The sequence below is a fragment of the Stenotrophomonas maltophilia genome (genome assembly GCF_900186865.1).
GTDB classification, from domain to species: Bacteria; Pseudomonadota; Gammaproteobacteria; order Xanthomonadales; family Xanthomonadaceae; genus Stenotrophomonas; species Stenotrophomonas maltophilia.
This window is the reverse complement of record NZ_LT906480.1, coordinates 2,424,348-2,482,018: the sequence shown is the minus strand read 5'-3', so window position 1 is coordinate 2,482,018 and position 57,671 is coordinate 2,424,348. Positions and strand designations below refer to the sequence as shown.

Here is a 57,671-nt window from a genome sequence, read left to right as displayed (position 1 = left end):
CATCACCTGGTAGAACGGCGGCGGCGCCACTTCCGGGCGCACGGCCTCTACGGCGACGCCGTGCTCGTGCTGGGAATCGGGGGAAGACTCATGGGGCATCGGGCCATTATAGAGGCTCGGGCGCGCCTGCGTCGGCCTGCCGCAGATTGGACGGCACGCACGCCCACCGTCACAATTGCACCCTCTCTCAACACTGTTTCACAGGATCTTCATGAAAAGGACCCTTCTCCCCGCCCTCCTGATCGCTCTGGCTGCCACCGGCTCCGCTGCCGCCGCAGACGCCGACAAGGCCGTGGCCCGCCATCTGGACAAGCTGGGCTACACCTACGAAGTCGATGAGGACGGCGACTACCGCATGGTCTTCGACGTCGAGGGTGACCGCACCCAGATGGTCTACGTGCGTTCGTCGGTGGAAGATTTCGGTACCCACAACATCCGCGAGATCTGGTCGCCGGCCTACAACGCGAAGACCAAGCAGTTCCCGGTGGCCGTGGCCAACCGCCTGCTGGAAGATTCGCAGGATGCCAAGATGGGCGGCTGGGTAAAGCAGGACACCACCGCCATGTTCGTGGTCAAGATCGACGCCGATGCCACTGCCGACCAGCTCAGCGACGCCATCGATGCGGCCATCCGCACCGCCGACGCCATGGAGCTGGAACTGACCAAGAAGGACGAGTTCTGAGTTGAACGCCACGCCGGACCCGCGCTGGGCACCGCACGCCACCGTCGCCACGGTGGTGGTCGACGGCGGCCGCGTGTTGCTGGTTGAAGAGACCATCGATGGCCGGCAGGTGCTGAACCAGCCGGCCGGCCACCTCGAGCCGGGCGAAAGCCTGGCCGAGGCGGCCCTGCGCGAGACCCGCGAGGAAACCGGCTGGACGGTGCAGCTGACCCATTTCATCGGCTGCTACCAGTGGACTGCCGGCGACGGCACCGCCTTCCTGCGCTTCTGCTACGCGGCGCGCCCGGTCTCACACGACCCGGCGCAGCCACTGGACACCGGCATCGACCGCGCGCTGTGGCTGACCCCGGCCGAACTGCAGGCCGCCGGCGAGCGCCAGCGCAGCCCGCTGGTCTGGCAGGTGGTGGCTGATTACCTGGGTGGCCAGCGCCATCCGCTTTCGCTGGTCCGGGAGGTCGCATGAGCACTCCGCGCGTGATGGTGGGCGTCTCCGGAGGTGTCGACTCTTCGGTCGCCGCCTGGCGCCTGGTACAGCAGGGCGAAGCCGTGGCCGGCCTGTTCATGCAGAACTGGGCCGACGATGGCAGCGGCGACTGCCGCGCCGAGGACGACCGCCGCGATGCGGTGGCCGTCTGCGGCCTGCTCGGCATCCCGTTCCACTTCCGCGACTTCTCAAGCGAGTACTGGCAGGGCGTGTTCGAGCACTTCCTGGCCGAGTACGCCGCCGGTCGCACTCCGAATCCGGACGTGCTGTGCAACCGCGAAGTGAAGTTCAAGCACTTCCTGGATGCCGCCCGCGAGCTGGGCGCCGAACGCATCGCCACCGGGCACTATGCACGGGTGACCCAGCGCGGCCACCAGTGGCTGCTGCTGCGCGGCGCCGACCGTTCCAAGGACCAGAGCTACTTCCTGCACCAGCTGGGCCAGGAGCAGCTGGCGGCCACCCTGTTCCCGATCGGCGACCTGGAAAAGACCGACCTGCGCCGGATCGCGCGTGACGTCAGCCTGCCGACCCACGCCAAGAAAGACTCCACCGGCATCTGCTTCATCGGCGAGCGTGACTTCCGCGAGTTCCTTGGCCGCTACCTGCCGGCCAGGCCCGGCCAGATCCTCGACCCGGCCGACGGCAGCGTGATCGCCGAACATCCGGGCGTGTTCTATTTCACCCTGGGCCAGCGCGAGGGCCTGAACATCGGCGGCGTGCGCGGCCGCCCGGCCGCACCGTGGTACGTGGTCGGCAAGGATGTGGCCAGCAACGTGCTGTACGTGGACCAGGACCGCGACAGCAAGTGGATGCTGTCCGAGCGCCTGCGTTCGGAAACCGCGCACTGGATCGCCGGTTCGCCGCCGGCACGGCGCTTCGAATGCACCGCCCAGACCCGCTACCGCCAGCCCGATGAGCCGTGTACGGTCCAGGTGCTGGACGATGGCAGCGTGCTGGTCACCTTCGCGCGCCCGCAGCGCGCCGTTACCCCCGGTCAATCGCTGGTGCTGTATGACGGTGACGTGTGCCTGGGTGGCGCGGTGATCGCCGCCACCGATGCGCCGCTGGAACAGCGCCTGCGCACCACCCCGTCCCCTTTTGAGGTAATCGCTGCATGAGTTTCACTGTCGACGACCGCGTCCTGGCCCTGGCCGGCATTGCCCAGGCCCTGCAGCAGGTACGCCGTATCGCCGATACCGGCCATTCCGACGCCGCCGCCGTGCGCACCGCCGTGGACAGCGTGTTCCGTGTCGATGCGTCCTCGCCGCAGGAGGTGTTCGGTGACCGCCATGCACTGAAGTCCGGCCTGCGCCTGCTGCACAACTACTTCCGCAGCCAGGGCCAGGACCCGATCCTGCCCAAGCTGGCCCTGTCGGTGCTGCAGCTGGAGCGTCGCTTCGTTCAGGATGGCGCCACTGTGAACAAGGTCGCCTCGGGCATCGAGCGCGCCCAGCGCCAGGCCACCGAACTGGGCGACAGCGGCCACCCGGACGTGCTGGCCAACCTGGGAGGCCTTTACGCCGACACCATCAGCCACCTCAAGCCGCGGGTAATGGTGCAGGGCAACCCGCACTACCTGGGCCAGGCTGGCGTGGTGGCCGAGATCCGCGCCCTGCTGCTGGCCGCGGTGCGCGCTGCGGTGCTGTGGCGGCAGCTGGGCGGCAGCTACTGGGACTTCCTGTTCAGCCGCAAGGCGATGATCGAGGCCGTGGACCGGCAGCTGGCCTGAGGGTGTGGGGTCGGATCCCTTTCCGGCACGGAAAGGGCTCTGACCCCGAAGCCGCCAAGGCGCCGGAAAACCGGCGCATTCAGAATGCACTTCGAGGCATATCGACGTTAAAGAGAAAGGGGGTACGGCCGATACATCCTCCGTGCACCTCCCGAGAACGTCCATGTACTCACGCATTTTCATCCGTCTGGCCGCCCCCCTGGCTCTGACCCTGCTGCTCCCCTTCGCCATCGGTTTCGAATGGCCGGCCGCCCTGCGCTGGGCGATCCTGACCACGATGACGCTGAGCTGGCTCGGCTTTGCGTGGTGGACCACCCGCACCCAGGCACACCGTTCCCCGGAACACGCCCGTGTCCTGCGTGAGCAGGACCAGCTGCTGACCGAACTGCGCAATTTCGTCGGCAACGAGATCGAGGGTTCGCGCGGCGAAGTGGAACGCGCCCGTGACCTGATCCGCCAGGCCGTCTCCAGCCTCGGTGGCAGCTTCGATGCGATGAACCGCAAGTCGCGCCAGCAGAGCCAGGCCCTGTCGCGCATCGTCGACCGCGCCGGTGACGAAGGCAATGCCGGCCTCGACGTTGCCCGTTTCGCCCAGCACGCCAGCCACCGCATGGAACAGCTGGTCGAAGCGTTGGAACAGGTGAGCGGCCAGAGCAGCACCACCGTGCAGCACATCGACCAGATGGCTCAGCACCTGGATGGCATCTTCGCGCTGCTGGAAGACGTCAAGTCGATCGCCGACCAGACCAACCTGCTGGCCCTGAACGCTGCCATTGAAGCGGCACGTGCCGGTGAAGCCGGTCGTGGCTTCGCGGTGGTCGCCGACGAAGTGCGCAACCTGTCCGAGCGCTCGACCACCTTCAACGAGCAGATCCGCAAGCTGGCACACAGCTCCAAGGACGCCATCGCCAAGGTGCGCGAGACGGTCTCGCACATGGCCTCGCGTGACATGGACCGCTCCCGCGAAGCGCGCCAGGAAGCGGCGGCGATGCTCGACAACGTCGCGCAGATCAACGCCTCGCTGGGTGACGGCATGCGCGAAGTGTCCGAGTGCGCCCGTTCGATCGATGGCAGCGTGGCCGAAGCCGTGCGCGCCCTGCAGTTCGAGGACATCGCCACCCAGGCGCTGGGCGGCGTGCACACCCACCTGGACCGCCTGACCGCGATCAACCGCGAAGCGGTGGCCCTGCAGGAACTGCTGCACCGCAATGGCGGCGTGTTCGACGAAGAGATCGCCACCGCCCTGCAGCGCACCGGCAGCCGCCTGCGCGAACTGCGCAGCGAGTGGGAACGCCCGCCGCACAAGCCGGTTGCCCAGCAGAGCATGGGCGCCGGCACCGTCGAGCTGTTCTGATCCTGATGTCCGCTGCCCTCGCCGGCAGCCCGCAAGGCCCCGGTTCGTCCGGGGCCTTTGCCTGTGACCCGCCGTTGGATGCATCCTGTACCCGCACCATGACCCTGATCCGCGCCCTGCCCTCCCTCACCGATAGCGAGCGCCCGCGCAACGCGAGCGTGCGTGAGCAGCTGCAGCAGCTGGAAGAGGTCGCCCGCGAAGAGATCCGCGAACTGCAGCAGCTGGCGGACGCGCGCCCCGCCCCGCCGCGGGCGGACGAGGCGCTGCTGGGACTGGCCTGGGACCTGGGGTTGGACGGGGAAGCGCTGAAGTAGATCCACGCCGTGCGTGGACGGCTTTCATCCGCCGGTGTGACGCCTGGCCCTCGCCGCAACATCCACGCATGGCGTGGATCTACCGGGGTGGCGAAATCGTTGTGGCATGATCCACCGATCCCGTTCATGGAAGACCGATGGCCATCACCCTGATCGCACTCCTGCTGATCGAGACCGTCCTTCTGATGGCCTGGGTGGCCGGTTATTTCAGTTGGGGCATCACCCTGTTCAACGAACGCATCGCGGCGTCACCGGCCATGCAGGCCCGCCTCTCGCTGGGCAGCCTGGAACGTGACCTGCCGCAGGACAAGTGGCTGCAACTGGCCTTCCATGCGCTGCCCGATGGCAGCATGGCGTTCCGCGAGAGCTTCGCGCCGAGCTTCGGCCTGCGCTACTTCCCGGTGATGCGCGGTCGCATCGTACTCAACGCGCGACGGCACGAAGTGCGGGTGATTGGCCTGTGCAGCTGGTTCGTGGCCATCCTGTCGCTGTTGCTGTTGCCGCTGGTGGCGATGCGCCCGGTGGTGGCGCCGATGCTGCTGGTGCTTCCGCTGTTCCTGGCCAGCTATCTGGTCCAGAAGCGGCGCTATGCGGCCATTGTAGAAGCGCTGCGCATGCAGCTGAGGGCGGATTTTCCGAGGTAGATCCACGCCATGCGTGGATGATCGACAGGCACAGGCATCCGTGCCGGCCAACGGTCGGCCCCCACCAAAGCGGGTTGCGGTAGATCCACGGCATGCGTGGATAGGCACAGCAGCCAGGGTCAGTTCCAACCAGTGCAGCTGATCACCGCATCAGCATCACTTCCCCACTGGCATCGGTGCGCAGCGAAACCGGCTGTGGCTGGCGCAGCCACTGCGCCAGGTCACGCGGGCTGAGCGGGCGCGAGTACAGGTAGCCCTGGATCTCGTCGCAGCCCTGGCGGCGCAGCATGTCCTCTTCCTGGTGCGTTTCCACGCCCTCGGCCACCACCTTCATGCCCAGCGCGTGGCCCAGGTGCACGATGGCCTGGGTCACTTCGGCCGTACCCGAATCGTGCAGCATGCCCTGCACGAAACTGCGGTCGATCTTCAGGCGCCCCACCGGGAAGCGGTTGAGGTAGTTGAGATTGGAGAAGCCGGTACCGAAGTCATCCACCGCCAGCGGCACGCCGTGCCGTTCCAGCACGTCGAAGCAATGGCGCAGGATGTCGGTGTCACGGATCAACGCCGACTCGGTCAGTTCCAGCTCCAGCCGCTGCGGTGGCCAGCCATGGGCGTGGCAGATTTCGATCACACGCTCGGCAAAGCCGCGGTCTCGCAGCTGTACCGCAGAAACATTCACCGCAATGCGGTCGAAACGCAGACCGGCACGGTCCCAGGCGGTTGCCTGGCGGCAGGCCTCATTCAGCACCCAGTCGCCGATCCGCACGATCTCGCCGCATTTCTCGGCAATGGGGATGAACTCGGCCGGGCTGCAGTAGCCGATCCCGGGGCGGTGCCAGCGCAACAGTGCCTCGATCGCCGGCCGCTCGCCGTGGTGGGCGTGCAGCAGCGGCTGGTAGGCCAGGCTGAACTCTTCGCGCTCGATGGCGCCGTGCAGGGCATGCTCCAGCTCCAGCTTGCGCTGGATGCGGGCCAATGCGTCCTGGCTGTAGTACTGGTAGGTGTTGCGCCCCGCTTCCTTGGCTGCGTACATCGCGGCATCGGCGGCACGCAGCAATGAATCGAAATCGGTCTGTGCATCGCCCAGCATCGCGATGCCGACGCTGGCGCCGACCTTCAACGTGGTCTCGCCACGACGCAGCGGCTCGGCCAGCGAAGCGATCAGCTTGCGCGCGACGTGGCCGGCGTCTTCCGGCTCGGCCAGGTCGCGCAGTACCACGATGAATTCATCACCACTGAAGCGGCCGAACAGGTCGTTGTTGCGCAGGTTCTGGTGCAGGCGCGTCGCAGCGGCCTTCAGCAGCGCATCACCGGTGGCGTGGCCGAAGCTGTCGTTGATGGTCTTGAAGCCATCCAGGTCGATGAACAGCATCGCCAGCGATGTGCCACGGTCACGTGCTTCCTCGATGGCCTCTGCCGTCTGCTCGCCGAGCAGCACGCGATTGGGCAGGCCGGTCAGCAGATCGTAGTGGGCCAGCAGTTCGATGCGCTCGTTGGCCTCGCGCTCGCGGGTGATGTCACGGAACAGCACCACGAAGCGCGGCGGCAGGCGGTCACGGCGGTCCAGCTCGATCAGCACCTGCACCCAGACGCGCAGGCCGGACTGGCGGTAGAAGCACAGGTCCAGCTGCTCGGGCAGCCCCCCGTTGGCGATGCGCGCCAACGCCGCTTCGAAGGCATTGCGTGAGTCCTCGGTGTACAACGCCAGCGCCTGGTCGAGGGTGATCGGTTCCTTGCGCAGGCCGTGAATGCGATAGCACTCCTCGGTCCACTGCATGTGCCGGGTCTTCACCTCGATCTCACAGCCGCCGATGCGGCCCAGCGCGGAGACGCGGTTGAGCAGCTCGGTGCGCCAGCGGATCAACGCGTCGGTCTGGTGCTGCTCGGTGATGTTCTGCACCTGTCCGAGCAGTCGCTTGGGCTGTCCGTCCATGTCCAGCAACGGCTGCATCCACAGCCGCAGGTGCTGCGACGGCTCGTTGCCCCGGGTCAGTTCCAGTTCGAGATTGGCGGCACGGCCATCGCGCCACAACCGCCGCCACGCCGCGCGCAATGCGCCACGTGAACGTGGGTGCAGCTGCTTCAGCCAGCGCCGCTGGCCGGGTACGGCGCCCTGCTCCAGCGCAAGCATCGAACGCAGCTCCGGCGACCACCAGAAATGACCACTGTTGGGGTCGAACGACCAGCTGCCCATGCTGGCGATGCGCTGGGCCTCGCTCAGGTGAAGCTGCTGTTCCTGCAGCAGCCCTTCCAGCTGCTTCTGCTGTTCGATATCGGTATGGGTACCGACCATGCGCAGCGGCTGGCCATCGGCGGTGCGCGCGACCACGCGGCCCCGGTCCAGTACCCAGCGCCACTGGCCATCGGCCTGGCGGAAACGGAACTGCGCGCTGTACTGCTCGCTCAAGCCACGCAGATGCTCTTCCAGTGCGGCCCGCACCTGGGCGATGTCCTCGCCGTGCACGCGGGCCAGCATCTCGGTGGCGGTTTCATCGCCCACTGCCGGGGTGCGCACCACACGGTCACTGGGAATGTCCCAGTCCCACAGGCTGTGGCCAGCACTGTCCAGCGCCAGCTCCCAGCGCCCACCGCCGCCGAGCGGCACCGGTTCGGGAATGCTCAGCGTAAAGGCCAGCAGGTTGCCGGCGCCATCGTGCACGGCGCGCAGGTGGCCATCGTAGTGCCCGTGCGGGCCACCCGGCAGCGTGCAGGCCACGATGCCGCCATCGGCAGCCATCAGGCGCAGATCTTCCAGCATCGGCGCATACGCAGCCACGGTGGCCGGCAGGCCATGCTCGCGCGCAGCCGGATTGGCCGCCAGCGGGCGACCCGTGCGGTCGACGATGACCAGCGCCGACGCAAGCGGGTGCTGCAGCAGGCTGGCGATGATCCCTTGGTCCACGCGATCTTGCTCCGGATGACACGCCCGTCAGCGGGGCACGCAGTGGTTAACGGCGCCTGCGGCGGATAATTGAGTGGTCTGGGCGCACCTGCGCGGTAAGATGGCCGGCGCCCCTTTCAACCAGCCCGTCCATGCCTGCAGAACCGACCGGCACCGCCCTTGTACCCGATCCGCGGATGGCGCAGGCGCTGAGCCGCGACCGGCGACGGGTGGTCCTGAGCTACCTGGTGATGGCATTGGCCTGGATGATCGCTTCCGACAGCGCCGTGCAGGCGCTGGTGCCGGATCCGCAGCAGGCGGCGATGTGGCAGAGCGTGAAGGGCTCGTTCTTCGCACTGGCCAGTGCCGGCCTGCTGTACCTGCTGCTGCGGCCGCTGGCCGAGCATGTGCTGCACACCCATGCGCGCCAGCAGGCCTCGGAGCTGCGCCTGCGGCAGATGTTCGAGGGCAACCCCGGCCCGATCCTGGTCTACGACCTGGACACGCTGGCGATCCTCGATGCGAATCCGGCTGCCTGTACCACCTTCGGCTGGGAGCGTGACGAACTGCTGGAGCAGACCATCGACGCGTTGTGGCCGCCAGGCCAGGACCAGGCGCTGCAGACCAAGCTGGAGGCGATCCGCGAGGCGCCGGAGGAACTGTGCATCCTGCGTGCCCAACTGCAGCTGCGTGACGGCTCGCTGCGGCAGATGGAACTGCGCTCCAACGCCATCAGCTATGACGGCCACAACGCCCGCTTGTTGATTGCCATCGACCGCACCGCCGAAGACCTGGCCCAGCTGCGCCGTGACCAGGCGCTTGCGCGGGTGGAAGAAGCCCACGAACTGGCGCGCATCGGCGCCTGGGAACTGGACCCGTCCACCGGCATGGGCCGCTACTCCAACCAGGTCTACCGCCTGCTTGGCCGCCGGCCGCCGGAAGCCCGCCGCTGGCACCGCTTCGACGAGCTGCTGGTTCCCGCCGACCCTGCCACCGCCACCCAGACCGAACAGCTGCTGGCCGACCTCTGCTCGGGTGATCCGGTGCAGGTAGACGTACTGCTGCCCCTGCTGTCGATGGACGGACGCGCCCTGATGGTGCACCTGCGTGCCGCCAGTGGTGTCGATGAGTCCGGCCGCAGCCGCGTACTGGGCACCCTGCAGGACGTGACCGAGCGGGAGCAATCGCGACGCCTGCTGCGCGAGCGCGAAGAACAGTTCCGTGAGCTGGTGCGGGTGCTGCCCGATGGCGTGGTGATCCTCTCCGACGAGCACGTGCTGTACACCAACGCCTGGGCGGCCAGCCTGTTCGGCTATGGCAGCCATACCCTGCTGGGTGAGCCGCTGTCGGCGCTGGTCGCTGCCGGTGATCTGGCCCGCGTCCGCGGCCAGCTGCGTGCAGGACAGCCACACCTGGGCCCCGGCCACAGCAGCGTGGTGGCCATGCAGCGCGCCGACGGCCGCAGCTTCCATGCCGGCCTGGCGGTGGGCGAGGTCCGCTATGGTGGCCGCGACTGCAAGCTGCTGATCGTGCGCGACCTCAGTGATTCCGAACGGACGCGCAGTGCACTGGAAACCAGCAACCGCGAACTGCAGGCGATGGCCGGCCGCCTGTTCTCCCTGCAGGAAGACGAGCGCCGCGCGATCTCGCGCGATCTGCACGACGACATCGGCCAGGCGATCACGGCGATCAAATTGTCCGCCCATGCCGCGCAGGACGAGCACGATCCGCAACGCCGCGCCGAGGACCTGGCACAGATCGTCAGCCTGGCCGACACCACGGTAGCCAAGCTGCGCGACATCTCCACCCTGCTGCGCCCTCCGCAGCTGGACGCGCTGGGCCTGGAAGCAGCCCTCAGCTGGCAGGCACGGGTCCTGTTCCGTTCTTCGCAGGTGGAGCTGCTGGCCGAGATCGAGCCCCTGCCTCATCGCCCCGACAACAGCATCGAACAGGCCTGCTTCCGCATCGCACAGGAGAGCCTGACCAACGTGCTGCGGCACGCGCGCGCGAGCCAGGTACACCTGCAACTGCGCGACATCGGCAAGCGCAGCCTGCACCTGCAGATCCGCGACGACGGCGAAGGTTTCGACCCGGACGGCCCGCGCGGCCTGGGCCTGATCGTGATGCGCGAGCGCGCGCAGAGTGTCGGCGGCCATGTGCGCATCGAGTCCGCACATGGCGAAGGCACCCTGATCGACGTTCACCTCCCCTACCAGGCGGCCAGCATGGCCGCCGTTGAGTCACCGGAATACTGAGCCTATGTGGAATCCCAACCAGCCGCCGGTCAGCATCGATGATGCACCCGATCGCCTCGGTGCCGGCAACCCCGAGCTGCAGGCGATGGTCGCCGAAGCGGCCTCCGGCGGCACCGCGCTGATGCTGATGCACGTGGACATCGACCACTTCGCTTCCGTCAACGAGAACATGAGCGCCGAGGTGGGTGACCAGGCGCTGGTGCTGGTGGCGCAGCGGTTGCAGTCCTACCTGCGGGGTCGCGGCAAACTGTGGCGGCATGGCAGCGACGAGTTCCTGATCGCGGTCCCGCGCAACACCGACGTGCCGCTGCCGGAGGACTTCGCCGAGGAGATCCGGCAACAGATGGAGTTGCCCCTGTCGGTGCTGCCGTACACGCTGTTCATGACTGGCAAGCTGGGGGTGAGCCTGTGCCCGGAACACGCCAGTAACGCCTCGCGACTGCTCGACCACGCCGAGGATGCGCTGTACCAGGCAGCCCGCGAAGGTGGAAACGCGGTGCGCATCCATGCAGTGGATACCCCGCCGAGCGCGCACAGCGAGAGCATCATCGCGCGCCAGATCGTCGACGCGATCCCCAACGGCGAGCTGAAGCTTCGCTACCAGCCGCTGGTCAGTGCCCGCGACGGCCATGTGGTGGGCATGGAGGCGCTGCTGCGCTGGCAGTCCCCCACGCTGGGCATGCTGGTACCGGAGCGCTTCATGCGCACCGCCGAGCGGCTGGGCATCATCGTGCAGATCGGCACCTGGGTGCTGGAAGGCGCGCTCATGCAGGCCCGCCTGTGGCGCGACCAGGGCTTCGACGACTTCACCATTGCCGTGAACGTCTCCACCCTGCAGCTGCTGCGGCCGAACTTCTTCGCTGAAGTGATGGGCCTGATCCAGGCCGCGGGCGTGCCGGCACAGATGCTGACGCTGGAGATCAACGAAAGCGCGCTGACCAACAATGTCAATTTCGTGCACGAGACATTGGCCAACCTGCGCAACGAAGGCATCAGCCTGAGCCTGGACAACTTCGGCACCGGCGATTCCAGCCTCAGTGCGCTGGTGCGTTACCCGGTGGACAAGCTGAAGATCGACCGCAGTTTCATCAAGAGTGCACCAGCCGGCAACCGCGAGGCGGCCATCGCACGCGCGATCATCGCCATGGGCCACCAGCTGGGCATGACGGTCATTGCCAACGGCGTGGAATCGCAGGCGCAGCTGGGCTTCCTGCGCCGCAACGACTGCGACGTGTTCCAGGGCTACCTGTTCGGCGAACCGATGTCGGCCGATGCCGCCGGCATGACCCTGCGCCGCCGCTACCTGCGCCCGGAAGCCTTCGCCGAGACCCGCCCCGATCGCACGCTGCTGCTGCTGGACGACGAGGAGAACGTGCTGCGCTCGCTGGTACGCCTGTTCCGCCGCGATGGCTACCGCATCCTGGCCGCCGGCAACGTGCGCGATGCGTTCGATCTGCTGGCGATCAACGACGTGCAGGTGATCCTGTCCGACCAGCGCATGAGCGACATGAGCGGCACCGAGTTCCTGGGCCGGGTGAAGATGCTGTACCCGGATACGATCCGCCTGGTGCTGTCCGGTTACACCGATCTGAACACGGTGACCGACGCGATCAACCGTGGCGCGATCTATCGCTTCCTGACCAAACCGTGGAACGACGATGAGCTGCGCAAGCACATCCACCAGGCATTCCGCACCTATGAGGAGCAGCGTCGCAGCAACGCCGGTCCGGCGCCTGCCGAGAGCGGGGATGGCGGCGAGGATCGCCCGCTGCGGTAACGATCCCGTCTGGTAGAGCCGGCCGCTGGCCGGCTGCTCTCGATGCCTGGCTCAAAGGGGTTGCCGGCCAGCGGCCGGCACTACCCGAAGCGCGAATCCAGGTCGGGGACAAGCCCTGGTAGAGCCAGCCGCTGGCCGGCTGCTCTCGATGCCTGGTTCAAAGGGGTTGCCGGCCAGCGGCCGGCACTACCCGAAGCGCAAACCCGGTCGGGGACAAGCACTGGTAGAGCCAGCCGCTGGCCGGCTGCTCTCGATGCCTGGTTCAAAGAGGTTGCCGGCCAGCGGCCGGCACTACCCGAAGCGCAAACCCGGTCGGGGACAAGCACTGGTAGAGCCGGCCGCTGGCCGGCTGCTCTCGATGCCTGCTTCAAAGGGATTGCCGGCCAGCGGCCGGCACTACCCGAAGCGCGAATCCGGTCGGGGACAAGCCCTGGTAGAGCCGGCCGCTGGCCGGCTGCTCTCGATGCCTGGCTCAAAGAGGTTGCCGGCCAGCGGCCGGCACTACCCGAAGCGCGAATCCGGTCGGGGACAAGCCCTGGTAGAGCTGGCCGCTGGCCGGCTGCTCTCGATGCCTGGTTCAAAGAGGTTGCCGGCCAACGGCCGGCACTACCCGAAGCGCAAACCCGGTCGGGGACAAGCACTGGTAGAGCCGGCCGCTGGCCGGCTGCTCTCGATGCCTGGTTCAATGGGATTGCCGGCCAGCGGCCGGCACTACCCGAAGCGCGAACCCGGTCGGGGACAAGCCCTGGCAGAGCCGGCCGCTGGCCGGCTGCTCTCGATGCCTGGCTCAAAGAGGTTGCCGGCCAGCGGCCGGCACTACCCGAAGCGCGAATCCAGGTCGGGGACAAGCCCTGGTAGAGCCGGCCGCTGGCCGGCTGCTCTCGATGCCTGGCTCAAAGAGGTTGCCGGCCAGCGGCCGGCACTACCCGAAGCGCGAACCCAGATCGGGGACAAGCCCTGGTAGAGCCGGCCGCTGGCCGGCTGCTCTCGATGCCTGGTTCAATGAGGTTGCCGGCCAGCGGCCGGCACTACCCGAAGCGCGAACCCAGGTCGGGGACAAGCCCTGGTAGAGCCGGCCGCTGGCCGGCTGCTCTCGATGCTGGATTCAATGAGGTTGCCGGCCAGCGGCCGGCAGTACCCGAAGCGGTCAGCGCGGCTGCTTGACCGGCAGCACCACGCGGAAGCGCGAGCCCACGCCCGGGGTGCTGTCCAGGTCGATGCGGCCATGGTGCTTGTTGATGATGCTGTAGGAGATCGACAGGCCCAGGCCGGTACCGCTGCCCACCGGCTTGGTGGTGAAGAACGGATCGAAGATGCGCTGGCGCAGTTCCGGCGAGATGCCGCCGCCAGTGTCTTCAAATTCGACCCATACCTGGTCACCGTCGACACCCGTACGCACGGTGATCGTGCCACGCTCGGCAATGGCGTGGCCGGCGTTGAGCAGCAGGTTCATGTAGACCTGGTTCAACTCGGACGGCAGGCATTCCACCAGCGGCAGCTGGCCGAACTCACGCACCAGGGTGACCTTGTACTTGAGCTCGTTCCAGATGATGTTGATGGTCGATTCCAGCCCTGCGTGCAGGTCGACCAGCTTCCACGATTCGTCGCGGCCGGAATACGAGAAGTCCTTCAGATCACGCACGATGCGCGTCACCCGCTCGATGCCTTCGCGCGACTCGGCCATCAGCTGCGGCAGGTCGCGACTGATGAAGTCGATGTCCAGGCGGTCACGGATATCGTCGATTTCCGGGATCAGCGCCTTCGGGTCCGGCGCCCGCAATGCGCGCTCGTAGGCTTCGATCACGGTGAACAGGCTGCGCAGGTACTCCTGCAGGCTGCCCAGGTTGGAATGCACGTAGCCGATCGGATTATTGATCTCGTGCGCGACGCCGGCAGCAAGCTGACCGATCGAGGCCATCTTCTCCGACTGCAGCAGTTTTTCCTGGGTACCGTTCAGGCGCAGGTACGCCTGCCGCAGCTCCGCATGTCGCTGCTGCAGTTCGCGCTCGTAGTCTTCCTGTCCTTCGATATGGCGGAACAACGCCAGGAAGTGGCCCTGGCCCACCGGGCCGTGGTGATACAGATGGGCGATGACCACGCCCTCGCCCAGCGGCAGGCTGCCGTTCCAGTGACCATGCTGGCGCGCCTGTTCCAGCGCATCGGGCGGCAGAAGTTCACGCAGGCGCTGCGGCGGTGGCAGACCGCCGCCCTCACCACTGGCCAGCAGGTTCTGCGCAGCCGGGTTGGCCAGGGCAACCTGCCCGTCGTCGGTGAACAGCAGCAGCCCTTCGCGCAGGCGCTCAAGCAGGGCCTGCAGCACCGGCTGTGGCGGAAGGGGGGCGGTAACCAGGGCGTTGGCAGCGGACACGGCGACTCGGGGCATTCGAACAGGCGCCCAATATACGCGGTCGTGCAGCGGGCTTCAGCCCGCTTGATGGGGTTGTGCGACCGCCGTCGCGTCAGGCGACGGCGAGTGGGCGGCGCGCAGTGACGGTGTGCGCCTGGCCCTTGGCATCGTAGGCCGAGGCATCTTCGGTGCGGCCGAGCTGGCGCAGTGCCCAGTTGACCTCGCGGCGGCGGCGCGACAGCAGTACGCCATTGGCGCGGTTGCGCTCGGCCAGTTCCTGCAGCTGCTCACCCTCGCCCACCGGCGGCGCGCCTTCCAGCGCACGCAGCGCCTCCAGCTTGGCGCCGGTGGCCCGGATCAGGGCATGCACGTCGTGCTCGACCAGGGCCTGGCGTTCAACGTCCAGGGCCTGGGCAAGACGCTGCAGCGGCTCGCTCATCGCCGCAGTCATCCGTGCAGCTGCTGGTCCAGCTCAAGCATGCGCGATGCGATCGCGTCCGGATTGATCTTGTAGGTGCCGTTCTGCAGTGACTCGCGCACCGCGGCCACGCGCTGGGCGTCGATCGCCGGGGCGGTGGTCAGCTCACGCTCGATGGCCTGCAGATTGGTGGCCTCGCCAGTCAGGCGCAGGCTGTCGGCCGCTTCGACCGGGCGCGCCGCCGCATCGGTGCTGACGCCGGGCTTGTTGGCCGGGGTCGTCACGCTGCGCAGTGCCTGGGGGACCTGCAGGTTGCCGTCGATTTTCTGGCTCATGGGGTGTCCTGGAGTTGCCGTTCACAAGGGATAACGGCCGCAGGGCCGTGATCTTTAGGGATATTTTGCGGTAAATCAACGCGCCACGATTACGTCACCGGCGGCATCGACCGTGCCCTGCACGATCCGCCGCGAGGACAGGTTCTCTACCGAGACCCGTTCGTTTTCACCGGCATCGCCCATTGCACGGCCTGCAATACGGACCTCGACCGAGCCGCGACGCGATACCAGGGCCACATTGTCTCCTCGCTTGATGAGACGCTGCACTACCAGATCATTGCTCGACAGCAGGGCTCCGGCCTGCAACGGACGGCGGGCGATGCGGCCGATCGCCGCGTTGGGATCGGCCAGCACCGCACCGGCAATCCGGGCGGCGTCACGCTGGGCAGTGGTGATATCGGCGGCGGTGAGGGTTTCTCCAGTGCCGATTCCACGATTGAGCACCAGCACGGTCTGGTTGCGCCGCACCTTCACCGGCACGAACAGGCGCCAGCCCCCCGCATCAGGGCAACTGACCTCCACCGTGGTGTTGGCGGTAGGCTGCACCTGCAGCGCGCCGCCACACTTGGGCAGGCGCAGCGCATCGGCCACCTGGGCCTCACCCTCGCTGCCGGCCGGCAGCGTCGACAACGCTGCGGTGCGGATGCTGGCTACGGGTTGCCAGTCGGCGGCCGTCGCCCACGGCGAGGCCAGGGCAAGCGCGATGGCCAATAGAGATGTGACCCGGCGCATGGCGCCTCCTGTCGATGGGACCTGGCCCAGCTGCGTGCAAGGTGTGTGCCAGAGACGAGGTCTCGGGATGGGGCCTGTAGAGTCGACTGTTAGTCGACTTTCGCGTCAGTCGACTTTCGCGCGAAGCGCGGGATTTCCCGCGATCGGATAAGAGCAGTCGACTATAAGAACAGTCGCCCAGAAGAGCAGTCGACTAACAGTCGACTCTACAGAAGCGGTGTGGAGCGCGTGGGCGGCAGAGCGCCCTCAAGTTCGGCGCCCACCCCGCCGATACAGCAGCCATGTCCCATGACCTGCTCAACCGGATCGACCAGCGGACCCGTCTGGCCGGCCACAATCGCCTGGCGCTGCTGCTGTTCCGTCTCGGCGGACGTCAGCTTTTTGGCGTCAATGTCTTCAAGGTGCAGGAAGTCCTGCGACGCCCGGAACTGTTCCAGGTGCCCGGGCTGCCCAGCCAGTTCTCCGGCGTGGCCGACGTGCGTGGCCGCTCGGTGCCGGTGCTGGACCTCGGCCTGGCCATCGGCCATCCCGAGCGCGAGCCGGAGGCGGACACCTCGCCCGGCTACCTGGTCGTTACCGAGTTCAACCGCTCGATCCAGGGCTTTTTGGTCAGCGGCGTGGAGCGCATCGTCAACATCGCGGTGGAAGACATCCACCCGCCGCCGGAACTGGGCGCCGAGTCGAGTTACCTGACTGCGGTGACCCGCTTCCAGGGTGAGCTGATCCAGGTGATCGACGTGGAAAGCGTACTGGCCGACATCGCCCAGGTCCGCGGCGAAGCGGTGCTGGACCCGGCGATGGCAATGCCGGCCGACGGCCCGCAGCTGCAGGTGCTGGTGGTGGACGACTCGCGCGTGGCCCGCCAGCAGATCCGCAGCGTGCTGGACCAGCTGGGGGTGGGCGCCACCCTGCTTTCCGATGGCAAGCAGGCGCTGGACCACCTGCTGCAGATCCACGCGTCAGGCGAGAACCCGGCCGAGCGCTACGCCATGGTCATCTCGGACATCGAAATGCCGGCGATGGACGGCTATACGCTGACGACGGAAATCCGGCGCCATCCAGGCCTGGCCGGCCTCTACGTGCTGCTGCATACCTCGCTGTCGGGCGTATTCAACAATGCGATGGTCGAGCGCGTCGGCGCCAACGCCTTCGTCGCCAAGTACTCGCCGCACGAACTGGCCGACTTCGTGCTGGACCGCCTGCGCAAGGTCGCGATGGCGGCCTGACGTCCACTGATCCGGTAGTGCCGGCCGTTGGCCGGCATCCGCAGATCTATCGGGGCGCCGGCCAGCGGTCGGCACTACCCTCTCGAATTTGGCACACCCCTTGCAGCTTCCCGGGCAACGTTCCCGTGGGAGTGCACCGTGCGCAACCTGATTACCGACTACCTGGGCGTCCACGCCCAGGCCATGCCGTTGCGCGAACAGCGGATGAAGCTGATCGCCAGCAACCTCGGCAATGCCGACACTCCCGGCTACAAGGCCCAGGACCTGGACTTCGATGCCGCCCTGCGTCATGCCCAAGGGCAGGATGCCAACGGCCTGATGACCACCACCAACGAGCAGCACTACGAGATCAGTAGTGGCCTGAACCCGTTCCAGATCGCGCGCGACGGCGTGCAGCCCAGCCTGGACGGCAACACCGTCGATCCCGATGCCGAGCGTGCCGCCTATGGCCGCGCCGCACTCGAATACCGCGCCTCGCTCAGCTTCGTCGAGAGCAAGGTGCGTCCCATGCTGACCGCGATCACGGGGCAATAAGCCATGAGCAACCTGCCGATCTTCGATATCGCCGGCTCCGCGCTGCAGGCGCAGTCGGTGCGCATGAGCACCATCGCCTCCAATCTCTCCAACGCCGACACCGTCGCCGGTTCCGCCGACGCCGTGTACAAGCCGCTGGAGCCGATCTTCCAGGCCGTGACCAGCAAGAACGATCCGAACATCACCTCTGTGAAGGTCAAGGAGATCACCCAGAGCGAGGCCGCGCCGATCAAGCGCTATGAGCCGGGCCACCCGCTGGCCGATGGCGATGGCTACATCTACCAGCCCGACGTCGATCCGGTGGCGCAGATGGTCAATCTCATCTCGACCTCGCGTAACTACCAGGCCGGCGTGGAGATGCTGACCACCGCCAAGGAACTGGCCCTGGCCACCCTGACCATGGGCCGCTGAGGCCCGCAGTACCGGATACCGCCATGACCACCGCCGTCAACAACCAGACCAACCAGGACGTCTACGCCGCACTCGGCCTGAACGCCCCGAACAGCAACGCTACGAAGAAGAAGAACACGCTGGACCAGGCCGACTTCCTGCGCCTGATGACCGAGCAGTTGCAGCACCAGGATCCGCTGAAGCCGATGGACAACACGCAGATGGTCGCGCAGATGGCGCAGATGTCCACCGTGCAGGGCATCACCGATCTGAACAAGACGGTGAAGGGTTTCCAGGAATCGATGGCCAGCGACCAGGTGCTGCGCGGTGCGGCACTGGTCGGCCACCAGGTGCTGGTGCCGTCGGAAAAGCTGGTGCTGGAGAAGGAAGGCAGCGTCGAAGGCACGGTGGCCGCGCCCTCGGCCGGCATCATCACCGTCGACGTCACCGATGCCAACGGCACCAAGGTCACTTCACTGAGCGTTGAAGCCAAGGCCGCCGGCGAAACCGCCTTCAAGTGGGACGGCAAGGACGCCAATGGCAAGCGCATGGAACCGGGCAAGTACTCCATCGTCGCCAACCACGTCGACACCACAGGCAAGAGCACCAAGCTTTCCACCTACGTGCAGGCACCGGTGGAGAGCGTGACCGTCGGTTCCGACGGTCTGTACCTGAACCTCAAGGGCCTGGGCACGGCCCCGATCGACTACGTGCTCCGCGTCAGCTGAGCCGCACACCCCGTATCTACCAGGAGCATCCCATGGGCTTCAATGTCTCGCTGTCCGGCATCAACGCCGCCAATTCCGACCTGAGCGTCACCGCCAACAACGTCGCCAACGTCAACACCACCGGCTTCAAGGAATCGCGCGCCGAATTCGCCGACCTGTTCTCGGCCACTGGTTATGGTCTGTCGAAGAACGCCGTGGGTTCGGGCGTCCGTGTCTCCAACGTTGCCCAGCAGTTCAAGCAGGGCCACAACGAACAGACCGGCCGCAGCCTGGACATGGCCATTTCCGGTGAAGGCTTCTTCACCATGAACATGAACGGTACCCGCGTGTACTCGCGCGCCGGCAATTTCCAGACCGATCCGTCCGGCTATGTGGTCAACCCGCAGGGTGCGCGCCTGCAGGTGTTCGCGCCGAACGCCGACGGCACCAACTTCGATGCCGGCCGCATGGTCGACCTGCAGCTGTTGACCACCGACAGCCCGCCGAAGCAGACCAGCGAAGTGAAGGTCGGCTTCACCCTGCCGGCCAATGCCAAGCAGCCGACGGTCACCACGTTCGATCCGACCGACTCCAACAGCTACAACCACTCCAGCGGTGGCATCACCGTGTACGACTCGCTGGGTGTCAGCCACATCCAGGTCTCGTACTTCGTGAAGGGCGCAAACCCGAACGAGTGGACCGTGCGCAACTACGTGGACGGCCAGCCGGCCGGCGCGCCGACCCCGGTCACCTTCGACAACAGCGGCAAGCTCACCGCGCCGGCCAACGGCAAGGTCAGCCTCGGCACCTTCACCCCGACCACCGGTGCGGGCGTGCTGAACATGACGCTGGACGTGAGCGGCTCGACCCAGTACGGCGAAAAGTTCGCGCTGCGCAACACCCAGCAGGATGGCTACGCCGCCGGCAAGCTCAATGAGATCACCGTGTCGGAAACCGGCGTGGTCTACGCGCGCTACTCCAATGGCGCCGACAAGCCGCTGGGCCAGGTCGCGCTGACCACGTTCAACAATCCGCAGGGCCTGGAATCGAAGGGCAACAACCTGTGGGTGGACACCTTCAGCTCGGGCACCCCGCGCACCGGCATGCCGGACACCTCCAACCTCGGCAAGATCCAGGCCGGCTCGCTGGAAGCATCCACCGTCGACCTCACCGAGCAGCTGGTCAACATGATCACCGCGCAGCGCAACTTCCAGGCCAACGCGCAGATGATCACCACCCAGGACCAGATCACCCAGACCGTCATCAACATCCGTTGATGAGCTGCTGACCCTGTCACGGAACTCCCCGCATGGATAAAGCCCTTTACGTGGCGATGACCGGTGCCCGCGCCTCCCTGCAGGCGCAGGGAACGCTCAGCCACAACCTCGCCAACTCGGACACCCCTGGCTTCAAGGAAGCGCTGGCCAACACCGAAGCCTTCCCGATCAAGGGCCCGGGCTTTGCCTCGCGGGTGGATGCGCTGCATGTCGACGCCGGATTCAATCGCACGCCCGGCTCGCAGCACATCACCGGCAAGCCGCTGGACCTGTCCCTGCAGACCGGCACCTGGCTGGCCGTGCAGTCCAGCGACGGCAGCGAGGCGTACACGCGCGGCGCGGCGTTGTCGGTGACGCCGAACGGCCAGCTGGTGACCTCCAGCGGCCGTCCGGTACTGGATGACAACAACAATCCGATCGCCATTCCGCCCTACCAGGCGATGGAAATCGGTGCCGACGGCACGCTCTCGATCATCCCGCAGGGCGAAGGTCCGCAGACCATGGCGCAGATCGGTCGCATCAAAGTGGTGCAGGCGCCGGATGAACGCCTGGAGCGTGGCCTGGATGGCCTGTTCCGCAACACCGACCCACTGCAGCCGTTCGCGCCGGCACAGGGCACGGCCGTGCACAGCGGCCAGCTGGAAGGCAGCAACGTAGACGCCGCTGGCGCGCTGGTGCAGATGATCCAGCTGCAGCGCCAGTACGAAATGCAGGTGCAGGTGATCAAGCACGGCGACGAGAACGCGCGCAGCGCCAACAGCATGCTGCGCCTGGGCAGCTGACGGAATTCCGGCGCCGGCTGATGCCGGCGCTGGCACACCGCTTGCACACCCGCATACAAGGGCCGCACCACGCGGCCGGCTTCACCAGACAGGACATCGAAGATGAACCAGGCATTGTGGATCGCGAAAACCGGACTGGATGCGCAGCAGATGCGCATGTCGGTGGTTTCCAACAACCTCGCCAACACCAACACCACCGGCTTCAAGCAGGACCGTGCCAGTTTTGAAGACCTGCTGTACCAGCAGGTGCGCCAGCCCGGCGGCTCCTCGTCGGCGCAGACCCAGCTGCCAACTGGCCTGCAGCTCGGAACGGGCGTGCGCGTGGTCGCCACTGCCAAGAATTTTGAACAGGGTGGCCAGCAGCAGACCGGCCGCGCCCTGGACGTGATGGTCAATGGCCGCGGCTTCTTCGAGGTTCAGATGCCTGATGGCAGCTCGGCCTACACCCGTGATGGCTCGTTCAAGATCAACCAGGACAGCGAGCTGGTCACCAACAGCGGCTACCCCGTGCAGCCGGGCATCCAGATTCCCGAAGGCGCGCAGTCGGTGACCATCGGTACCGACGGCACCATCAGCGTGAAGATGGCCGACGGCGCGGCCTCGGTGGAAGTGGGCGCGCTGACCCTGACCGACTTCGTCAATCCGGCCGGCCTGCAGGCGCGCGGCGAGAACCTGTTCCTGGAGACCACGGCCTCCGGCCCGGCACAGAACGGCAACCCCGGCCTCAACGGCCTCGGCACCGTGGTGCAGGGCGCGCTGGAAGGCAGCAACGTCAACGTGGTGGAAGAGCTGGTGTCAATGATCGAAACCCAGCGCGCCTACGAAATGAACGCCAAGGCGATTTCCACCACCGATTCGATGCTCGGCTATCTCAACAACAAGCTCTGACCGGCCAAACCGGGAAACTGCCATGTCGCCCATTTCCAACTTCGCCCGCACTGCCCTCGCCTGCGCCGTGGCCGCCCTGCTCGGTGGCTGCGTGATCGCGGGCGACGTGCGTCCCTACCCGACGATGGCACCGATCCAGCCGATCATGCCGCCGCAGGCCCAGCCGACCGCCGGCGCCATCTATGCCGCCGGCCCGACCCTGCAGCTGTATTCGGACCGCCGCGCACGCGATGTTGGCGACCTGCTGACCATCACCCTGCTGGAAAACACCACCGCGCAGACCAGTGCCAACACTGCCACCAACAAGGAATCGAACCTGAGCCTGGGCACGCCGTCCATTCTCGGCGCTCCGGTCACCCTGGGCGGCAAGGACATTCTGAGCGCTACGGCCAAGGGCGCGCGTGACTTCACCGGCAAGGGCAACAGCGCGCAGAGCAACCGCCTGCAGGGCAGCGTCACGGTCACCGTGGTGCAGCGCCTGCCCAACGGCAACCTGGTGGTGCAAGGGCAGAAGAACCTGCGGCTGAACCAGGGCGATGAGCTGGTGCAGGTGCAGGGCATCGTCCGCCCGGGCGACATCAGCCAGGACAACACCATTCCGTCCAGCCGCGTGGCCGAAGCCCGCATCGTCTACGGCGGCCGCGGCCCGGTTGCGCAATCCAACGCGATGGGCTGGCTGAGCCGCTTCTTCAATTCCGGCCTGACGCCGTTCTGAGTATGGCCATGAAAGCTCTCTTCTCTTCAACGTGGCAGCGACGCATGGCGTCGCTCTACGGATCATTCTTCCTTCTGCTGGCAATGGCTGCGCCTGCCAGCGCCGAGCGCATCAAGGACCTGGCCCAGGTCGGCGGCGTGCGTGGCAATGCCCTGGTGGGTTATGGCCTGGTGGTCGGCCTGGACGGCAGCGGCGACCGCACCAGCCAGGCACCCTTCACCGTGCAGAGCCTGAAGAACCTGCTCGGCGAGCTGGGCGTCAACGTACCGCCGAACGTCAACCCGCAGCTGAAGAACGTGGCCGCAGTGGCGATCCACGCCGAACTGCCACCGTTCGCCAAGCCGGGCCAGCCGATCGACATCACCGTGTCCTCCATCGGCAACGCAGTCTCGCTGCGCGGCGGCTCGCTGCTGATGGCACCGCTGCGCGGCGCCGACGGACAGATCTACGCCATCGCGCAGGGCAACCTGATCGTCGGCGGCTTCGGTGCGCAGGGCAAGGACGGTTCCCGTGTCTCGGTGAACGTGCCCAGCGTCGGCCGCATTCCCAACGGTGCCACCGTTGAGCGCGCCCTGCCCGATCCGCTGGCCAACGGCGGTGACATCACCCTGAACCTGCACAACAACGACTTCACCACGGTCTCGCGCATGGTCGCCGCGCTCAACAACGCATTCGGCGAAGGTGCGGCGCGTGCGGTCGACGGCGTGACCGTAGCGGTTACCGCACCGACCGATCCGGGCGCACGCATCGGCCTGCTGGCGCGCATCGAGAACCTGGAACTGACCCCGGGCAGCGCTCCGGCCAAGGTGGTGGTCAATTCGCGTACCGGCACCGTGGTCATCGGCCAGCAGGTGCGCGTGGGACCTGCCGCGATCTCGCACGGTTCGCTGACCGTGACCATCCAGGAAAACACCAACGTCAGCCAGCCCAATGCGCTGTCCGGCGGCCGTACCGTAGCCAGCCCGCAGTCGACCATCACCGCCACCAACGACGGCAGCCGCATGTTCAAGTTCAGCGGCGGCACCACCCTGGACGAGATCGTGCACGCGGTGAACGCCGTGGGCGCAGCACCAGGCGATCTCATCGCGATCCTGGAAGCCCTGAAGCAGGCCGGCGCATTGAGTGCCGAGCTCGAGGTGATCTGATATGCGCATCAATCCCGCATTCGATCTGCACCCGGCACAACAGAACGATCCGGCCAAGATCGACAAGGTCGCGCGCCAGCTGGAAGGCCAGTTCGCGCAGATGCTGGTCAAGAGCATGCGTGACGCCAGCTTCGGCGACTCGCTGTTCCCCGGCGAAAACAAGATGTTCCGCGAGATGTACGACCAGAAGATTGCCGAGGCCATGACCCGCGGCAAGGGCCTGGGCCTGTCGGGCATCATCAGCCGGCAGCTGTCCGGCCAGGCCGCCGAGGGTCCGGCGCTGGATACCCGCGTGGACCCGGCCAAGGCCAGCCGTGCCTACCAGCTCAATGCACCGGCCAAACCGGCACCGTCGCTGCCGCTGGAAGACGGCAGCCAGGCCGTGCGTCTGCTGCAGCAGATGGCCGCCGGTGCGCAGCAGGGGGCACAGGCGGCTGTCGCGCCGATGGAGCAGGCCCTGGACCTGATCGCCGGCCGTGAGAGCAGCAGCATGCACCGCTCGCCGGGCACCGAAGATCCGTACATCGGCAGCCTGCAGGGCGAGGACTGGGCCGCCAACAGCGACCAGTGGTCGGCCACCGCCAGCAACCGCGGCACCGCGATCAGCCCGGCCGATGCAATGGCCACCCGTACCGCCGTCGCCCAGCTCGGCGAGCACACACCGGAAGGCTTCGTCGCCAGTATCTGGCAGCACGCGCAGAGTGCAGCCAAGGAACTGGGCGTGGATGCCCGCGCCCTGGTCGCCCAGGCAGCGCTGGAAACCGGCTGGGGCAAGCGCCACATCAAGCACGCCGACGGCAGCACTTCGCACAACCTGTTCGGCATCAAGGCCAATGGCTGGAACGGCCAGCGCGCCGTGGCCGGCACCCATGAATACGTCGATGGCGTACGCCGCAACGAGACCGCCAGCTTCCGCGCCTACAGTTCGCCGGCCGAGAGCTTTGCCGACTACGTGCGCCTGCTGAAGACCAGCCCGCGTTACCAGCAGGCCCTGCAGGCCGGCACCGACGTGCAGGGCTTCGCCCGCGGCCTGCAGCGCGCCGGCTATGCCACCGATCCGCGCTATGCGGCCAAGATCGCCGCGATCGCCGGCGGACCGACCATCGAGCGCGCCGTCAGCGCCGTCGCCAATGCCGGCTCGCGCCTTGGCCAGACCTTCGCCAGCACCGCAACCGCGGCGCTGGGTATCACTCGTCGTTGAGGAACCCCATGTCCAGCGTACTTTCCACCGGTACCGGTGCCCTGCTCGCCTTCCAGCGTGCGTTGGCGACCACCAGCCACAACGTGGCCAACCTCAATACCCCGGGCTACAGCCGGCAGAAGGTCAACTTCGCCACCGCTGATCCGCAGAACTACGGCTACGGCACGGTCGGCAACGGCACCCGCATCACCGACATCCGCCGCACCGCCGACCAGCTGGCGATCTCACGCCTGCTCGACAGCAGCGGCGAGCTGGCACGCCTGAAGCAGCTTTCCAGCATGGCCGACCGCGTCAACGCGCTGGTCTCCGATCCTGCCACCAACGTCTCCGGCGTCTGGTCCAACTTCTTCGATTCGGTCAGCGGCCTGACCTCCAATGCCTCCGGCACGGCCGACCGCCAGAACATGCTCGATGGCGGCAAGGCCCTGGCCAACCGCTTCGTGCAGCTCAACACCCATCTGAACAACCTCAACAGCGAGGTCAACAACGGCCTGCTGGCCGGTGCCACCGAGATCAACCGGCTGGCGCAGGAAATCGCGCAGATCAACGGCGCCATCGGCACCAACATCGCCACGGCCGCACCCGACCTGCTCGATCGTCGTGACCAGCTGATCACCCAGCTGATCGGCTACACCGGCGGCACGGCGGTGATCCAGGACGGCGGCATCATGAATGTCTACACCGCCGGCGGCAACGCGCTGGTGGTGGGCACCACGGCGACCAAGGTCACCACCGTGGCCGACCCGTACCAGCCGGAGCGGCTGCAGCTGGCGCTGGAAACGCAGGGCAACACCATCCGGCTCGACCCGAAGGCGGTCGGTGGCCAGATCGGCGGTCTGCTGGAATTCCGCGACACCGTGCTGACGCCTGCCCAGGCCGAACTGGGCAAGCTGGCGGTAGGCCTGGCCGAGAGCTTCAACCAGGTGCATCACCAGGGCGTGGACCTGTATGGCCAGCTCGGGGGTGACTTCTTCAACATCGGCAATCCACGCGTCACCGCCAACAATGCCAACACCGGCACCGCCAGCCTCAGCGCCACTTACGGCGACCTCGGCAAGCTGGACGCGCAGAACGTGGTGCTGCAGTTCGATGGCACCAACTGGAAGGCCAGTCGTGCCGACACCGGTGCGAACGTTCCGCTGACCGGCACCGGTACGGCCGCCGATCCCCTGGTGATCAACGGCGTCAAGCTGGTGGTCGGCGGTACCCCGGCGGCCAACGACCGCTTCCTGCTGCAGCCGACCGCAGGCGTGGCAGGCAGCATGGAAGTGGCGATCACCGATCCCTCGCGCATCGCCGCTGCTGCGGCAGTGAAGGGCGCGGCGGCGACGTCCAACACGGGCACCGGCAAGCTGAGCGGTGTCACCGTCAGCGATTCGACCAACGCCAACCTGCGCAATCCGGCCGCGATCGTGTTCACCTCGGCCACCACCTACACCATCGATGGGGGCCCGCCGCAGACCTACACGCCCGGCCAGACCATCAGTGCCAATGGCTGGAGCTTCGTGCTGGACGGTGCGCCGAAGGTTGGCGACACCTTCAACATCACCCCGACTCCGGCGGGCTCCTCGGACAACAGCAATGCCGCCAAGCTGGCCAAGGTCGAGAGCGCCAAGGCGTTCAACGCCGGCACGGTGACGCTGAACGGCGCGCTGGGCGGCCTCACCACCCAGGTCGGTGCCGCGGCCCGTTCTGCCGAGTACTCGCTGGACGCCCAGCTGGTGATCAACGACAAGGCGCAGGAAGCGCGCGATGAAGTGTCCGGCGTCAACCTGGACGAGGAGGCCGCCGACATGCTGCGCCTGCAACAGGCCTACCAGGCGGCCTCGCAGCTGATCTCCACCGCCGAGAGCATGTTCCAGACCATCCTGGGAGCCGTCCGCCGATGAGCAGCCGCATCTCCACCAGCATGATGTACAACCAGTCGGTGTCGCTGATGATGGCCAAGCAGGCCAAGCTCAGCCACCTGGAGCAGCAGATCGCCACCGGCAGCAAGATCGTCACCGCAAAGGACGATCCGGTCGGCGCAGGCGCAGCGGTCGGACTGGACCGCAGCCTGGCCGCACTGGACCGCATGAAGCTCAACGCCGGCAACGTGCAGAACCGGCTGGGCGTGCAGGAAAATACCCTGGCCCAGGTCAACGACCTGATGGGGCGGGTCAACGACCTGACCATCCAGGCCAGCAACCCCGCGTTGAGTGCGGCCGACAAGAAGACGCTGATCACCGAGCTTAACCAGATCCGCGACGGCCTGCTGTCGCTGGCCAACGCCGAGGACGGCACCGGCCGCTATGTGTTCGGCGGCACCAACGATGGTGATCCTCCGTTCGCCAAGATCAACGGCAAGGTGGTCTACCGTGGTGACCAGACCCAGCGCCAGATCGAGGTCGGCCCCGATACCTACGTCCGCGATGCCTTGCCCGGCAGCGAGATCTTCATGCGCATCCCCACCGGCGATGGCTTCGTCGATGGCGGCGCCGCCGCCGGCAACACCGGCAACGGCGTGCTGACCAACATCACCCGCGATGGCAGCGACAGCTGGAACGGCCAGAGCTTCAGCGTCCGCTTCACCGCCGCCAACCAGTACGAAGTGCTGGATGGTGCCGGCAATGTGACCGGCACCGGCACCTACAAGGCCGGTGATGATCTGGAAGTGAACGGCGTACGCCTGCAGCTCACCGGTGCGCCTGCCGCAGGCGACAGCTTCAACGTGAAGCCGGCGAGCAGCCGCGACATCTTCGACACCATGGACAAGCTGATCACCGCGCTGGACGCCGACACCGGCACGACCGCGAAGATGAGCGCACAGCAGAACGAGTTGCAGAGCGCATTGCGCGACGTGGCTCGCGCATCGGAACGGATGATCGATTCACGAGCAGCCGGTGGCGCACAGTTGAAAGCGCTGGACAATGCCGCCGACATGCGTGAAGCCAACAGTGTGACCCTGAAGACCACGCTGTCGCAGATGCGCGACCTGGACTATGCCGATGCGCTGAGCCAGTACCAGCTGCAGAGCACCGCGCTGCAGGCGGCACAGACGATCTTCTCGCAGATGCAGTCGATGTCGTTGTTCAACAAGATCCGCTGACGCATCTCCTGCGTCACCCCTGAAAGGCCGCGATGCCCTGCATCGCGGCCTTTTTCGTTTCTACGGTCCGTTGCCGCGGAGCACGCCAGGCCAACAGCCTGCCAGCCCGCCTTCCGCGGATTTTCCGTGATTGCCCATCAAGCCCGGCTGGCCCCCGCCGATACCTTCATCAGCGCTGGCTGGGCTTGCCCAGCCGCCCCCTCCGGGGCCGCCTTCACGCCCCTCCAGGGCTGGAAAACCCCGGAAAAACAGCCTCCGGAAACGAATTACGGTTCCAACGGAATTCACGGCTAAAGGTTGTTGACAAAGCGCCGTTATTCATTTGGCAACAACGAAGCACACAGCCACACAAAAAACAGGCGGCGCTTCGTTTCATTCACCAACGGGTTCCATATAAGAGGAGACGACCCCATGGCACAGGTAATCAACACCAATACGATGTCGCTCAACGCTCAGCGCAACCTGAGCACCAGCGGCAACTCACTGGCCACCACCATCCAGCGCCTCTCGTCCGGCCTGCGCATCAACAGCGCGAAGGACGACGCCGCCGGCCTGGCGATCTCGGAGCGCTTCAGCACCCAGATCCGCGGCCTGGACGTGGCCATCCGCAACGCCAACGACGGCATCTCGCTGGCCCAGGTCGCCGAAGGCTCGCTGAGCGAAGTCGGCAACAACCTCCAGCGCATCCGCGAACTGGCCGTGCAGGCCTCCAATGCCACCAACTCCAGCAGCGACCGCAAGGCCCTGCAGGCCGAAGTGACCCAGCTGATCTCGGAAGTGGACCGCGTCGCCAAGCAGAGCGACTTCAACGGCACCAAGCTGCTGGATGGCTCGTTCACCAGCCAGCTGTTCCAGGTCGGCGCCAATGCCGGCCAGGCCATTGCGATCAACAGCGTCGTCGATGCCAAGGCAGATACCCTGGGCGCAGCGACATTCGCCAACGTCTACAACACCCAGGCCATCGCGGCCGACAAGGCCACGGCCGATACGACCTTCTCCGGCCTGCAGATCGACATCACCCCGCCCGGCGCGGCTGCCGCCACCACGATCAAGGTTCCCGACTTCACCGTGAAGGCAGGCGAATCCATCACCGCCGCCACGGCTGCTGCAGTCAACAGCCGCCTGGGTGAAACCGGCGTAATGGCGAAGCTGGACGCCGGCAAGCTCTCGCTGCACTCGGCGGCGGCTGGCCAGACCTTCGCCTTGTCGGTCAGCGCCACCCCGACCACCGGCGCAACTGCAGTGGACGCAAACTTTGCCAACATCGGCCTGCAGCAGGTTGCAGCCGGCACAGGTGGCACGCTGACCGGCGCAACCGCACGCCATGTCGAAGACCTCAATGTGAGCACCGTTGAGGGTGCCCAGCAGGCGCTGTCGATCGTCGATAAGGCTCTTGAGTCGGTCAATAGCGTCCGCGCCGACCTCGGCGCGATCCAGAACCGCTTCACCTCGGTGGTGGCCAACCTGCAGACCTCCTCGGAGAACCTGTCGGCATCGCGCAGCCGCATCCGCGATACCGACTTCGCCAAGGAAACCGCCGAACTGACCCGCACCCAGATCCTGCAGCAGGCCGGTACGGCCATGCTGGCCCAGGCCAACCAGGTACCGCAGAACGTGCTCAGCCTGTTGCAGCGCTGACATGAGCCGCCCCCGGGGCACGTCGGGGGCGTCTAACCCAACTCACGTGCAACCGCTCAAGGACCTCTCCTCATGGCACAAGTCATCAACACCAACACGATGTCGTTGAATGCTCAGCGTAACCTGAGCACCAGCGGCAGCTCGCTGGCCACCACCATCCAGCGCCTGTCCTCCGGTTCGCGCATCAACAGCGCCAAGGACGACGCCGCTGGCCTGGCGATCTCCGAGCGCTTCGGCACCCAGATCCGCGGTACCGACGTTGCCATCCGCAATGCCAACGACGGCATTTCGCTGGCTCAGGTCGCCGAAGGTTCGCTGACCGAGATCGGCAACAACCTGCAGCGCATCCGCGAACTGTCGGTGCAGTCGGCAAACGCCACCAACTCCGCCAGTGACCGCAAGGCTCTCCAGTCGGAAGTCGACCAGCTAGTCAGTGAAATTGATCGCGTCGCCAAGCAGTCCGAGTTCAATGGCACCAAGCTGCTGGACGGTTCGTTCTCCAGCCAGCTGTTCCAGGTCGGTGCCAATGCCGGCCAGGCCATCGCCATCGACAAGATCACCAACGCTCAGTCCGATTCGATTGGCTCTTCGACCTTCGCCCAGAACGGCACGTTGACCATGGGAGCTGCCACCGCTCTTACCTCTGGTGAAATCACTGGGATGAAGATCGGCGATGTTTCGCTCGGTACGATCAAGTACGACCAAGGTGCTGACGCAGCTGCCACCGTCGCGAACGCAATGAACGCTACGGTCGCCGCCATCAATTCGAAGATGGGCGAAACCGGCGTCTATGCTTCGCAGGCTGACAACGGCGCCACTCCGCCCGTTGCAACGCCCGGCGTGATCAAGCTGACTTCGGTTAAGGCCGATCTGACCGCTGCGGACATCACCGCACTTGCTGTCACCGGCGGTGGCACCTCGGTAGCAACCACCACCAACATTGCCGCTGGCGGCACCGCCTCAACGCTCAAGGACGTCAAGATCACCGACGTGGCCGGTGCTCAGAAGGCCCTGGAAATCGTCGATAACGCTCTGCAGTCGATCAACAGCACCCGTGCGGACCTCGGTGCGGTGCAGAACCGCTTCACCTCGGTCGTTGCCAACCTGCAGACCTCGACGGAAAACCTGTCGGCCTCGCGTAGTCGCATCAAGGATACGGATTTCGCCAAGGAAACCGCGGAGCTGACCCGCACCCAGATCCTGCAGCAGGCCGGTACGGCCATGCTGGCCCAGGCCAACCAGGTGCCGCAGGGCGTGCTCAGCCTGCTGCGCTGATCCGCTTCCTGATCGTCTTCCGGGCACCGATTGATCCGGTGCCCGGATACTGAACCACGCATCACCTCCGCCAAAGGAAAAGCACCATGGCACAAGTCATCAACACCAACACGATGTCGTTGAATGCTCAGCGTAACCTGAGCACCAGCGGCAGCTCGCTGGCCACCACCATCCAGCGCCTGTCTTCCGGTTCGCGCATCAACAGCGCCAAGGATGACGCCGCTGGCCTGGCGATCTCCGAGCGCTTCGGCACCCAGATCCGTGGTACCGACGTCGCCATCCGCAATGCCAACGACGGCATTTCGCTGGCCCAGGTCGCCGAAGGTTCGCTGACCGAGATCGGCAACAACCTGCAGCGTATCCGTGAGCTGGCTGTACAGTCGTCCAACGCGACCAACTCGGCAAGTGATCGCAAGGCACTGCAGTCAGAAGTGAATCAGCTGGTCAGCGAGATTGATCGTGTGGCCAAGCAGTCCGATTTCAATGGCACCAAGCTGCTGGACGGCTCGTTCTCCAGCCAGCTGTTCCAGGTTGGCGCAAACGCCGGCCAAGCAATCGCAATTGATAAGATTACCAACGCCAAGACTGATTCGCTGGGCGGTACCCTGTTCTCCTCGGCGACCACTACGGCGACCACCACTACCGTTACAGAAACATCCGCCGGTTCCGGGGTATTTGCATTTGCTGCAGGCAGTGTCGCCGACTTCTCGATCTCCGCAAATGGCGCGACGGTGAACTTCAGTGGTGTGAAGTTCGACGCAGGTAGCGCATCAACGCAGGCCGCAGGTGAGGCTGCTAGCGTGGTTTCCCAAGGGAACGCCATCGCAAAGGCCATCAATCAGAAGTCTGCCGACCTGGGAGTCTCTGCCGAAGTGGACTCCGCGGGCAAGGTAACTATCAGCTCCTGGAAAGAGGGGAAAGTCGGCGACCAGATCACCGCCACCGGCGTAACCCTCGCAGACAACGCAGCTCTGGTTGCTACCGATGCCAAGCATGCCATTGACCTTGACGTCACCAGTTACGGCAAATCTCAACAGGCACTGCAGATTGTGGACAAGGCGCTGGAGGGCATCAACAGCACCCGCGCCGACCTCGGTGCGATCCAGAACCGCTTCACCTCAGTGGTGGCCAACCTGCAGACCTCGTCGGAAAATCTGTCGGCCTCGCGTAGCCGCATCAAGGATACCGATTTCGCCAAGGAAACCGCCGAGCTGACCCGCACCCAGATCCTGCAGCAGGCCGGTACGGCCATGCTGGCCCAGGCCAACCAGGTGCCGCAGGGCGTGCTCAGCCTGCTGCGCTGATCCACGGCAAGAAGGTGCCGCTACCGTCGGGTCAAACCGACGGTAGCAGCAACCCGGAAGCCACGATGCACGAAGGCGCGGGCCATGCCCGGCCCGGGATCACTCCCGAACCGGCTTGGCATCGCCCGCTCCTGCGGACCTCTCTTTCAGCGCTGTACCTTTGACTGTACGTACCGGGCGGCTTCGTCTCCCCCCGATTGTCAGTAGCCTGATCCCTCCCCTGCATTGGGGGAGGGTCTTTTGCAGACTCCCGGCAGCCTGCGGTGATTCCACCCGCACCCTGCCCCAACCCTCCTGCAAACCGCGTGCCAGATCCGCCGCCAGACAACTGGCACGGCGCATGCATCAACGAAGTCCTCAAGACCCAGCGGCGCAGGCCGCTATTTTCGTTGACGACGGGCCACCGCACGGCGGCAAGGCCCGGATACCAGGAGAATCACATGGCAAGCTTTGGATACGGTGGCATTGGCTCGGGGCTCAACATCTCGGACATCGTCAACCAGCTGGTCGCGGCCGACCGCAAGCCCGCCGACAATGCGCTGAACCTGCAACAGTCCAAGGCCAAGATGCAGCTGTCGTCGATCGGCACCGTCACTTCGGCCTTTGACAAGCTGAAGACCGCCTTGACCGCGCTGAAGGCCACGACAGCCTTCGACACCCGCACCGTAACCGCCACCGGCAAAGCACAACCAGGCAACACCGACGATGTGCTGACGGCATCCGTGGCGCTGTACGACCAAGGCACGACCAAGGCAGCGGCCTCCAACGGCACGCACCAGGTGGAGGTGAAATCCCTCGCCACGGCACACAAGCTGATTGCCAATTCATCGGTGCCGAAGACCGACACGTTCGGCGCCGGAACCTTGACGCTGACCGTTGGCGTGGGCGACAAGGCAAAGACGATGAAGGTGGAGGTGGAAGCCGGCGATACGCTGACCACCGTACGCAACAAAATCGACGCCGCAGGCCGCAAGGAAGGCGTGCAGGCGACCCTTATCGCCTCGGGCGACAACCAGTACCTGTCGATCGCCCAGGAGAAGACCGGCGCCGCCAATGCGATCAAGCTCGAGTACGGTGGCAGCGACCCGAAGTTGAGCGCACTGGTTGGCAGCCTTCAGGAGAACACCGCGGCAGCCGATGCCGAGCTGACCATCGATGGCGTCACGGTGATCAGCGACAGCAACACCGTGACCGATGCCGTACCAGGCCTGACCCTGAACCTGAAGGTCAAGGGCAAGAGCACCGTGGTGATCAGCACCGATACCACTGCAGCCACCAAGGTGATGCAGGACTTCGTCAAGGCATACAACGATGCGATCGCCGCCATCAATACCGAGACCAAGTACGACGCCAAGACCAAGGAAGCGGCGACGCTGACGGGCGATGCGCAGATGCGCGGCGCATCCAGTCAGTTGCGTTCGCTGATGGGCGCTGTACTGAAGGATCTGTCCGCAGATGGATTGGATCCGAAGAAGCTCGGCCTGCAGACTCGTGGCTATCCCAATGCCGACGGCAGCCTGGTACTGGACGCGACCAAATTCGCAGCGGCGCTTGCCAGCCAACCGGAGAAGATCCGCTCGGCGATCACCGGGGATACCGGTGGCGCTGGCAAGCTCTACACGATGGTCGACGGTTACGTCAGCACGACCACTGGCAAGGAAGGCGCCTTCGTCGCCCGCACCAAGGGCCTGAACAACACACTGGATGGCATCGACAAGCGTCGAAAGGCCTTGGACGTACGCATGAAAGGCGTCGAGGAACGCTACAAAAAGCAGTTCATCGCGTTGGACAGCCTGATGGGCAAGCTGCAGCAGAGCAATACGTCGCTGCAGCAGCAGCTGGCACAGCTGAACCGCTAAAGGAATGCGTGTGACGCTCAAGTTTGGCGTGTAACGCACCGATAACGGACGCAACAGCAATCAACGCCGCACCGCCGGTAACGGTCCCCACGACCTGCCGGCGGCACCCCGCGCAAGGAGAATCACGAATGTACGGTTCCAGCCGTCAATATGCCGAGCAGTACCGCCAGGTGGGAGTGACCAGTGCGGTCGCCGATGCCGATCCGCACAAGCTGGTGGCGATGCTGCTGGCCGGCGCGCTGGAGCGCGTGCGGCGTGCCCTGGCCAGCCTCGAGCGTGGCGACCAGGCCGGCAAAGGCAAGGCGATCGGCGAGGTCTGTGCGATCGTCGGCCACCTCAACGGCTCGCTGGACCATGAAGCCGGCGGCGAGATCGCCGGAAATCTGTCGGCGCTGTATGACTATGTGCTGCAGCGCCTGACCGAGGCCAACCTGCACAACGACCGCGCCGCGCTGGATGAGTCGCTGCAGCTGCTGGGCGAGATCGACAGCGCCTGGAATGCAATCCCGCAGGAACAGCGCCGCCCGGCCGCGGTGGCGCCATGAGCCTGCACGAACTGCACGCCCAGCTGGACGCCTTCGAGAAGGCCCTGGGCCAAGAGTCTCTTGACCAGGCCGACAGCTTGCTCGACGGTCACGACAGCACGCTGCATGCGCTGCTCAGCCAGCCGCTGACCGCCGCCGACCACGCACCGCTGACCGCGCTGTTCGAACGCCAGCAGAATCTGCTCGGCCTGCTCCGCCAGCGCCGTGATGCGGTCGCCGCACTGATGAACGATGGCCAGCGCTCCCTTCGCGCGGCGCATGCCTACCTGCAGGCAGAATCGCTGGCATGACCCAATTGCCGACCACGTCGCTGCATCACCCGGCCGAAAGCGAGCTGTTCGACGAAACGCTCAGCTGCGAGCTGGCCCTGCCGGCCGAGTTCCAGGCGGGCAGCGCCGCTGGTCGTACCAGCAGTGCCGAAGGCCTGCTGCGCAGCCTGGCCCTGGTCGAGGACAGCCGCGTCGACGAGCATGACGACCGCAATGAGTCCAGCCTGCAGCTGCAGCGGCTGGAAGCCAAGCTGGATCTGGCGATGGTGCTGCTCGGCCGTCTGGTACGCCAGCAGGGCGAGGAACTGACCCTGCGCCCCGTGCGCTGGTCTCGCCGCGGCATCCGCCTGCAGCTGGGCCCGCGCAGCGGCGCCAGCCCCGGCCAGGCAGGCCTGGTGCGCCTGCAGCCCAGTGACTGGCTGCCCGACCATATCGATCTGCCCGTGGAAGTGATCGCCGAAGCGGCCGATGGCGGCGGCGGCCACTATCTGTGGCTGCGCTTCCAGCGCCTTGGCGATGGCCTGGAAATGGCCATGGAGCGCCACCTGTTCCGCCTGCACCGGCGCCAGGTGGCCGAGGCACGCCGGGCGCGCTGAAACCTGCCACCATCACGCTTGGCGGGCAAGCCTTGGCGCGCCTGTTCAGCTAAGTTAAGGTGGACTCCCCTACACGGACCTGCTGCGTGCCTGTGCGAGTTCTCATCGTCGACGATCACACCCTGGTCCGCGCCGGCCTGGCGCGGCTGCTGCAGGGGTTTGCCGACGTGCAGCTGGTTGCAGAGGCCAGCAACGCCGAACAGGCGCTGCAGCTGGCCCTGCAGCACGCCCCGGACGTGGTCCTGATGGACCTGTCATTGCCTGGCCGTACGGGTCTGGAAGCGCTAAGCGATATCCGGCTGCGCGCGCCCGGTACCCGGGTGGTGATGATGACCATGCACGACGACGCCGCGCACGTGCGCGATGCCCTCGACCGCGGCGCGGTCGGGTTCGTGGTCAAGGATGCGGCGCCGCAGGAACTGGAGCTGGCGCTTCGCGCGGCGCATGCCGGCCAGGTGTTCCTGAGCCCGCAGATCTCCGCCAAGATGCTGGCACCGATGCTGGGCCGCGAGAAGCCCACCGGCATCGCCGCACTGTCGCCGCGCCAGCGCGAGATCCTGCGCCGCATCGGCAAGGGCGAGAGCAACAAGGAAATCGCCGCCGACCTCGGCATCAGCGTCAAGACAGTGGAAACCCACCGCGCACGCATGATGGAGTCACTGGGCTGCCGTCGCGCCAACGATCTGCTGCTGTTGGCCGCGCGCCATCAGCACGAGCTGGAGTAAGCGCCAGCCTCGGCGTGACCAAGCGATGGCTGGGTAGAGTGGGCTGTTGGTAGAGTCGACTGTCAGTCGACTTGCGCGCGGAGCGCGGGACTTTTCCTTGGTCTGATCGGAGAGCAGTCGACTGACAGTCGACTCTACCGGTGATCGTCTCTATCGACAGCCGACGCAGCCAACCCGCACCCAGCGTCGAATTCCCGTCAGCCCGACACTCCCCGACAGGAATCCGTACACGGTGCAGCCCGATCAATCCCGGCCTTGCACCGGAAATCAGCAACTTAGCAGCGATCATCGTCAACATTCCGCGCCACTGTAGGGAATATCCCTACACGCCGTAAGGAAATTCACGAAGTCCCTCAGGAACCCCCCGATTCCGCCCCCGCCGGATCAAAAGCAAGATGCGTTCCACAAGGCGCCGGGGAGCGGCGCCGGGGAACCACGATGAAGGCTGCACTCTCGACCCAGCTGGGCCAACAACTTCACCTCACCCCGCAGCTGCTGCAGTCGATCCGGCTGCTGCAGCTTGATGGCCTGCACCTGGAACAGGAAATCCAGCGCCTGCTGGACTCCAATCCCCTGCTGGAAATCGAAGAGCCCGAAGCACCGGCCGTCGACGCCACCGACGTTGCCACCGCGACGCTGGAAACTGCCGCGTTCGACGAGCTGCCCGAGTCGTCGATGTGGGACGTGGCCGGCGCCAGCTGGCAGGACGGCGACGACGACCGCATGGCGCGCATCGCCGCCGGCGAATCCACCGACCCGCAGCTGCGCGTGCTGCAGCGTCTGTCGCTGGACATGGATGACCGCCAGCTGGCAGTGGCCGCATTCTGGCTGGACCACTGCGACGAGGCTGGCTACCTGCAGGCGCCACTGGGCCAGCTGCAGCTGCTGGCCAGCGCCCAGTTCGACATCGACGCCGACGGCGTCGAAGCCATCCGCCAGCAGCTGCTGCACGGCGACCCGGCCGGCATGGCCGCCCAGGACCTGCGCGAGGGCCTGCAGGCGCAGCTGCGCAGCCTGCACGGCGCGGTGCCCGCCCGCCACCTGGCCACGCGCATCCTGCACGGCGCACTCGATGCGCTGGCCGCACATGATTACCCCGCCCTCGCCCGCCAGCACGACGCCGAGATCGACGACGTGCGCGAAGCGGTACGCCTGATCCTGTCGCTGCAGCCACGCCCAGGCGACAGCCTGCTGCCGGAACGCAATGCCGTTGTGGTTCCGGATGTGGTCGCCTGGCACGCCGATGGCCAGTGGAAGGTGGCATTGAACCCGGCCACCAGTCGCCGCGTCTCCATCAACAGCCAGTACGAACAGGCGCTGGCAGAGACCAGTGAGGCCGCCCCGGCACTGCGCGAGATGCTGCAGGAAGCGCGCTGGTTCAGCCGCGGCCTGTCGATGCGCTACGACACCCTGCTGCGCACCGCGCGGGTAATCGTCGAGCGCCAGGCCGCGTTCCTGGTGCGTGGCGAGGAAGCCATGGCACCGCTGACCCTGAAGGAAGTGGCCGAGGAAATCGGCATGCACGAGTCCACCGTCTCGCGCATCACCACCGGCAAGTTCCTGCAGACCCCGCGCGGCACCTTCGAACTGAAGCATTTCTTCGCCGTCCGACTGGAAGGCGCCAGCGTCTCCGGGCAGGCGGTCAAGGCCATGGTCCGCCGCCTGATCGACGCCGAACCGGCCGGTCGGCCACTGGCCGATGAGGCGATCGCCGGCCTGTTGTCACGCCAGGGGGTGAACATTGCCCGCCGAACCGTCGCAAAATACCGGGAACAACTGGACATCGCCCCGGCCCGTGAACGGCGCCGGCTCGGCGCCAGGCAACCACAGCTGGCCCGGGTGGGCTGAAAAGGATGTTGCACATGAACAAGCTTACCGTCCTGCTGGTCGATGACCACGAGGGCTTCATCAACGCGGCAATGCGCCACTTCCGCAAGATCGACTGGCTGCAGATCGTCGGCAGCGCCGGCAACGGCCTGGAAGCGATCGAGCGTTCGGAAACGTTGCGCCCGCAGGTCGTATTGATGGATCTGGCAATGCCTGAGATGGGCGGCCTGCAGGCCACCCGCCTGATCAAGTCGCAGGACGACGCACCGTACATCGTGATCGCCAGCCACTTCGACGACGCCGAGCACCGCGAGCACGCGCTGCGTGCCGGTGCCGACAATTTCGTCAGCAAGCTGTCCTACATCCAGGAAGTCATGCCGATCCTGGAAGGCCTCAGGGAGGAACAGTCGTGAGCGAATCGCGCATCCTTGTGCTGGACAACGACGCCGTGCGTGCAGAGCGCACCGTTGCCCTGCTGGAGTTCATGGACTTCAACCCGCGCTGGGTCTCCGACGCGGCCGACTTCGATCTGGGCCGGCAGCGCCAGAACGATTGGATGGCAGTGATCGTCGGCAGCCTGGACGACAACGCCGCCAGCACCGCACTCTACAACTGGCTGGGCGGCAGCAGCCTGCCACCGCCGGTACTGCTGGCCGACGGTGATGCCGCAGCCTTCGCGCAGCAGCACGGCCTGCACGAAGCCAACATCTGGCCGCTGGAGACGCCGCTGCGCCACGCGCAGATGGAAGCGCTGCTGCGCCGCGCCAGCCTCAAGCGCCTGGACGCCGAGCACCAGGCCGGCGCCGCGCAGGAGCAGGGACCGACCGGCAACGGCCCGGCGGTGACTGCGTTGCGCACGATGATCGAGCAGGTTGCCGCGTTCGATACCACCGTACTGGTGCTGGGTGAATCCGGTACCGGCAAGGAAGTCGTGTCGCGCGCCATCCACCAGCGCTCGCCGCGCCGTGATGGCCCGTTCGTGGCGATCAACTGCGGCGCCATTCCGGCCGACCTGCTGGAAAGCGAACTGTTCGGTCACGAAAAGGGTGCCTTCACCGGCGCATTGACCGCGCGCAAGGGCCGCTTCGAGATGGCCGAAGGCGGCACCCTGCTGCTGGACGAAATTGGCGACATGAGCCTGCCGATGCAGGTGAAGCTGCTGCGCGTGCTGCAGGAACGCAGCTTCGAGCGCGTCGGTGGCAACCAGACCATCCGCTGCAATGTTCGCGTCGTGGCCGCGACCCATCGCGACCTGGAAACCCGCATCGCCGAAGGCAAGTTCCGCGAGGATCTGTTCTACCGCCTCAACGTGTTCCCGATCGACGTGCCCGCCCTGCGCGAGCGCCGCGAGGACCTGCCGGCACTGGTGGAAACCATCGCCGCACAGCTGGCACGAACCGGCCGTGGCGAAGTGCGCTTCACCCCGGAAGCCCTGCAGGCACTGGCCGGCTACGAGTGGCCGGGCAACGTGCGCGAGCTGACCAACCTGGTCGAGCGCCTGGCCGTGCTGCATCCGGGTGGATCGGTGCGCGTACAGGACCTGCCGGCCCGCTACCGTGGCGATGCCGCGCTGGCCGCCGTCGCTACGCCGACGCCGGCACAGCCCGCCACCAGCGAAGAGCGACTGGACCTGCGCAGCTTCTCGTTCCACACGCCCGGCAGCGGCAACCAGCCGGCGCTGGAGCACGGCATCGCCGTCAATCGCCCGGCGGCACCGGCCGCCCTGCCCGACGAAGGCATGGACCTGCGCAACCACATGGCCAACATCGAACTGGGCCTGATCAACGAAGCACTGGAACGCACCCAGGGCGTGGTCGCCCACGCCGCCCAGCTGCTCGGCCTGCGCCGCACCACCCTGGTGGAAAAGCTGCGCAAGTACGGCATCGAGCGCGAGCAGGCCGAACTGGCCGGCTGAAGCGCGCTACCAGCATGAAGGGGGCACGAACGCCTGGGCTTGCCCGGGCGTTGGTGTTTCTGGCGCCGCTGCACGACGTCAGTAGATCCACGTCATGCGTGGATAGAGACCGTGGCCGCGCGCTGACAACGCCGCGCATCTGCACGAATTCCTACAGGCAACGTTGCCGCGTTCCGGAGGATGGAGTGGGATCTCCCAACGAGGCTCCACCATGCATCGCCTCACCCTGCTCGCCGCCCTGCTCTGCCCCGGCATTGCCACCGCCACCGGCTGCACCCCGCCCGCCACGCTCGACCAGCGCCAGAATTCCGGCCGATGGACCCTGCAGCCCCAGGCCAGAAAACCGACGCCGGTTAAATGGCGCCACCAATGGGGTCAGAGCCCGTTGCGTCGCAACGGGATCCGACCCCGTGCCGACCAACGGTCGGCACCCACCATCATCAGAAGCACCATCAGAAGCACCATCAGCAGCAGGTTCCAACAGATCGCGGCCCACTGTCGAAGGCGGGGTGGGTCCGGTTGCGGGGGCGTGAGCGCCATGGATGGCGCGACCGAGCCTCCATGGACGGATTTACGGCGTCCCCCGTGACCGGACCCACCCCGCCACCCCACGGATAGCCCGATTTTGACGTTGATGTTGACGTGCCGTCGGCGGGTGCAGGGCGCAGCCCTGCCAGCACCCCCAACCCTCACTTCACTGAATCGAAAACCGGTTTCGGCACGGCACTTGCACTGGCTACAGCAGACAACCCCATCCCTGTTTCTGGAACCGTTGCAGATGTCCCACTCCGTCACTTCGATCCTTTCGCAGATCCGCTCCTATCAGACCCAGATGGGACAGCCGGCGCTCAACCCGCTGGGCGAAACGCCTCGCAGCAACGCCCTGCCGGGCACGGTGCTGGATGCACCGCAGGCCCAGCCGGCCAGCTTCACCGAAACCCTGCGTGGTGCGATTGCCGGCGTCAACGATGCGCAACAGAAGTCCGGCGCCCTCGCCAAGGCCTTCGAAATGGGCGACCCCAGCGCCGACCTCGCCAAGGTGATGGTCGCCTCGCAGCAGTCCCAGATCGCCTTCCGCGCCACCGTGGAAGTCCGCAACCGTCTCGTCCAGGCTTACCAGGACGTGATGAACATGCCGCTGTAAGGAATAGAGACGCATGGCACTGACGCTCTCCAAGGACAGCCTGAACGCCGAAAAGGCCGGGCAATGGTTCGACCGCCTGCAGAGCCTGCAGATCACCCGTCGGCTGGGCCTGATGGCGATGATCGCGGTGGCGGTGGCGGCAGGCCTGTCCGTGTTCTTCTGGTCGCAGAAGCCGGGCATGGTCCCGCTGTACACGGGCCTGGACCAGAAGGCCACCGCTGAAGCGACCGACCTGCTGCGCGCCGCGCAGATTCCGTTCGCGCTCGACCCGGCCACCGGTGGCATCACCGTGCCGGAAAAGAACCTGCACGACGCCCGCCTGAAGCTGGCCGGTTCCGGCCTGACCGACAGTGGCAAGCTCGGCTTCGAGCTGATGGAACGCGACCCGGGCTTCGGCGTCAGCCAGTTCGTCGAAAGCGCGCGCTACCAGCACGCGCTGGAAACCGAACTGTCGCGCACCATCAACACGCTGCGCCCGGTGCGCGATTCGCGCGTGCACCTGGCCATTCCCAAGCCCAGCGCCTTCACCCGCCAGCGCGACGTAGCCAGTGCCTCGGTCACCCTGGAACTGCGTGGTGGCCAGCAGCTGGAACGCAGTCAGGTGGATGCCATCGTGCACATGGTTGCGGCCAGCATCCCGGATCTCGCGCCGGAGCGGGTGACCGTGGTCGACCAGAGTGGGCGCATGCTCAGCATCACCGACCCGAACAGCGACGCGGCGGTCAACGCTGCCCAGTTCGAGCAGGTGCGCCGCCAGGAAACCTCGTTCAACCAGCGCATCCGCGAGCTGCTGGAACCGATGACCGGCCCTGGCCGCGTCAACCCGGAAGTGAGCGTGGACATGGATTTCTCGGTGACCGAGGAGGCCCGCGAGCTCTACAACGGTGAGCCGCAGAAGCTGCGCAGCGAGCAGATGAGCGAGAACACCACCAGCACCCCTGGCCCGCAGGGTGTGCCGGGTGCGACCAGCAACAGCCCGCCGGGCCAGCAGGCTGCACCGGCCACCGCGCAGACCCCGACCGAAAGCAGCAAGAACGCCACCCGCAACTACGAGCTGGACCGCACCCTGCAGCACACCCGCCAGCCGGCAGGCCGCATCAAGCGCGTCTCGGTGGCGGTGCTGGTGGACAACGTGCCGCGCGCCGGCGCCAACGGCAAGATGAGCCCACAGCCGCTGTCGGCCGCCGAACTGACCCGCGTCGAAGCGCTGGTCAAGCAGGCCGTCGGCTTCAACGCCGAGCGTGGCGATACCGTGTCGGTGATGAATGCCCCGTTCGTGCGGGATACCACGCCGGTCGAAGGGCCGGCCTGGTGGGAACTGCCGTGGGTGCACGATGCCGGCCGCATGCTGCTCGGCGCGGTGGTGGTGCTGGCGCTGCTGTTCGGTGTGCTGCGCCCGGCACTGCGTGCGATCACCGGCCAGAACAAGAAGAACGACGAACCGGCACTGGAACCGCATACCGCGGATGTGCAGCTGGTCGATGACGATGGCATGCCGCTGCCGGCGCTGGGCGCCGACCGGGCCAGCCTGGCCGGACCAGACGCACTGGCCCTGCCGGTGGATTCTTATGAGGAACGACTGCGGATGGCGCGTGAAGCCGTGAAGACCGACTCCAAGCGCGTGGCCCAGGTAGTCAAGGGCTGGGTGGCCAATGACTGAGGCACAACTGACCGGCGTACAGCGCGCGGCCGTGCTGCTGCTGTCCCTGGGTGAGCTGGATGCGGCCGAAGTGCTGCGCCACATGGAACCCAAGGAAGTGCAGAAGATCGGCATCGCCATGGCCACCATGACCGACATCACCCGCGAGCAGGTGGAACGGGTGATGGACCAGTTCGGCCAGGAGCTGGGCTCGAAGACCTCGCTGGGCGTGGGCTCGGACGACTACATCCGCAACATGCTGGTGCAGGCGCTGGGCAGCGAGAAGGCCGGCAACCTGATCGACCGCATCCTGCTGGGCCGCAACACCACCGGCCTGGACGCGCTGAAGTGGATGGACCCGCGTGCGGTGGCCGACCTGGTGCGCAACGAGCACCCGCAGATCATCGCCATCGTGATGGCGCACCTGGAAACCGACCAGGCCGCCGACGCGCTGAAACTGCTGCCGGACCGTACCCGCGTGGACGTGCTGCTGCGCATCGCCACCCTCGACGGCATTCCGCCGAACGCACTCAATGAACTCAACGAGATCATGGAGCGCCAGTTCGCCGGCAACCAGAACCTGAAATCGTCCAACATCGGCGGCGTGCAGTGCGCGGCCAACATCCTGAACTTCATGGACAGCGGCCAGGACCAGGCGATCCTGGGCGAAATCGCCCGCATCGATGCGCCGTTGAGCAACCGCATCCAGGACCTGATGTTCGTGTTCGACGATCTGGTCGACCTGGATGACCGCGAAATGCAGCTGGTGCTGCGCGAAGTGAGCGGCGAGCGCCTGGGCCTGGCCCTGCGCGGTGCCGACATCAAGGTGCGCGACAAGATCACCCGCAACATGTCGCAGCGCGCGGCCGAAATCCTGCTGGAAGACATGGAAGCCCGCGGCCCGGTGCGCCTGTCCGACGTGGAAGGCGCGCAGCGCGAGATCCTGGCCATCGTCAAGCGCATGGCCGATGAGGGCACCGTCACCATCGGTGGCAGCGCGGAGGCCATGCTGTGAGCAACGTCGTGCGCTGGCTTGCCCCGGACCTGCTGGCCCAGCCCGAACCGGTGCTGGAGCAGGAGGATGCGTTCGAACTCACTGAGCCGGACCCGGAACACGAGCCGGAGCCGCCGCTGCAGCTGCCGACCCTGGAGGAAATCCAGGCCATCCAGGACAGCGCCGAGAAGGAAGGCTTCCAGCACGGCCATGCCGAAGGTTACGGCCAGGGCCAGGCCGAAGTGCGTCGCCTCGCCGCGCAGATCGAAGGCATCCTCGACAACTTCAGCCGCCCCCTGGTGCGGCTCGAGAACGAAGTGGTCGGCGCACTGGGCGAGCTGGCGGTACGCATCGCCGGTGCGCTGGTCGGCCGCGCCTATGAAGCTGACCCGGCACTGCTGGCACAGCTGGTCGGTGAGGCCATCGACGCGGTGGGTGGCAGCACCCGCGAGGTCGAAGTGCGACTGCATCCGGATGACATCGCCGCCCTCGCCCCGCTGTTGAGCCTGCCGCCACAACAGCGCCTGGTGCCAGACACCAGCCTCAGCCGCGGCGATCTACGCGTGCACGCCGAAGCCGTGCGCATCGACGGCACCCTGGAAGCCCGCCTGCGCGGCGCGCTGGACGCGGTGATCCGCCAGACCGGAGCCAATGCATGAACCCCGATCCGCAGCCGACGCCGCCACCGGCCGACTGGGCCATGGCCCGCAACCTGCGCCTGGCCCGTCGGCTCGATGGACTGCGCGTGGATACCGCCCATGGCCGTGGCCTGATCCGCGAAGGCGTGCTGCGCCGCGCAGTCGGACTGACCCTGGAAGCCGTCGGCTGCGAGGCGCCGCTAGGGGCCAGCTGCAAGGTGGAAGTGGTCGACGGCGGCTGGGTCGATGCCGAAGTGGTCGGCTTCGCCGGCGAGCGCACTTACCTGATGCCCAGTGCCGAGCTGCATGGCCTGTTGCCCAATGCGCGGGTGGTGCCATCGGCGCGCCGCGGTGGCGTGGAAGTGGGCGAAGGCCTGCTTGGCCGCGTCATCGACAGCGATGGCGTGCCGCTGGACGGCAAGGGCCCGATCCGCGCCGAAGGCCATGTCGGCATGGCCGGCGTGTCGATCAATCCACTGGCGCGCGAACCGATCACCCAGCCGCTGGACGTGGGCGTGCGCGCGATCAACGCGCTGCTGCCGATCGGCCGCGGCCAGCGCGTCGGCCTGTTCGCCGGCTCCGGCGTCGGCAAGTCGACATTGCTGGGCATGATGACCCGCTACACCGCCGCCGACGTGATCGTGGTCGGCCTGATCGGTGAACGTGGCCGCGAAGTGCGCGATTTCGTCGAGACCACGCTGGGCGAGGAAGGCCTGCGCCGCGCCGTGGTGGTGGCCAGTCCCGCCGACCGGCCGCCGCTGGCGCGCCTGCACGGTGCCTACCGCGCTACCGCCATCGCCGAATGGTTCCGCGACCAGGGACTGAACGTGCTGCTGCTGATGGACTCGCTGACCCGCTTTGCCCAGGCACAGCGCGAGATCGGCCTGTCGGTGGGCGAGCCGCCGACCACCCGCGGCTACCCGCCGTCGGTGTTCGCCAAGCTGCCGGCACTGGTCGAACGCGCCGGCAATGGCGCCAAGGGCCGTGGCTCGATCACTGCGTTCTACACGGTGCTGACCGAAGGCGATGATCCGCAGGACCCGATCGCCGATGCGGCGCGCGCGATCCTCGACGGCCACATCCTGCTCTCGCGGCGCGTGGCCGACAGCGGCCTGTACCCGGCCATCGACGTTGAATCGTCGGTCAGCCGCGTGGTCACGGAAATCGCCGACGAGCCGTGGCGCCTGCGCATCCGCAAATTGAAGCGACTGGTCTCGGCCTACTCGGCCAACCGTGACCTGATCGCCATCGGTGCCTACCAGCGCGGCAACGACGCGGCCACCGACGAAGCCCTGGAACGCTGGCCGGAAATCATGGAGTTCCTCGGCCAGGACGTTACCAAGGCCGCAGATCTCCCGCACAGCCAGGCGGCGCTGCAGCGCCTGGTGGAACAAGAGAATTAAGCCATGAACCAGTCCAAGCGCATTGATCCCCTGCTCAAGCGGGCCCAGGAACACGAGGACGCGGTTGCCCGCGACCTGGCCGAACGCCAGCGCGTGCTCGATACCCATCTATCGCGACTGGACGAACTGCGCCGCTACGCCGAGGAGTACGCCAACGCTCAGATGGCCGCCACCAGCCCGGCGCAGCTGCTGAACCGACGCGCTTTCCTCGACCGGTTGGACAGTGCCGTCGAACAGCAGCAGGCCACGGTCAATGGCAACCGCGAAAAGGTGGAAGCCGAGCGCGCCCGGCTGATCCTGGCCAGCCGTGACAAGGCCGTGCTGGAACAGCTGGCCGCGAGCTATCGCGCGCAGGAAAAAGTGGTGACCGACCGCCGCGACCAGCGCGAGATGGACGATATCGGTGCGCGCCGCGCGCGCCTGGTCCAGGCCGAAGACCAGGACGGCACCGAGCAGGGAGGTCGCTCGTGATGCCCTCCCCACTCGCCGGCAGCGCCAACCCTGCCACGCCGGCCACCAGCAACAGTGCGGCGCGCGCCCCGCGCAGCGAAGGCGGAAAGGACTTCAGCCAGCTGCTGCAGGATGGCGCGCCCTCTGCACCCGCCCCTGCCGGCAGCGCCACCACGCCGTCGCCATCCACGTCGAGCCAGCCGTCGACCACTGACAGCAGTGGCCAGGCACCAGGCGAACGTAGCGACGCCGAAGCGGTAACCGCTGAAGCGCCGCCGCTGCCGCCCGTTGCCGTGACCCCGGCTGCACCCGCTACCGACAAGGACAAGCCCGCCGCGACCGAAGACGCCCCTTGGCCGCCGCTCGGTCTGGCCGGCCTGGTGCTGGCGATGCCGACGCCCGTGGATGCGGCCGCTGCCCTGCCGACCACCGCTGCACCGTCGCAGGCCAGCGACGGCAGCGCACTGCCCGTTGCCCCTGCCGCGAATCCGGCACTGCCTGCAACTGCCCCAGCAGCGGCCGCCGCAGCGACGGCCGACGGCAAACCGGCGGCGACCAGCGCGGGCGATGCCAGCGCGCTGCCACTGCCGGAGATGATCCTGCCCGGCAAGCGCAGCGAGCGCGGCGAAGGCAGTGACGTGGCCGCCGTTGGCGACCGCGCCAGTGCACCACTGCTGCATGCACCGGCGGGGGCCGCCGTACAGGACCTGAAGGCGGCGCTCGCCACCGGCAACGCGATCTTCAATGGCGAACCCACACCGAAGCCGGTGCTGGGTGACGACGGCTTCGACCAGGCCATTGGCGCACGCCTGGGCTGGCTGGCCGACCAGAAAATCGGCCACGCCCATATCCGCCTGAGCCCGGATGACATGGGCCCGGTGGATGTTCGCCTGCAGTTGAACGGCGACAAGGTGCACGCCAGCTTCAGCAGCCCGCACGTGGACGTGCGACAGGCTCTGGAAAGCAGCCTGCCGCGCCTGCGCGAGCTGCTGGGCGAACAGGGCTTCCAGCTGGCACACGCTGATGTTGGCCACCAGGCCCCGGGGGGCGACGGCAATGCGTCGGGAGCATCTGGCAACGGTGGGACCGCCGGTGACGGAGAACCGTCGCCCGGCGACACCAACGTGTCGTCCGCGCAGTTGATCCGCCAGCGCGGGTTGCTGGACGCCTACGCCTGACAGGCGTGCCAACCAAGGTTGGCACCCACCAGGGCGGGGCGGTTGGCGCCCATCAGGGCACCGGGGCAATGGAGCCGCACCGGCCAGTATCGCGTTGGTGGGTGCGGAGCTTGCTCCGCACGGCCCCACCGCCCCCCGACGGAATTCCGTCGCACCCCTCTGCCCCGCCTTCGGCACACCCCTTGCATATCCCGGTGAAGCAACCCTCAGGAGCTTCACCCCGTGGCCGCAGCCGCTGACAAAACCAAGAAGACCGCCGAGAAGGACAAGGCCGCCAAGCCGCGCAGTCCGATCCTGATCACCGCGCTGGTGGCCGTACTGGCCGCCGCTGCCGCCGGTGGCGGCGTCTGGTTCTTCACCCAGTCCAAGCACGAAGACAAGGCCGCGCAGGCGCCGAAGAAGGCCAGCACTCCGGCACCGGCACAGTACTTCGCGCTGGACCCCGCATTCGTGGTCAACCTCAACGGCCCGGTCGACGGTCCGCGCTACCTGCAGCTGGAAGTGCAGCTGATGACCCGTGACCCGGCTGCGCTGGAAGCGATCAAGACCCATGCACCCGCCATCCGCGCACGCCTGCTGATGCTGTTCTCGCAGGTCAGCCCGGACCAGATCGCCGATGTCGCCGGCAAGCAGAAGCTGCAGGCTGCGTCGCTGGCCGAAGTGCAGAAAGTGCTAAAGGCCGAGACCGGCAGCAATGGTGCCGACGACCTGCTGTTCACCAGCTTCGTGACCCAGTAAGGGCCCACCGATGAATGATCTGTTGTCCCAGGACGAGATCGATGCCCTGCTCCACGGCGTGGACAGCGGCGCGGTCGAAACCGATCCGGAACCGCCGTCAGGCGAAGCGCGCTCGTACGACTTCGCCAGCCAGGACCGCATCATCCGCGGTCGCATGCCGACCCTGGAAATGGTCCACGAGCGTTTCGCGCGCCTGTGGCGGATCGGCCTGTTCAACCTGATCCGCCGCTCGGCCGAGCTGTCGGTGCGCGGCATCGAGCTGATCAAGTTCAACGACTACATGCACTCGCTGTATGTGCCGACCAACCTGAACCTGATCCGCTTCAAGCCGCTGCGCGGTACCGGCCTGATCGTGTTCGAGCCGACCCTGGTGTTCGCCATCGTCGACAACTTCTTCGGTGGCGACGGGCGCTACCCCACCCGCATCGAAGGCCGCGAGTTCACCGCCACCGAAATGCGGGTGATCCACCTGCTGCTCAAGCAGACCTTCGCCGACCTGCGCGAGGCCTGGGCACCGGTGATGGACGTCGACTTCGAGTACATCAACTCGGAGATCAACCCGCACTTCGCCAACATCGTGACGCCGCGCGAATACGTGGTGGTGTGCCGCCTGCACGTCGAACTCGATGGCGGCGGTGGCGACATCCACGTCACCCTGCCGTATTCGATGCTGGAGCCGATCCGCGAGCTGCTCGACGCCGGCATCCAGAGCGACCGCAACGACCGCGACGAGAGCTGGGGCAAGACCCTGCGTGAACAGCTCAACATCGCCGAAGTCACCCTGTCCAGCGTACTGGCCAGCAAGCGCATGACCCTGCGTGACCTGACCCAGCTGAAGGTCGGCGACATCCTGCCGATCGAGCTGAGCCCGCAGGTGCCGGTGTGCGTGGAGAACATCCCGGTGTTCACCGGCGAGTTCGGCATCGCCAACGGCATGAACGCCGTGAAGATCACCGCTACCCATCCGCCGGGCACCCGCCCGCGCGTACCCGTCATCCAGGAAGACCCGCAATGAACGATATCGACGCCCTCGAACCCACTCCGGCCCAGTTCAGCAGCCTGCAGGCCGATGAGGCGAACGGCCCGGACCTGAACCTGGACGTGATCCTCGACGTACCGGTGACGCTGTCGCTGGAAGTCGGTCGCGCGCGCCTGCCGATCCGCAACCTGCTGCAGCTCAACCAGGGTTCGGTGGTGGAACTGGAACGTGGTGCCGGCGAGTCGCTGGATGTGTTCGTCAACGGCACCCTGATCGCCCATGGCGAAGTGGTGGTGATCAATGACCGCTTCGGCGTGCGCCTGACCGATGTGGTCAGCCCGAGCGAGCGGATCCGGAGACTGCGTTGAGCCTGCTGGCCTCCGCCCTGCTGGCGGTCGGCAAGACCGCCGCTCCGGCCGGCCCGCAGATCGGCCAGCACGCAGCCGCCGCACCGAGCCTGTTCGGCGCGGTGCTGGCGCTGCTGGCAGTGCTGGCGCTGGTCATCGGCCTCGGCTGGCTGCTCAAGCGCCTGCCCGGCAGTGGTTTCCGCCCGGCCGAAGGCATGAAGGTGGTGGCCAGCCTGAGTGTCGGTGCCAAGGAGCGCGTGGTGGTGGTCGAGGTCAACGGCCAGCAGCTGCTGCTGGGCGTCACCGCCGGCGGCATCAACACCCTGCACACCCTGCCCGAACCGCTGCCGCCGCCCGCGCCCGTGCGCGTGCCGGACTTCAAGAATCTTCCGAATTTCGCCCAGCTGCTGCAGCAGCGGCTGCGCAAGGACCCCTGACATGCGTGTCACCCGTACCCGTCTTGCCACCCTGATGCCGTGGCTGCTGATGCTCGCCCTGTGCCTGTTGCCGGCACTGGCCTGCGCTGCACCCGGCGCACCGACCACGCCACTGCCGGACATCAACGTCGGCAAGATCGGAGGTGCGCCGGTCAGCCTGCCGCTGCAGACCCTGCTGCTGATGACGGCGATCACCCTGATCCCGTCGATGTTGCTGGTGCTGACCTCGTTCACCCGCATCATCATCGTGCTGGGCCTGCTGCGCCAGGCGCTGGGTACCGGGCAGACCCCGTCCAACCAGGTGCTGCTGGGCCTGGCCCTGTTCCTCACCGCGATGGTGATGATGCCGACCTGGGACAAGGCCTGGAGCACCGGCATGGCGCCGTACCTCAATGGCGAGATCGACTTCCAGACCGCCTGGACGCTGACCACCACGCCGTTGCGCGGCTTCATGCTGGCGCAGATCCGGGAGACCGACCTGATGACCTTCGCCGGCATCGCCGGGCACGGCACCTACGCCAGCCCCGACGCCATCCCGTTCCCGGTGCTGGTCGCATCGTTCGTCACCAGCGAGCTGAAAACCGCTTTCGAGATCGGCTTCCTGATCTTCATCCCGTTCGTGATCATCGACCTGGTCGTGGCCGGCGTGCTGATGTCGATGGGCATGATGATGCTGTCGCCGATGCTGGTGTCGGCACCGTTCAAGATCCTGCTGTTCGTGCTGGTGGATGGCTGGGTGCTGACCGTGGGTACGTTGGCGGCGAGCTTCAATCCGGCGTGATTGAGAGGTAGTCGGGCATGGCTCGGCTCTACAGAAGCACAGTCGAGCGCGGCTCGACTCCACACAAGCAGATGGACCCCGAATGTCTCCCGAACTTGCCTTGACCGAACTGCGTGGCGGCCTGATCACCGTGTTGTGGGTGGCCGGCCCGCTGCTGCTCACCGTGCTGGTGGTGGGCGTGGTGGTGGGCGTGGTGCAGGCCGCGACCCAGCTCAACGAACCGACCATCGCCTTCGTTGCCAAGGCGGCGGCACTGACCGCGGTGCTGTTCGCGCTCGGCAGCCTGCTGATCGGCCACCTGGTTGAATTCACCACGCTGCTGTTCCAGCGCATTCCACACCTGATCGGCTAGGACACGCGCCTCGATGGACGCCGCCACCCAGATGGCTGCCGAAGGCCTGCAGGCCTTTGGCATGATCGGCACCGTGCTGTGGACCATGCTGCGCATCGGCGCGGTGGCCATGGCCATGCCCATGGTCGGCACCCGTGCGGTGCCGGCACGGATCCGCGTGATCCTGGCCGGTACCCTTGCCATCGCGTTGGCACCGCTGCTGCCGCCGGTTCCGGACTGGACCGGCTTCGATGCTGCCACCGTACTGACCATCGCCCGCGAGCTGGCCATCGGCGTGTCCATCGGCTTCCTGCTGCGGCTGGTGTTCGAGGCCGGCGCGATGGCCGGCGAACTGATCGCCCAGGGCACCGGCCTGGCCTTCGCGCAGATGAGCGACCCGCTTCGTGGCGGCACCTCCGGCGTGATCGGACAGTGGTTCTACCTGCTGTTCGGCCTGTTGTTCTTCACTGCCAACGGCCATCTGGCGCTGATCTCGCTGGTGGTGGACAGCTACCGGGCGCTGCCGATCGGCGCCCCGCTGCCGGACCCGCACGCCTTCTTCAGCATCGCTCCGACCTTCCTGCTGACCGTGCTGCGCGGCGCACTGACCCTGGCCATTCCACTGACCGTGGCGATGCTGGCGGTGAACCTCGCCTTCGGCGTGCTGGCGCGTGCTGCCCCGGCACTGAATCCGATCCAGCTGGGCCTGCCGGTCTCACTGCTGCTGGGCCTGTTCCTGCTGGCCCTGCTGGCCGGGGAAATGGGCCCGCCGGTACAGCGCCTGTTCGATGCCGCCTTCCAGGCTGCGGACGCGGTCACACACTGACCCGATCATCACGTTTTACTGCTTGCCCTTCCCCCGGGTCTGCGCGCTAGAGTGAATGCGCGGCAACCGGGGGGATGCCGCACGTGGCCGCCGCCCTGCGTCGGCCTGCCTCATGCATGCCCCACCGTGGTTTCCGTCGACAGGCAGGTCCGGGAGACTGACGAATGCTGGTAGGCACGTACAACCCGTGGCTGGTGGCGATCTCGTTGCTGGTTGCCGTGATGGCGTCATACACCGCGCTGGCGATGGCCGGGCGCACGGTCACCGCACCCGGCAAGGGCGCGGCCTGGTGGTGGCGCCTCGGTGGTGGCTTCGCCATGGGCCTGGGCATCTGGTCGATGCACTTCATCGGCATGCTCGCCTTCGACCTGCCCATTCCGCTCGGCTACGACCTGCCGATCACCCTGCTCTCCCTGGCCCTGGCCATCGCCTCATCGGTGTTCGCGCTGTGGCTGGTTTCGCTGCGCACCCTGCCGCACCCACGCCTGGCCGGCGGGGCATTGCTGATGGGTACCGGCATTGCCGGCATGCACTACGTCGGCATGGCGGCGATGCGCATGCAACCCGGCATCGACTATGACCCGGGCTGGCTGCTGTTCTCGCTGATCGTGGCGGTCGCCGCCTCATGGACTGCGTTGTATGTGGCATTCCGCCTGCGCGCGCAGCGCACCCGTGTCGGCGACCGGCTGGCAGCCGCTGGCCTGCTCGGGCTGGCCATCGTTGGCATGCACTACACCGGCATGGCCGCCGCACGCTTTCCGGAAGGCAGCATCTGCGGCGCGGCGGTCGGCGATGGCCTGCAGAACGAGTGGCTGGCGATGCTGGTAGTGGTGCTGACGGTCGCGATCCTCGCGGTGGTGCTGGTGGTGTCCTGGCTGGACCAGCGGGTGGAGGCGCAGCTGCTGCGGCTGCGCAATTCCATGCTGAGCACTTCGTTGACCGATGCGCAGCAGGAACTGACCCAGGCCGCGTTGCATGATCCGCTCACCCGCCTGCCCAACCGCCTGCTGTTGCAGCGCCGCATCGTGCAGGCACTGGCCGAGGCCGAACAGGGCGGCAGCCGCTTCGCGGTGATGTTCATGGACCTGGACGGTTTCAAGCAGGTCAACGACGCCTATGGCCACCAGGCGGGTGACGCACTGCTGGTGGCGGTGGCCGAGCGCACCCGCCAGCTGCTGCGCCCCCATGACATGCTGGCGCGCCTGGGCGGCGACGAGTTCGTGCTGGTGGTGCGCATCGAGCACGATGAGGATCTGCCAACCCTCGCCCGGCGCATCCTGCAGGCGGTCGGCAGTGGACCGCTGCTGCCGGACAACGAACTGCAGGTAACCGCCAGCATCGGCGTGGCGATCTGCCCGGATCACGCCGCCAGCGAGCGGCAGCTGATGGCCTTTGCCGACGCGGCGATGTACCAGGCGAAGGAATCCGGGCGCAACGCCTTCGTGCTGTTCGCCGACTGGATGAATGACAGCGCCGAACAACAGTTCCGGCTGCTGGCCGACCTGCGCCGCGCCATCGGCAGCGAGCAGCTGTTCCTGCACTACCAGCCCAAGATCCGCGTGGCCACGCAGAAGGTGGCCGGTGCCGAAGCGTTGATCCGCTGGCACCATCCGGAGCATGGCCTGATTCCGCCCGATCGGTTCATCCGCCTGGCCGAGCGCAGCGGCGCGATCAACGAGATCGGGCGCTGGGCGCTGGACCAGGCCTGCCTGCAGCTGCGGCGCTGGCACGATGCCGGTCACGAAGGCTGGTCGATGTCGGTGAACCTGTCGCCGGTGCAGTTCAGTTCGCCGCACCTGCTGCAGGATGTGCGCGCGGTGATCGAACGCCACAACATCGCCCCGCGCCACCTGGTGCTGGAAATCACCGAAAGCACGGTGATGCGCGATACCGACACCAGCCTGCGCCTGCTGCAGGCGCTGTCGGCGCTGGGCGTAGGCATCTCCATCGATGACTTCGGCACCGGCTATTCCAGCCTGCTGTACCTGAAGCGGTTGCCGGCCACCGAAATCAAGATCGACCACGCCTTCGTGCGCGATCTGGAGCACAGTGCCGAGGATGTGGTGATCGTCTCGGCCATCGTGGCGCTGGGCCACGCGCTGGACATGGACATCGTCGCCGAAGGCGTGGAAACCGCCGCCCAGCGCGCCTACCTGGAGCGGCTGGGCTGCGATTACCTGCAGGGCTACCTGCTCGGCCGCCCGGTGGATGCGGCGCGCTTCATGCAACTGCACGACCTGCCCCGGCCGCGGGTGGAACTGGCGCAGAGCCCACCGCCCAGCGACAACGCCCCCCTGTAGCCGAGCCCGCGCCCGGCTCCCGCGGGGCATGGCCCGGCGCTACCATTGGTGTCGATCCCCGGTAGATCCGCGCCATGCGTGGATGAGCCGTCCCACTGTCATCCAAGGAAGCGTCCGTGGCCCTACGCACCACCCTTGCTGGCCTGTTGCTGGCCCTTGCTGTCGGCCAGGCCGCCGCCGCTGATCTGCCGTGGTCGTTGCCAGCCGATGCTTCCCCGGCCCAGGTCGACGCCGCCCTGCAGGTCCTCGGCAAGGGCGTGTTGAAGTCCCCCGGCCTGACCGATGCACAGCGCGGCCACGCGCTGTTGGCGATGGGTCAGACGGCCGAAGCGCGGCAATTCATCCAGCGGGTACGCACATCGCTGGCAAGCGACGGCGACACCGCGGCGATGCAGCGCTGGCTGCCGATGCTGCTGCTCGCCACTGCCGGCGAGCGGGACAACGCCGCTTATGTGCGTGCCTTCCACAGCACCTTCGCTGCCCTCGACGACGTCGACGCGGTGCAGGCCGATGCCGTGCTCTCGGCTGAACCGGCCCCGGTGCGCGCCCAGCTGGAGAAGGCCATCGCAGCGCAGGCGGGGGCCGCGACCGTCACCGAGGCCGTCGCCCTGGAACTGCTGCGCCTGCGGGCGGTACTGCGTGCACAGACCCTTGCCGCCGCACTGGCCCCTCCGCTGGTCGCGGCGGAAGAGCAGCGCCGCTTCGCCATCGACGATGCGCTGCGCATCCCCGTTGGCGATGGCGTCGTGCTGTCGGCGCAGCTGGCCCGCCCCCGCGCCGCGTCGGTGCCCCTGCCGACGGCAATGCTGTTCACCATCTACACCGACCCGCAGAAGAACCGGCAGAAGATGCTGCTGGCCGCCGCGCATGGCTACGCCGGCATCGTGGTCGATGCACGCGGCAAGGGTCGGGGCACCGGCACCATCGCGCCCTACGAACATGATGGCGAGGACGCCAACGCGGCCATCGACTGGATCAGTCGTCAATCGTGGAGCGATGGCCGGGTCGCCATGTATGGAGGCAGCTACGAGGGCTTCACCGCCTGGGCGGCGGCGCGCCATCACCATCCCGCATTGAAGACCATCGTGCCCTACGTTGCCGCCATCCCCGGCCAGGGCCTGCCGATGGAGAACAACGTGTTCCTGAGTGCCAACTACGGTTGGGCGTTCTATGTGGCCAATGGCCCGATGCTGGACAACGACACCTACAACCAGAACGAGCGCTGGTCGCAGTTGCCGCGCCGCTGGTATGCCTCCGGCCGCCCTTATCGGCAGATCGATCAGGTCGACGGCACGACCAACCCTTGGCTGCAACGCTGGCTCGATCACCCGGCGTACGACGCTTACTGGCAGTCGATGGTTCCCTATGGCGACCAGTTCGACGACATCCGCATCCCGGTGCTGACCATCACCGGGTACTACGACGACGGCCAGATCTCGGCACTGCAGTACTTCAAGGACCACCTGCGGCACCACCCCGATGCCGATCACTCCCTGCTGATCGGCCCCTATGACCACCGCGGTGCGCAGTCGGCGCTCAAGCCGATGCAGCTGCGTGGATACGACCTGGACGCCGTCGCGCAGTTCGACACGCCCGCACTGACCTTCCAGTGGCTGGACCATGTGCTGCGCGGCGCCCCTCGCCCGGCGCTGGTGCCCGACCGCGTGAACTACCAGCTGATGGGCGCCAACCGCTGGGGGCATGCGGCAACACTGGACGCCGCCGCGGGCGCTCACCACCGCTACCACCTGTCGGCCGCACCCGCTTCCGCCGATGGCTACCACCGCCTGCAGGAACAGCCGCCAGCGCCGGGCCAGCTGGGGCAGACCGTGGACCTGGCCGACCGCGGTGAAATGCGGCATGGCTACTACCCGTTCCCGATCATCGCGGCGCAGGACGAAAGGGATACCGCGCTGTCCTTTGCCACAGATCCCTTTACCGGCCCGATGGATCTGGTGGGCAGCTTCTCCGGAGACCTCAAGGTGCGCATCAACAAGCGCGACTTCGATTTCACCGTCACCCTGTACGAGCTGATGGCCGATGGACACCGGATGCAGCTGTCCTATTACATGGGCCGGGCCAGCCACGTGCGTGACCCGAGCACGCGCCAGCTGCTGCAGCCCGGCCAATGGACCCACCTGCCCTTCGATCGCACGCGCATGGTCGCCCGCCGCCTGGCTGCAGGCAGCCGCCTGTTGGTGAAGGTGGATGTGCTGAAGGACGCCATGCACCAGGTCAACCACGGCACCGGCCGCGATGTCAGCGACGAATCCGCCGCCGATGCGGGCGCCCCGCTGCAGGTGGATTGGCACAGCGACAGTGTTCTGACGATTCCCCTGCACCCCACCAGCGACACCCCCCAGTAGAGCCACGCCATGCGTGGATAGGCAACGGCCCATCACGGAACACTTCTTGCACGCACCCCGGCATCCCCTGCCGCAGTGCCTGTGATGTCCGAGAACGAATCCGCCGGCGAAAAGACCGAACAACCTACCGAAAAGCGCCTGCGCGACGCCCGTGAACAAGGCAACCTGCCGCGCTCGCGCGAACTTGGCACCGCCGCCGTGTTCGGTGCCGGCGTGCTGGCGGTGATGGCCATGAGCGGCTCGATCGGCCGTGGCGCCAGTGCCTGGATGAAGCACGCGCTCAGCCCGGAACAGGGCCTGCGGCAGAACCCGAAGGAACTGTTCGGCCACTTCGGCGACCTGCTGCTGCAGTTCATGCTGGTGATCGCACCGCTGGTGCTGGTCTGCCTGCTGGCCAGCTTCGTCGCCCCGTTGGTGATGGGCGGCCTGCGCTGGTCGCAGAAGGCGTTGCTGCCCGACATCAACCGCATGAACCCGATGAGCGGGCTCAAGCGCCTGTATGGCCCGGAGGCGATTGCCGAATTCACCAAATCGCTGCTGCGCGTGGCCTTCGTCGGCGTCGCCGCAGGGCTGGTGGTCTGGACCGGCTTCGACACCCTGCGCGGGCTGATCCACCACCCGCTGGAAACCGCCATCACCGATGGCCTGGGCTTCACCCTTCGCCTGCTGCTGGCCACCGCCGGCGCGATGCTGGTGCTGGCCGCCATCGATGCGCCCTACCAGCGCTGGAACTGGATGCGCAAACTGAAGATGACCCGTGAAGAGCTGCGCCGGGAAATGAAGGAAAGCGAGGGCAGCCCCGAGGTGAAGGGCCGCATCCGCCAGCTGCAGCAGCAGATGGCCAACCGCCGGATGATGGAGGCGGTACCCACCGCCGACGTGGTGGTGGTCAACCCGACGCACTACGCGGTGGCCCTGAAGTACGAGGGTGGGACCATGAATGCTCCCACCGTGGTCGCCCTGGGCGTGGATGAGACCGCCCTGCGCATCCGTGAGGTGGCCGACGGCAACAAGGTCGCGATCGTCTCCGCCCCGCCTTTGGCACGCGCCTTGTATCGGGAAGGCCAACTCGGAAAGGAAATCCCCGTGAGACTGTATTCGGCCGTCGCCCAGGTCCTGTCCTACGTCTACCAGCTGCGCGCCTGGCGCACTGGCCCGATGCCGGACGCCCCGCACATCCACGTGGATGAATTCGGCAAGGGAGGCCGCCCGTGAGCGCCCAGCCCTCCACCGGCTTCAACACCCGCCGTGCCCTGGAAATG

56 protein-coding genes (2 of these 56 cut by a window edge) are annotated in these 57,671 nt (G+C 66.7%); 50 read left to right on the top strand and 6 right to left on the bottom strand.

Translation table 11 applies throughout. From position 1 onward, the window contains the following. Positions 1-99: the 5' end (the start) of an ATP-dependent Clp protease adapter ClpS gene (gene clpS, locus CKW06_RS11940; protein WP_038645966.1), read on the bottom strand. It extends 228 nt beyond the left edge of the window; only the first 99 of its 327 coding nucleotides appear in the window; it begins with the start codon at positions 97-99; the stop codon falls past the left edge of the window. Between the two features lie 112 nt (positions 100-211). On the opposite strand from clpS, the gene CKW06_RS11935 reads away from it, so the two are divergent. The 7 genes from CKW06_RS11935 to CKW06_RS11905 all read left to right on the top strand — a co-directional run bounded on the left by CKW06_RS11935 (position 212) and on the right by CKW06_RS11905 (position 5,207). Continuing rightward, the gene (locus CKW06_RS11935) at positions 212-682 is read left to right on the top strand and encodes a hypothetical protein (protein ID WP_005409591.1); all 471 of its coding nucleotides are present in this window, start codon (positions 212-214) and stop codon (positions 680-682) included. 1 nt (position 683) lies between these two features. After that, a complete protein-coding gene (locus tag CKW06_RS11930; protein ID WP_005409590.1) occupies positions 684-1,145 on the top strand; it encodes an NUDIX hydrolase in 462 nt (153 codons plus the stop codon). Further along, positions 1,142-2,284, top strand: a complete 1,143-nt coding sequence (gene mnmA / locus CKW06_RS11925; RefSeq protein ID WP_005413280.1) for a tRNA 2-thiouridine(34) synthase MnmA — start codon at positions 1,142-1,144, stop codon at positions 2,282-2,284. Before CKW06_RS11930 ends, mnmA begins: the two co-directional genes overlap by 4 nt. After that, positions 2,281-2,895: a high frequency lysogenization protein HflD gene (gene hflD / locus CKW06_RS11920; protein ID WP_005413279.1), complete on the top strand. Its 615-nt coding sequence runs from the start codon at positions 2,281-2,283 to the stop codon at positions 2,893-2,895. Before mnmA ends, hflD begins: the two co-directional genes overlap by 4 nt. A gap of 163 nt (positions 2,896-3,058) precedes the next feature. Continuing rightward, on the top strand, positions 3,059-4,249 hold the full coding sequence (locus tag CKW06_RS11915; protein WP_024958753.1) for a methyl-accepting chemotaxis protein: 1,191 nt from the start codon (positions 3,059-3,061) through the stop codon (positions 4,247-4,249). Between the two features lie 5 nt (positions 4,250-4,254). Continuing rightward, positions 4,255-4,563 (top strand): hypothetical protein, encoded by a 309-nt coding sequence (locus CKW06_RS11910; protein WP_231910941.1) that lies wholly within the window; start codon positions 4,255-4,257, stop codon positions 4,561-4,563. A 137-nt stretch (positions 4,564-4,700) separates the two neighbouring features. Continuing rightward, a complete protein-coding gene (locus CKW06_RS11905) occupies positions 4,701-5,207 on the top strand; it encodes a hypothetical protein (RefSeq protein WP_024958755.1) in 507 nt (168 codons plus the stop codon). 142 nt (positions 5,208-5,349) lie between these two features. Here the strand turns inward: CKW06_RS11905 and CKW06_RS11900 are convergent, their stop codons facing one another. Further along, a complete protein-coding gene (locus CKW06_RS11900) occupies positions 5,350-8,109 on the bottom strand; it encodes a bifunctional diguanylate cyclase/phosphodiesterase (protein WP_024958756.1) in 2,760 nt (919 codons plus the stop codon). A 131-nt stretch (positions 8,110-8,240) separates the two neighbouring features. Between CKW06_RS11900 and CKW06_RS11895 the strand changes: the two genes are divergently transcribed. Both CKW06_RS11895 and CKW06_RS11890 read left to right on the top strand, forming a co-directional pair. After that, positions 8,241-10,343, top strand: a complete 2,103-nt coding sequence (locus tag CKW06_RS11895) for a sensor histidine kinase (protein WP_024958757.1) — start codon at positions 8,241-8,243, stop codon at positions 10,341-10,343. Between the two features lie 4 nt (positions 10,344-10,347). Further along, positions 10,348-12,120 (top strand): EAL domain-containing protein, encoded by a 1,773-nt coding sequence (locus tag CKW06_RS11890; RefSeq protein WP_024958758.1) that lies wholly within the window; start codon positions 10,348-10,350, stop codon positions 12,118-12,120. 1,147 nt (positions 12,121-13,267) lie between these two features. Here CKW06_RS11890 and CKW06_RS11885 read toward each other — a convergent pair. From CKW06_RS11885 to flgA, 4 genes are all read right to left on the bottom strand, one after another. Then, complete coding sequence (locus CKW06_RS11885) at positions 13,268-14,488, bottom strand: ATP-binding protein (protein ID WP_024958574.1); 1,221 nt, start codon at positions 14,486-14,488, stop codon at positions 13,268-13,270. A gap of 91 nt (positions 14,489-14,579) precedes the next feature. After that, complete coding sequence (locus CKW06_RS11880) at positions 14,580-14,918, bottom strand: flagella protein (protein ID WP_010485882.1); 339 nt, start codon at positions 14,916-14,918, stop codon at positions 14,580-14,582. Then, positions 14,915-15,220 (bottom strand): flagellar biosynthesis anti-sigma factor FlgM, encoded by a 306-nt coding sequence (gene flgM, locus CKW06_RS11875; RefSeq protein ID WP_019337421.1) that lies wholly within the window; start codon positions 15,218-15,220, stop codon positions 14,915-14,917. The genes CKW06_RS11880 and flgM overlap by 4 nt, the downstream gene beginning before the upstream one ends. Before the next feature lie 75 nt (positions 15,221-15,295). Next, positions 15,296-15,952 (bottom strand): flagellar basal body P-ring formation chaperone FlgA, encoded by a 657-nt coding sequence (gene flgA, locus CKW06_RS11870; RefSeq protein ID WP_024958573.1) that lies wholly within the window; start codon positions 15,950-15,952, stop codon positions 15,296-15,298. Positions 15,953-16,233: 281 nt separating this feature from the next. On the opposite strand from flgA, the gene CKW06_RS11865 reads away from it, so the two are divergent. From CKW06_RS11865 to flhA, 41 genes are all read left to right on the top strand, one after another. Continuing rightward, a complete protein-coding gene (locus CKW06_RS11865) occupies positions 16,234-17,178 on the top strand; it encodes a chemotaxis protein (RefSeq protein ID WP_024958572.1) in 945 nt (314 codons plus the stop codon). A 138-nt stretch (positions 17,179-17,316) separates the two neighbouring features. Beyond that, on the top strand, positions 17,317-17,712 hold the full coding sequence (gene flgB, locus CKW06_RS11860; RefSeq protein WP_024958571.1) for a flagellar basal body rod protein FlgB: 396 nt from the start codon (positions 17,317-17,319) through the stop codon (positions 17,710-17,712). A gap of 3 nt (positions 17,713-17,715) precedes the next feature. Beyond that, the gene (gene flgC, locus CKW06_RS11855) at positions 17,716-18,123 is read left to right on the top strand and encodes a flagellar basal body rod protein FlgC (RefSeq protein WP_010485892.1); all 408 of its coding nucleotides are present in this window, start codon (positions 17,716-17,718) and stop codon (positions 18,121-18,123) included. 23 nt (positions 18,124-18,146) lie between these two features. Then, complete coding sequence (locus CKW06_RS11850; protein ID WP_024958570.1) at positions 18,147-18,830, top strand: flagellar hook assembly protein FlgD; 684 nt, start codon at positions 18,147-18,149, stop codon at positions 18,828-18,830. A gap of 32 nt (positions 18,831-18,862) precedes the next feature. After that, on the top strand, positions 18,863-20,086 hold the full coding sequence (flgE, locus tag CKW06_RS11845) for a flagellar hook protein FlgE (protein WP_024958569.1): 1,224 nt from the start codon (positions 18,863-18,865) through the stop codon (positions 20,084-20,086). 32 nt (positions 20,087-20,118) lie between these two features. Beyond that, entirely contained in the window at positions 20,119-20,868 is a 750-nt protein-coding gene (locus tag CKW06_RS11840) for a flagellar basal body rod protein FlgF (protein WP_024958568.1), read from the top strand. A gap of 102 nt (positions 20,869-20,970) precedes the next feature. After that, positions 20,971-21,756, top strand: coding sequence for a flagellar basal-body rod protein FlgG (gene flgG, locus CKW06_RS11835; RefSeq protein WP_005409571.1), 786 nt, complete (start codon positions 20,971-20,973; stop codon positions 21,754-21,756). A 22-nt stretch (positions 21,757-21,778) separates the two neighbouring features. Beyond that, positions 21,779-22,471: a flagellar basal body L-ring protein FlgH gene (gene flgH, locus CKW06_RS11830; protein WP_010485899.1), complete on the top strand. Its 693-nt coding sequence runs from the start codon at positions 21,779-21,781 to the stop codon at positions 22,469-22,471. Positions 22,472-22,473: 2 nt separating this feature from the next. Then, entirely contained in the window at positions 22,474-23,616 is a 1,143-nt protein-coding gene (locus CKW06_RS11825) for a flagellar basal body P-ring protein FlgI (RefSeq protein WP_024958567.1), read from the top strand. A gap of 1 nt (position 23,617) precedes the next feature. After that, positions 23,618-24,817, top strand: coding sequence for a flagellar assembly peptidoglycan hydrolase FlgJ (gene flgJ, locus CKW06_RS11820; protein ID WP_024958566.1), 1,200 nt, complete (start codon positions 23,618-23,620; stop codon positions 24,815-24,817). An 8-nt stretch (positions 24,818-24,825) separates the two neighbouring features. After that, positions 24,826-26,706, top strand: coding sequence for a flagellar hook-associated protein FlgK (gene flgK / locus CKW06_RS11815; protein WP_024958565.1), 1,881 nt, complete (start codon positions 24,826-24,828; stop codon positions 26,704-26,706). After that, positions 26,703-27,905 carry a flagellar hook-associated protein FlgL gene (gene flgL / locus CKW06_RS11810; protein ID WP_024958564.1) on the top strand — a complete coding sequence of 401 codons (1,203 nt, stop codon included), beginning with the start codon at positions 26,703-26,705 and terminating at the stop codon, positions 27,903-27,905. The genes flgK and flgL overlap by 4 nt, the downstream gene beginning before the upstream one ends. 411 nt (positions 27,906-28,316) lie before the next feature. Then, complete coding sequence (locus CKW06_RS11805) at positions 28,317-29,543, top strand: flagellin (RefSeq protein WP_024958563.1); 1,227 nt, start codon at positions 28,317-28,319, stop codon at positions 29,541-29,543. A 72-nt stretch (positions 29,544-29,615) separates the two neighbouring features. Beyond that, positions 29,616-30,818: a flagellin gene (locus CKW06_RS11800; RefSeq protein WP_024958562.1), complete on the top strand. Its 1,203-nt coding sequence runs from the start codon at positions 29,616-29,618 to the stop codon at positions 30,816-30,818. 86 nt (positions 30,819-30,904) lie between these two features. Beyond that, on the top strand, positions 30,905-32,122 hold the full coding sequence (locus CKW06_RS11795; RefSeq protein ID WP_024958561.1) for a flagellin: 1,218 nt from the start codon (positions 30,905-30,907) through the stop codon (positions 32,120-32,122). 440 nt (positions 32,123-32,562) lie between these two features. Next, positions 32,563-33,981 (top strand): flagellar filament capping protein FliD, encoded by a 1,419-nt coding sequence (fliD, locus tag CKW06_RS11790; protein ID WP_024958560.1) that lies wholly within the window; start codon positions 32,563-32,565, stop codon positions 33,979-33,981. Positions 33,982-34,109: 128 nt separating this feature from the next. Then, positions 34,110-34,526, top strand: coding sequence for a flagellar export chaperone FliS (gene fliS, locus CKW06_RS11785; RefSeq protein WP_005409561.1), 417 nt, complete (start codon positions 34,110-34,112; stop codon positions 34,524-34,526). Beyond that, entirely contained in the window at positions 34,523-34,816 is a 294-nt protein-coding gene (locus CKW06_RS11780) for a hypothetical protein (protein ID WP_024958559.1), read from the top strand. Before fliS ends, CKW06_RS11780 begins: the two co-directional genes overlap by 4 nt. Then, entirely contained in the window at positions 34,813-35,391 is a 579-nt protein-coding gene (locus CKW06_RS11775) for a PilZ domain-containing protein (protein WP_024958558.1), read from the top strand. The genes CKW06_RS11780 and CKW06_RS11775 overlap by 4 nt, the downstream gene beginning before the upstream one ends. A 92-nt stretch (positions 35,392-35,483) precedes the next feature. Beyond that, complete coding sequence (locus tag CKW06_RS11770; protein WP_005413261.1) at positions 35,484-36,116, top strand: response regulator; 633 nt, start codon at positions 35,484-35,486, stop codon at positions 36,114-36,116. A gap of 438 nt (positions 36,117-36,554) precedes the next feature. Beyond that, positions 36,555-37,964, top strand: coding sequence for an RNA polymerase factor sigma-54 (gene rpoN, locus CKW06_RS11765; RefSeq protein ID WP_024958557.1), 1,410 nt, complete (start codon positions 36,555-36,557; stop codon positions 37,962-37,964). Between the two features lie 14 nt (positions 37,965-37,978). Then, on the top strand, positions 37,979-38,356 hold the full coding sequence (locus CKW06_RS11760) for a response regulator (protein ID WP_005409556.1): 378 nt from the start codon (positions 37,979-37,981) through the stop codon (positions 38,354-38,356). After that, a complete protein-coding gene (locus CKW06_RS11755; protein WP_024958556.1) occupies positions 38,353-39,858 on the top strand; it encodes a sigma-54 dependent transcriptional regulator in 1,506 nt (501 codons plus the stop codon). The genes CKW06_RS11760 and CKW06_RS11755 overlap by 4 nt, the downstream gene beginning before the upstream one ends. Positions 39,859-40,636: 778 nt before the next feature. Further along, complete coding sequence (gene fliE, locus CKW06_RS11745) at positions 40,637-41,002, top strand: flagellar hook-basal body complex protein FliE (RefSeq protein WP_005409552.1); 366 nt, start codon at positions 40,637-40,639, stop codon at positions 41,000-41,002. 13 nt (positions 41,003-41,015) lie between these two features. After that, positions 41,016-42,662, top strand: coding sequence for a flagellar basal-body MS-ring/collar protein FliF (fliF, locus tag CKW06_RS11740; RefSeq protein ID WP_024958225.1), 1,647 nt, complete (start codon positions 41,016-41,018; stop codon positions 42,660-42,662). Positions 42,663-42,669: 7 nt separating this feature from the next. After that, on the top strand, positions 42,670-43,656 hold the full coding sequence (gene fliG, locus CKW06_RS11735; RefSeq protein ID WP_024958226.1) for a flagellar motor switch protein FliG: 987 nt from the start codon (positions 42,670-42,672) through the stop codon (positions 43,654-43,656). Further along, on the top strand, positions 43,653-44,294 hold the full coding sequence (locus CKW06_RS11730) for a FliH/SctL family protein (protein WP_005409549.1): 642 nt from the start codon (positions 43,653-43,655) through the stop codon (positions 44,292-44,294). Before fliG ends, CKW06_RS11730 begins: the two co-directional genes overlap by 4 nt. Next, complete coding sequence (locus CKW06_RS11725) at positions 44,291-45,676, top strand: FliI/YscN family ATPase (protein ID WP_024958227.1); 1,386 nt, start codon at positions 44,291-44,293, stop codon at positions 45,674-45,676. The genes CKW06_RS11730 and CKW06_RS11725 overlap by 4 nt, the downstream gene beginning before the upstream one ends. A gap of 3 nt (positions 45,677-45,679) precedes the next feature. After that, a complete protein-coding gene (fliJ, locus tag CKW06_RS11720; RefSeq protein WP_005413256.1) occupies positions 45,680-46,147 on the top strand; it encodes a flagellar export protein FliJ in 468 nt (155 codons plus the stop codon). After that, a complete protein-coding gene (locus CKW06_RS11715; RefSeq protein WP_024958228.1) occupies positions 46,147-47,304 on the top strand; it encodes a flagellar hook-length control protein FliK in 1,158 nt (385 codons plus the stop codon). The genes fliJ and CKW06_RS11715 overlap by 1 nt, the downstream gene beginning before the upstream one ends. Positions 47,305-47,526: 222 nt before the next feature. After that, positions 47,527-48,042 carry a flagellar basal body-associated FliL family protein gene (locus tag CKW06_RS11710; protein ID WP_024957803.1) on the top strand — a complete coding sequence of 172 codons (516 nt, stop codon included), beginning with the start codon at positions 47,527-47,529 and terminating at the stop codon, positions 48,040-48,042. A gap of 10 nt (positions 48,043-48,052) precedes the next feature. Further along, positions 48,053-49,057 (top strand): flagellar motor switch protein FliM, encoded by a 1,005-nt coding sequence (gene fliM, locus CKW06_RS11705; protein ID WP_005409544.1) that lies wholly within the window; start codon positions 48,053-48,055, stop codon positions 49,055-49,057. Next, positions 49,054-49,389, top strand: a complete 336-nt coding sequence (gene fliN / locus CKW06_RS11700; protein ID WP_005409543.1) for a flagellar motor switch protein FliN — start codon at positions 49,054-49,056, stop codon at positions 49,387-49,389. Before fliM ends, fliN begins: the two co-directional genes overlap by 4 nt. Continuing rightward, a complete protein-coding gene (gene fliO / locus CKW06_RS11695) occupies positions 49,386-49,805 on the top strand; it encodes a flagellar biosynthetic protein FliO (protein ID WP_032964062.1) in 420 nt (139 codons plus the stop codon). The genes fliN and fliO overlap by 4 nt, the downstream gene beginning before the upstream one ends. Position 49,806: 1 nt before the next feature. Beyond that, the gene (fliP, locus tag CKW06_RS11690) at positions 49,807-50,586 is read left to right on the top strand and encodes a flagellar type III secretion system pore protein FliP (protein WP_024957805.1); all 780 of its coding nucleotides are present in this window, start codon (positions 49,807-49,809) and stop codon (positions 50,584-50,586) included. Between the two features lie 82 nt (positions 50,587-50,668). Further along, positions 50,669-50,938, top strand: a complete 270-nt coding sequence (locus tag CKW06_RS11685; RefSeq protein ID WP_005413254.1) for a flagellar biosynthetic protein FliQ — start codon at positions 50,669-50,671, stop codon at positions 50,936-50,938. Between the two features lie 13 nt (positions 50,939-50,951). Further along, positions 50,952-51,743, top strand: a complete 792-nt coding sequence (gene fliR / locus CKW06_RS11680; protein WP_024957806.1) for a flagellar biosynthetic protein FliR — start codon at positions 50,952-50,954, stop codon at positions 51,741-51,743. A 164-nt stretch (positions 51,744-51,907) separates the two neighbouring features. Further along, positions 51,908-54,043, top strand: a complete 2,136-nt coding sequence (locus CKW06_RS11675) for a putative bifunctional diguanylate cyclase/phosphodiesterase (protein WP_024957807.1) — start codon at positions 51,908-51,910, stop codon at positions 54,041-54,043. Between the two features lie 116 nt (positions 54,044-54,159). Beyond that, positions 54,160-56,409: a CocE/NonD family hydrolase gene (locus CKW06_RS11670; RefSeq protein ID WP_024957808.1), complete on the top strand. Its 2,250-nt coding sequence runs from the start codon at positions 54,160-54,162 to the stop codon at positions 56,407-56,409. An 84-nt stretch (positions 56,410-56,493) separates the two neighbouring features. Further along, entirely contained in the window at positions 56,494-57,624 is a 1,131-nt protein-coding gene (gene flhB, locus CKW06_RS11665; protein ID WP_024957809.1) for a flagellar biosynthesis protein FlhB, read from the top strand. Positions 57,625-57,668: 44 nt separating this feature from the next. Next, positions 57,669-57,671 carry the 5' portion of a flagellar biosynthesis protein FlhA gene (flhA, locus tag CKW06_RS11660; protein WP_174522842.1) on the top strand. 2,058 nt of this gene lie beyond the right edge of the window, so 3 of the gene's 2,061 nt are visible here — the first part of the coding sequence; its start codon is at positions 57,669-57,671; the stop codon falls past the right edge of the window.

Coding starts and splice junctions, on each gene's coding strand:
- flgA (WP_024958573.1), bottom strand. CDS start 15,952: ATGCGCCGGGTCACATCTCTATTGGCCATCGCGCTTGCCCTGGCCTCG.
- CKW06_RS11865 (WP_024958572.1), top strand. CDS start 16,234: ATGTCCCATGACCTGCTCAACCGGATCGACCAGCGGACCCGTCTGGCC.
- flhB (WP_024957809.1), top strand. CDS start 56,494: ATGTCCGAGAACGAATCCGCCGGCGAAAAGACCGAACAACCTACCGAA.
- fliD (WP_024958560.1), top strand. CDS start 32,563: ATGGCAAGCTTTGGATACGGTGGCATTGGCTCGGGGCTCAACATCTCG.
- flgG (WP_005409571.1), top strand. CDS start 20,971: ATGAACCAGGCATTGTGGATCGCGAAAACCGGACTGGATGCGCAGCAG.
- flgM (WP_019337421.1), bottom strand. CDS start 15,220: ATGAGCCAGAAAATCGACGGCAACCTGCAGGTCCCCCAGGCACTGCGC.
- CKW06_RS11725 (WP_024958227.1), top strand. CDS start 44,291: ATGAACCCCGATCCGCAGCCGACGCCGCCACCGGCCGACTGGGCCATG.
- CKW06_RS11760 (WP_005409556.1), top strand. CDS start 37,979: ATGAACAAGCTTACCGTCCTGCTGGTCGATGACCACGAGGGCTTCATC.
- CKW06_RS11910 (WP_231910941.1), top strand. CDS start 4,255: ATGTCCGCTGCCCTCGCCGGCAGCCCGCAAGGCCCCGGTTCGTCCGGG.
- flgJ (WP_024958566.1), top strand. CDS start 23,618: ATGCGCATCAATCCCGCATTCGATCTGCACCCGGCACAACAGAACGAT.
- fliM (WP_005409544.1), top strand. CDS start 48,053: ATGAATGATCTGTTGTCCCAGGACGAGATCGATGCCCTGCTCCACGGC.
- CKW06_RS11805 (WP_024958563.1), top strand. CDS start 28,317: ATGGCACAGGTAATCAACACCAATACGATGTCGCTCAACGCTCAGCGC.
- fliJ (WP_005413256.1), top strand. CDS start 45,680: ATGAACCAGTCCAAGCGCATTGATCCCCTGCTCAAGCGGGCCCAGGAA.
- fliR (WP_024957806.1), top strand. CDS start 50,952: ATGGACGCCGCCACCCAGATGGCTGCCGAAGGCCTGCAGGCCTTTGGC.
- CKW06_RS11840 (WP_024958568.1), top strand. CDS start 20,119: ATGGATAAAGCCCTTTACGTGGCGATGACCGGTGCCCGCGCCTCCCTG.
- CKW06_RS11890 (WP_024958758.1), top strand. CDS start 10,348: ATGTGGAATCCCAACCAGCCGCCGGTCAGCATCGATGATGCACCCGAT.
- flgH (WP_010485899.1), top strand. CDS start 21,779: ATGTCGCCCATTTCCAACTTCGCCCGCACTGCCCTCGCCTGCGCCGTG.
- CKW06_RS11800 (WP_024958562.1), top strand. CDS start 29,616: ATGGCACAAGTCATCAACACCAACACGATGTCGTTGAATGCTCAGCGT.
- flgE (WP_024958569.1), top strand. CDS start 18,863: ATGGGCTTCAATGTCTCGCTGTCCGGCATCAACGCCGCCAATTCCGAC.
- CKW06_RS11795 (WP_024958561.1), top strand. CDS start 30,905: ATGGCACAAGTCATCAACACCAACACGATGTCGTTGAATGCTCAGCGT.
- fliE (WP_005409552.1), top strand. CDS start 40,637: ATGTCCCACTCCGTCACTTCGATCCTTTCGCAGATCCGCTCCTATCAG.
- CKW06_RS11780 (WP_024958559.1), top strand. CDS start 34,523: ATGAGCCTGCACGAACTGCACGCCCAGCTGGACGCCTTCGAGAAGGCC.
- fliS (WP_005409561.1), top strand. CDS start 34,110: ATGTACGGTTCCAGCCGTCAATATGCCGAGCAGTACCGCCAGGTGGGA.
- CKW06_RS11825 (WP_024958567.1), top strand. CDS start 22,474: ATGGCCATGAAAGCTCTCTTCTCTTCAACGTGGCAGCGACGCATGGCG.
- fliF (WP_024958225.1), top strand. CDS start 41,016: ATGGCACTGACGCTCTCCAAGGACAGCCTGAACGCCGAAAAGGCCGGG.
- hflD (WP_005413279.1), top strand. CDS start 2,281: ATGAGTTTCACTGTCGACGACCGCGTCCTGGCCCTGGCCGGCATTGCC.
- flgL (WP_024958564.1), top strand. CDS start 26,703: ATGAGCAGCCGCATCTCCACCAGCATGATGTACAACCAGTCGGTGTCG.
- mnmA (WP_005413280.1), top strand. CDS start 1,142: ATGAGCACTCCGCGCGTGATGGTGGGCGTCTCCGGAGGTGTCGACTCT.
- CKW06_RS11895 (WP_024958757.1), top strand. CDS start 8,241: ATGCCTGCAGAACCGACCGGCACCGCCCTTGTACCCGATCCGCGGATG.
- CKW06_RS11915 (WP_024958753.1), top strand. CDS start 3,059: ATGTACTCACGCATTTTCATCCGTCTGGCCGCCCCCCTGGCTCTGACC.
- rpoN (WP_024958557.1), top strand. CDS start 36,555: ATGAAGGCTGCACTCTCGACCCAGCTGGGCCAACAACTTCACCTCACC.
- fliN (WP_005409543.1), top strand. CDS start 49,054: ATGAACGATATCGACGCCCTCGAACCCACTCCGGCCCAGTTCAGCAGC.
- flgK (WP_024958565.1), top strand. CDS start 24,826: ATGTCCAGCGTACTTTCCACCGGTACCGGTGCCCTGCTCGCCTTCCAG.
- CKW06_RS11685 (WP_005413254.1), top strand. CDS start 50,669: ATGTCTCCCGAACTTGCCTTGACCGAACTGCGTGGCGGCCTGATCACC.
- flgC (WP_010485892.1), top strand. CDS start 17,716: ATGAGCAACCTGCCGATCTTCGATATCGCCGGCTCCGCGCTGCAGGCG.
- CKW06_RS11905 (WP_024958755.1), top strand. CDS start 4,701: ATGGCCATCACCCTGATCGCACTCCTGCTGATCGAGACCGTCCTTCTG.
- CKW06_RS11775 (WP_024958558.1), top strand. CDS start 34,813: ATGACCCAATTGCCGACCACGTCGCTGCATCACCCGGCCGAAAGCGAG.
- CKW06_RS11850 (WP_024958570.1), top strand. CDS start 18,147: ATGACCACCGCCGTCAACAACCAGACCAACCAGGACGTCTACGCCGCA.
- fliP (WP_024957805.1), top strand. CDS start 49,807: ATGCGTGTCACCCGTACCCGTCTTGCCACCCTGATGCCGTGGCTGCTG.
- CKW06_RS11675 (WP_024957807.1), top strand. CDS start 51,908: ATGCTGGTAGGCACGTACAACCCGTGGCTGGTGGCGATCTCGTTGCTG.
- CKW06_RS11880 (WP_010485882.1), bottom strand. CDS start 14,918: ATGACTGCGGCGATGAGCGAGCCGCTGCAGCGTCTTGCCCAGGCCCTG.
- CKW06_RS11715 (WP_024958228.1), top strand. CDS start 46,147: ATGCCCTCCCCACTCGCCGGCAGCGCCAACCCTGCCACGCCGGCCACC.
- CKW06_RS11935 (WP_005409591.1), top strand. CDS start 212: ATGAAAAGGACCCTTCTCCCCGCCCTCCTGATCGCTCTGGCTGCCACC.